General features: G+C 69.6%; 47 protein-coding genes and 1 pseudogene (1 of these 48 running past the window's edge). 12 read left to right on the plus strand and 36 right to left on the minus strand.

Translation table 11 applies throughout. From position 1 onward, the window contains the following. The 4 genes and pseudogenes from ACWEJX_RS10555 to ACWEJX_RS10570 form a co-directional block, all read right to left on the minus strand. Positions 1 to 639 (minus strand): annotated as a pseudogene (locus tag ACWEJX_RS10555) (hypothetical protein); the annotation flags it as partial. Beyond that, positions 636 to 1,277, minus strand: coding sequence for a WhiB family transcriptional regulator (locus ACWEJX_RS10560; RefSeq protein WP_331452087.1), 642 nt, complete (start codon positions 1,275 to 1,277; stop codon positions 636 to 638). The pseudogene ACWEJX_RS10555 and the gene ACWEJX_RS10560, both read right to left, overlap by 4 nt. Before the next feature lie 159 nt (positions 1,278 to 1,436). After that, the gene (locus tag ACWEJX_RS10565) at positions 1,437 to 2,135 is read right to left on the minus strand and encodes a zinc finger domain-containing protein (RefSeq protein WP_331452086.1); all 699 of its coding nucleotides are present in this window, start codon (positions 2,133 to 2,135) and stop codon (positions 1,437 to 1,439) included. Between the two features lie 2 nt (positions 2,136 to 2,137). Further along, positions 2,138 to 3,022, minus strand: a complete 885-nt coding sequence (locus ACWEJX_RS10570; protein WP_331452085.1) for a helix-turn-helix domain-containing protein — start codon at positions 3,020 to 3,022, stop codon at positions 2,138 to 2,140. Positions 3,023 to 3,859: 837 nt separating this feature from the next. Here ACWEJX_RS10570 and ACWEJX_RS10575 point away from each other — a divergent pair. Continuing rightward, on the plus strand, positions 3,860 to 4,801 hold the full coding sequence (locus ACWEJX_RS10575) for a quinone oxidoreductase family protein (protein ID WP_331452084.1): 942 nt from the start codon (positions 3,860 to 3,862) through the stop codon (positions 4,799 to 4,801). An 86-nt stretch (positions 4,802 to 4,887) separates the two neighbouring features. Here the strand turns inward: ACWEJX_RS10575 and ACWEJX_RS10580 are convergent, their stop codons facing one another. Beyond that, a complete protein-coding gene (locus ACWEJX_RS10580; protein ID WP_331452083.1) occupies positions 4,888 to 6,165 on the minus strand; it encodes a helix-turn-helix transcriptional regulator in 1,278 nt (425 codons plus the stop codon). A gap of 269 nt (positions 6,166 to 6,434) precedes the next feature. Here ACWEJX_RS10580 and ACWEJX_RS10585 point away from each other — a divergent pair, with 269 nt between their 5' ends. Continuing rightward, entirely contained in the window at positions 6,435 to 7,241 is an 807-nt protein-coding gene (locus tag ACWEJX_RS10585) for a helix-turn-helix domain-containing protein (protein WP_190044134.1), read from the plus strand. A 23-nt stretch (positions 7,242 to 7,264) separates the two neighbouring features. Beyond that, positions 7,265 to 7,618, plus strand: a complete 354-nt coding sequence (locus ACWEJX_RS10590; RefSeq protein WP_451607128.1) for a hypothetical protein — start codon at positions 7,265 to 7,267, stop codon at positions 7,616 to 7,618. 282 nt (positions 7,619 to 7,900) lie between these two features. On the opposite strand, the gene ACWEJX_RS10595 is transcribed toward ACWEJX_RS10590, so the two are convergent. The 25 genes from ACWEJX_RS10595 to ACWEJX_RS10715 form a co-directional block, all read right to left on the minus strand. Further along, positions 7,901 to 8,404 (minus strand): ATP-binding protein, encoded by a 504-nt coding sequence (locus ACWEJX_RS10595; protein WP_331452082.1) that lies wholly within the window; start codon positions 8,402 to 8,404, stop codon positions 7,901 to 7,903. 251 nt (positions 8,405 to 8,655) lie between these two features. Beyond that, positions 8,656 to 9,150, minus strand: a complete 495-nt coding sequence (locus tag ACWEJX_RS10600; protein ID WP_451607129.1) for a GFA family protein — start codon at positions 9,148 to 9,150, stop codon at positions 8,656 to 8,658. 31 nt (positions 9,151 to 9,181) lie between these two features. Then, positions 9,182 to 10,234 carry an NUDIX domain-containing protein gene (locus ACWEJX_RS10605; RefSeq protein WP_331452080.1) on the minus strand — a complete coding sequence of 351 codons (1,053 nt, stop codon included), beginning with the start codon at positions 10,232 to 10,234 and terminating at the stop codon, positions 9,182 to 9,184. 104 nt (positions 10,235 to 10,338) lie between these two features. Continuing rightward, positions 10,339 to 11,091, minus strand: coding sequence for a PIG-L deacetylase family protein (locus ACWEJX_RS10610; RefSeq protein WP_451607130.1), 753 nt, complete (start codon positions 11,089 to 11,091; stop codon positions 10,339 to 10,341). Between the two features lie 17 nt (positions 11,092 to 11,108). Next, on the minus strand, positions 11,109 to 11,978 hold the full coding sequence (locus ACWEJX_RS10615; RefSeq protein WP_451607131.1) for a hypothetical protein: 870 nt from the start codon (positions 11,976 to 11,978) through the stop codon (positions 11,109 to 11,111). Beyond that, positions 11,975 to 12,934, minus strand: a complete 960-nt coding sequence (gene hemC, locus ACWEJX_RS10620) for a hydroxymethylbilane synthase (protein ID WP_451607132.1) — start codon at positions 12,932 to 12,934, stop codon at positions 11,975 to 11,977. Before hemC ends, ACWEJX_RS10615 begins: the two co-directional genes overlap by 4 nt. A 101-nt stretch (positions 12,935 to 13,035) precedes the next feature. Next, positions 13,036 to 15,411, minus strand: coding sequence for a methyltransferase, FxLD system (gene fxlM, locus ACWEJX_RS10625; protein ID WP_451607133.1), 2,376 nt, complete (start codon positions 15,409 to 15,411; stop codon positions 13,036 to 13,038). A gap of 35 nt (positions 15,412 to 15,446) precedes the next feature. Next, positions 15,447 to 16,829: a phosphotransferase gene (locus ACWEJX_RS10630; RefSeq protein WP_451607134.1), complete on the minus strand. Its 1,383-nt coding sequence runs from the start codon at positions 16,827 to 16,829 to the stop codon at positions 15,447 to 15,449. Continuing rightward, complete coding sequence (locus tag ACWEJX_RS10635; protein WP_331452074.1) at positions 16,826 to 17,674, minus strand: class I SAM-dependent methyltransferase; 849 nt, start codon at positions 17,672 to 17,674, stop codon at positions 16,826 to 16,828. Before ACWEJX_RS10635 ends, ACWEJX_RS10630 begins: the two co-directional genes overlap by 4 nt. Beyond that, positions 17,671 to 19,011 carry a protein-L-isoaspartate O-methyltransferase gene (locus tag ACWEJX_RS10640; RefSeq protein ID WP_451607135.1) on the minus strand — a complete coding sequence of 447 codons (1,341 nt, stop codon included), beginning with the start codon at positions 19,009 to 19,011 and terminating at the stop codon, positions 17,671 to 17,673. Before ACWEJX_RS10640 ends, ACWEJX_RS10635 begins: the two co-directional genes overlap by 4 nt. After that, positions 19,008 to 20,402, minus strand: coding sequence for an MFS transporter (locus ACWEJX_RS10645; protein WP_451607136.1), 1,395 nt, complete (start codon positions 20,400 to 20,402; stop codon positions 19,008 to 19,010). Before ACWEJX_RS10645 ends, ACWEJX_RS10640 begins: the two co-directional genes overlap by 4 nt. Further along, positions 20,386 to 21,426, minus strand: coding sequence for a phosphotransferase enzyme family protein (locus ACWEJX_RS10650; protein WP_451607137.1), 1,041 nt, complete (start codon positions 21,424 to 21,426; stop codon positions 20,386 to 20,388). Before ACWEJX_RS10650 ends, ACWEJX_RS10645 begins: the two co-directional genes overlap by 17 nt. 74 nt (positions 21,427 to 21,500) lie before the next feature. After that, the gene (locus tag ACWEJX_RS10655; protein WP_331452070.1) at positions 21,501 to 22,967 is read right to left on the minus strand and encodes an NUDIX domain-containing protein; all 1,467 of its coding nucleotides are present in this window, start codon (positions 22,965 to 22,967) and stop codon (positions 21,501 to 21,503) included. A gap of 70 nt (positions 22,968 to 23,037) precedes the next feature. Further along, on the minus strand, positions 23,038 to 24,969 hold the full coding sequence (locus ACWEJX_RS10660) for an ATP-binding cassette domain-containing protein (protein ID WP_443078662.1): 1,932 nt from the start codon (positions 24,967 to 24,969) through the stop codon (positions 23,038 to 23,040). Positions 24,970 to 25,720: 751 nt separating this feature from the next. Next, entirely contained in the window at positions 25,721 to 27,250 is a 1,530-nt protein-coding gene (locus ACWEJX_RS10665; protein WP_451607138.1) for an amino acid permease, read from the minus strand. Between the two features lie 55 nt (positions 27,251 to 27,305). Next, complete coding sequence (locus ACWEJX_RS10670; protein WP_451607139.1) at positions 27,306 to 28,262, minus strand: hypothetical protein; 957 nt, start codon at positions 28,260 to 28,262, stop codon at positions 27,306 to 27,308. 576 nt (positions 28,263 to 28,838) lie between these two features. Further along, positions 28,839 to 29,573, minus strand: coding sequence for a class I SAM-dependent methyltransferase (locus ACWEJX_RS10675; RefSeq protein ID WP_331452066.1), 735 nt, complete (start codon positions 29,571 to 29,573; stop codon positions 28,839 to 28,841). A 35-nt stretch (positions 29,574 to 29,608) separates the two neighbouring features. Beyond that, on the minus strand, positions 29,609 to 30,292 hold the full coding sequence (locus ACWEJX_RS10680; RefSeq protein ID WP_451607140.1) for a class I SAM-dependent methyltransferase: 684 nt from the start codon (positions 30,290 to 30,292) through the stop codon (positions 29,609 to 29,611). Between the two features lie 66 nt (positions 30,293 to 30,358). Further along, positions 30,359 to 31,726 (minus strand): hypothetical protein, encoded by a 1,368-nt coding sequence (locus tag ACWEJX_RS10685; protein ID WP_451607141.1) that lies wholly within the window; start codon positions 31,724 to 31,726, stop codon positions 30,359 to 30,361. Further along, positions 31,726 to 32,496 (minus strand): hypothetical protein, encoded by a 771-nt coding sequence (locus ACWEJX_RS10690; RefSeq protein WP_331452063.1) that lies wholly within the window; start codon positions 32,494 to 32,496, stop codon positions 31,726 to 31,728. Before ACWEJX_RS10690 ends, ACWEJX_RS10685 begins: the two co-directional genes overlap by 1 nt. 39 nt (positions 32,497 to 32,535) lie before the next feature. Then, positions 32,536 to 33,123, minus strand: coding sequence for a CYTH domain-containing protein (locus ACWEJX_RS10695; protein WP_331452062.1), 588 nt, complete (start codon positions 33,121 to 33,123; stop codon positions 32,536 to 32,538). A 147-nt stretch (positions 33,124 to 33,270) separates the two neighbouring features. Further along, positions 33,271 to 33,570: a hypothetical protein gene (locus tag ACWEJX_RS10700; RefSeq protein WP_190043137.1), complete on the minus strand. Its 300-nt coding sequence runs from the start codon at positions 33,568 to 33,570 to the stop codon at positions 33,271 to 33,273. 77 nt (positions 33,571 to 33,647) lie between these two features. Next, on the minus strand, positions 33,648 to 34,157 hold the full coding sequence (locus ACWEJX_RS10705) for a nucleoside-diphosphate kinase (RefSeq protein WP_331452061.1): 510 nt from the start codon (positions 34,155 to 34,157) through the stop codon (positions 33,648 to 33,650). A gap of 196 nt (positions 34,158 to 34,353) precedes the next feature. Then, positions 34,354 to 34,920: an adenylyl cyclase gene (locus tag ACWEJX_RS10710; RefSeq protein ID WP_331452060.1), complete on the minus strand. Its 567-nt coding sequence runs from the start codon at positions 34,918 to 34,920 to the stop codon at positions 34,354 to 34,356. Between the two features lie 144 nt (positions 34,921 to 35,064). Further along, positions 35,065 to 35,757 (minus strand): HAD family hydrolase, encoded by a 693-nt coding sequence (locus ACWEJX_RS10715; protein ID WP_190043134.1) that lies wholly within the window; start codon positions 35,755 to 35,757, stop codon positions 35,065 to 35,067. Positions 35,758 to 35,851: 94 nt separating this feature from the next. Here ACWEJX_RS10715 and ACWEJX_RS10720 point away from each other — a divergent pair, with 94 nt between their 5' ends. Beyond that, the gene (locus tag ACWEJX_RS10720) at positions 35,852 to 36,625 is read left to right on the plus strand and encodes a helix-turn-helix domain-containing protein (protein ID WP_190043133.1); all 774 of its coding nucleotides are present in this window, start codon (positions 35,852 to 35,854) and stop codon (positions 36,623 to 36,625) included. After that, positions 36,612 to 37,079 carry an NUDIX hydrolase gene (locus tag ACWEJX_RS10725; RefSeq protein WP_331452058.1) on the plus strand — a complete coding sequence of 156 codons (468 nt, stop codon included), beginning with the start codon at positions 36,612 to 36,614 and terminating at the stop codon, positions 37,077 to 37,079. The genes ACWEJX_RS10720 and ACWEJX_RS10725 overlap by 14 nt, the downstream gene beginning before the upstream one ends. Here the strand turns inward: ACWEJX_RS10725 and ACWEJX_RS10730 are convergent. Further along, complete coding sequence (locus tag ACWEJX_RS10730; RefSeq protein ID WP_331452057.1) at positions 37,067 to 37,630, minus strand: HD domain-containing protein; 564 nt, start codon at positions 37,628 to 37,630, stop codon at positions 37,067 to 37,069. The genes ACWEJX_RS10725 and ACWEJX_RS10730 overlap by 13 nt on opposite strands. Before the next feature lie 364 nt (positions 37,631 to 37,994). On the opposite strand from ACWEJX_RS10730, the gene drmD reads away from it, so the two are divergent. The 7 genes from drmD to ACWEJX_RS10765 all read left to right on the plus strand — a co-directional run bounded on the left by drmD (position 37,995) and on the right by ACWEJX_RS10765 (position 53,603). Next, positions 37,995 to 41,219 carry a DISARM system SNF2-like helicase DrmD gene (gene drmD / locus ACWEJX_RS10735; RefSeq protein ID WP_451607142.1) on the plus strand — a complete coding sequence of 1,075 codons (3,225 nt, stop codon included), beginning with the start codon at positions 37,995 to 37,997 and terminating at the stop codon, positions 41,217 to 41,219. Next, positions 41,216 to 45,238 carry an Eco57I restriction-modification methylase domain-containing protein gene (locus tag ACWEJX_RS10740; RefSeq protein ID WP_331452055.1) on the plus strand — a complete coding sequence of 1,341 codons (4,023 nt, stop codon included), beginning with the start codon at positions 41,216 to 41,218 and terminating at the stop codon, positions 45,236 to 45,238. Before drmD ends, ACWEJX_RS10740 begins: the two co-directional genes overlap by 4 nt. Next, entirely contained in the window at positions 45,235 to 48,990 is a 3,756-nt protein-coding gene (drmA, locus tag ACWEJX_RS10745) for a DISARM system helicase DrmA (protein ID WP_451607143.1), read from the plus strand. The genes ACWEJX_RS10740 and drmA overlap by 4 nt, the downstream gene beginning before the upstream one ends. Beyond that, the gene (locus ACWEJX_RS10750; RefSeq protein ID WP_331452053.1) at positions 48,987 to 51,014 is read left to right on the plus strand and encodes a DUF1998 domain-containing protein; all 2,028 of its coding nucleotides are present in this window, start codon (positions 48,987 to 48,989) and stop codon (positions 51,012 to 51,014) included. The genes drmA and ACWEJX_RS10750 overlap by 4 nt, the downstream gene beginning before the upstream one ends. Next, positions 51,007 to 51,744 carry a DISARM system phospholipase D-like protein DrmC gene (drmC, locus tag ACWEJX_RS10755; RefSeq protein WP_331452052.1) on the plus strand — a complete coding sequence of 246 codons (738 nt, stop codon included), beginning with the start codon at positions 51,007 to 51,009 and terminating at the stop codon, positions 51,742 to 51,744. Before ACWEJX_RS10750 ends, drmC begins: the two co-directional genes overlap by 8 nt. Before the next feature lie 225 nt (positions 51,745 to 51,969). Next, positions 51,970 to 53,073, plus strand: a complete 1,104-nt coding sequence (locus ACWEJX_RS10760) for a helix-turn-helix domain-containing protein (protein ID WP_451607144.1) — start codon at positions 51,970 to 51,972, stop codon at positions 53,071 to 53,073. Next, positions 53,070 to 53,603, plus strand: coding sequence for a hypothetical protein (locus ACWEJX_RS10765; RefSeq protein WP_331452050.1), 534 nt, complete (start codon positions 53,070 to 53,072; stop codon positions 53,601 to 53,603). Before ACWEJX_RS10760 ends, ACWEJX_RS10765 begins: the two co-directional genes overlap by 4 nt. 2 nt (positions 53,604 to 53,605) lie before the next feature. On the opposite strand, the gene ACWEJX_RS10770 is transcribed toward ACWEJX_RS10765, so the two are convergent. The 5 genes in view from ACWEJX_RS10770 to ACWEJX_RS10790 are tightly spaced (each overlapping or abutting the next) and all read right to left on the minus strand, a layout consistent with a single transcriptional unit that may run on beyond the window. Beyond that, entirely contained in the window at positions 53,606 to 54,295 is a 690-nt protein-coding gene (locus tag ACWEJX_RS10770; RefSeq protein WP_331452049.1) for an HAD family hydrolase, read from the minus strand. Continuing rightward, a complete protein-coding gene (locus ACWEJX_RS10775; protein ID WP_451607145.1) occupies positions 54,289 to 56,217 on the minus strand; it encodes a hypothetical protein in 1,929 nt (642 codons plus the stop codon). The genes ACWEJX_RS10770 and ACWEJX_RS10775 overlap by 7 nt, the downstream gene beginning before the upstream one ends. Continuing rightward, positions 56,214 to 56,996, minus strand: a complete 783-nt coding sequence (locus ACWEJX_RS10780) for a methyltransferase domain-containing protein (RefSeq protein ID WP_331452047.1) — start codon at positions 56,994 to 56,996, stop codon at positions 56,214 to 56,216. The genes ACWEJX_RS10775 and ACWEJX_RS10780 overlap by 4 nt, the downstream gene beginning before the upstream one ends. Beyond that, the gene (locus ACWEJX_RS10785) at positions 56,993 to 57,457 is read right to left on the minus strand and encodes a hypothetical protein (protein ID WP_331452046.1); all 465 of its coding nucleotides are present in this window, start codon (positions 57,455 to 57,457) and stop codon (positions 56,993 to 56,995) included. The genes ACWEJX_RS10780 and ACWEJX_RS10785 overlap by 4 nt, the downstream gene beginning before the upstream one ends. Further along, on the minus strand, positions 57,450 to 57,671 hold the 3' end of the coding sequence (locus ACWEJX_RS10790; protein WP_331452045.1) for a Rossmann-fold NAD(P)-binding domain-containing protein. Its footprint extends 1,296 nt past the window's final position; only the last 222 of its 1,518 coding nucleotides appear in the window; its start codon lies off the right edge, out of view — the gene reads right to left on this strand; the stop codon is at positions 57,450 to 57,452. The genes ACWEJX_RS10785 and ACWEJX_RS10790 overlap by 8 nt, the downstream gene beginning before the upstream one ends.

Consider the following 57,671-nt stretch of genomic DNA (forward strand, 5'->3'; position numbering starts at 1 on the left):
GACCGCGCGGGCGGTGGCCCGGTCGCGGGTGATCTGCGCGGCGTCGCGGTCGCGGGCGGCGATGCCGAGGCGGGACAGCAGCCGTTCGCGCACCTCCCGGCCCAGGACGGCGAGCAGCCCGTGGGAGGCAGCGCCAGGGGTGTGAAGACGCAGCTCGATTCCCATGGCGAGGTGCCACAGCATGGCCGCCATGACCGGGCCGACGAAGGCCCGGACGGTGCCGCCGACGGGACCGCTCTCGGCGTAGGCGGGGATCACCTGCACTCCGGTGATCACCCAGACCAGGGTGCCGGGCAGGCCCGGGGCGCCCTGCGTGGCCAGGTTCTGCCGCGCCATCAGCGCGGTCGCGAAGAGCGCCAGTTCGGCGGCGGCGAACATCCCGGCACGCTCGGCGGTGCCGGCCATGTCGAGGTAGTCGGCCGCGAAGCGCCACGAGGTGTCGGCGCTGTAGGCGGTGCAGCCGAGGGCGGCGAGGGCGGCGACCTTGACCGCCGGACCGCCGACGCGCTTCTGCGGGCGGCCTCCCCGGCGCCGGATCGTCCAGGCGACCAGCACCAGGGCGAAGACAGCAGGGACGCCGACGACGAGGAGGAGAGGGAGGTCCAGAGCGTCACCCAGGGACAGGACGGGGTGGGTCATGCGGCCTTTCCGAAAGAGGCGGGCGTCACGGTCGACGCTGCCTGGCGGGACACCGGCTGTCGGGTGCCGGGCTTGGTGGTCACGGGGCGGCCCGATGCTGGAGCGGTCTTCTGCCGCTTCTTCTTGGGCCGGGGCACACCCTGGCGGCGGTCCCGGTCGAGCACCTTGTTGGCCGCCTGCCGCAGCAGGTCACGGGCGTGCTTGTGGCTGATCTGCAGACCGGCGGCGAGCCGGTCGGGCCGCCAGTCCCGGACATAGGCGTGGTCGACGACGACCTGGCGCTCGGCCTCGGTCAGGTGGACGTCGCGGCCCTGGAAGAACGCGATCACGCGCCGGTAGTCGAGCCGCTGAGGCAGTCCGTCGTGCCACGGGCGGCGCTCGGCTTCGGTGAGCCCGCCCCAGATGCCCTCCTTGAGGACGTTCTCGAGCGCGTAGTTGAGGCACTCGCTGCGCACCGGGCACCAGCCGCACAGCTCCTTCGCCTCGGCGATGGCTTCGTGGTCCCGGGGAAGGGGGAAGAAGACGGCGTCGGCGTCCTCGACGTCCATGCCGTGGCAGGCTCCGCGGGTGTGCCAGCTGGTGTCTGCGATGCCGCGCAGGCCGGTGGCCGGCGCGTCGTGGGTGGTGATGTGGCGCAAGGGGGTTCTCCGATGTGCTGTCGCGCCGTCGGGCCAGGGCGGTGCTCGGCGGGCACGGCGTCGGGTGCCGGCTGCGGCGCGGGAGCGTGCGCCGCAGCCGAGGAGGGACGGTGGTGGTGGGCGGTGCACCGAGCGGGGTGCACCAGCCGTGGACGCCGGTCAGACCATGGCCGGCTGCTGGGCCTGCTGGGCGGCGGCGAGGTCGAGGCGGCCGGGGTGCGGGGTGGCACGCGGGGCGGTTCCGCGTACCCCGTCGTCGGGACCGATCCGGCGTCGGCGGCAGGGCTCACCGGGCTGCGCCAGGCACCAGCCGCAGCGCACGCCGAGAGGGTCGGGCCGGCCCTGTGCGACGGCCGCCTCGCGTGCGGCTCGGGCGGGCCGGTAGGGCGCGAGGGCTGCTCGGGCGGCGGGCGGTATGCAGGAGCCGATCTCCCGCAGCCGGGCCTCCAGCTGCGGGTCGATCCCGCTACGCCCGCTGGTGATCGCCCTGGCCTGCGCGGGCTGCGCGAGGCCGGCGGCGACGGCGCGGCGGGCGCCGGCCAGCGCGGCGGTCCAGGCGGCCTGGTCGTCTGGGTCGACGGACGGCGTGGGGTCGGAGTGCCTCGCTAGGCGGTCGCGCCGGTAGCTCTCCCAGGGACGGGCCACGTCCGCGGGCAGGATCTGGTACGGCGAGGTGCGGATGTGCTGGCGGGCGGCGACGCGGGCGTCCCAGCCGTGCGGGGTGGCCATCGGCACGTCGCCGAGCAGTTCGTGCCACTGGGCGAGCTGGTCGCGGGCCTCGCCCTGGTCGGTGCGGATGGTGCGGGGGTCGAGTCGGCCGATGTAGGCCAGCAGGGCGGCGATTTCGCGGCGGTCCACGGTCAGCCCTCCGTTCCGGTCGGCTCGTCGAGGGCGGCGAGAAGGGCGGCGGTGTGGGCTTCGGCCCGCGTCATACCGCCGGTGGCGGCGGAGGCTCCGCCGGGCACGGCGTAGAGGTTCGGGCGGCTGGGGGCGTGCTCTCGGGCGATCCAGGAGCGCCAGTCGGTGGCCCAGGCGTCCGCCGGCCTCGGCTTGAAGGCCGCTCGGTGGGTACGCCACTTCGCGTCGGCCGCACGCAGGCCCTCCTGGCCGAGGCGGTCGAGGTGTCCCTGCTCGCGGGCCCAGGTGTGGGTGGCGGGGTCGACCTGCCACTCGGCAGCCGAGAGGACGGCGGCGCCACTGCTGTACCTACGGTTCAAATCCGGTTCACTACGGTTCTGTGTGCCGGTTTCCGGTACACCGTTGTGCCGGTTTCCGGTACGTCGGGGTGCCGGTTTCCGCCGGGGCCTGCCGGTTTCCGGTACTGCCGGATTCCGGTCCCTCGCGGGGGATTCCGGTACCTCACGCGGCCGGATTCCGTACCGCCGCAGAACCGAGACCCGCAGGGTGGGGGCGGCCTCGTACTCGCCCGCCGGCACCTGGCCGGCGTCCTCGGCCTGCGCGGTCTCTGCGACGGCCTGGGCGGCGAGGGGCAGGCGGTAGACCGTGCTGCGCTGCGGGCCGGTGAGGTCGTCGAGCTGCTCCAGCTCACCGGCATGGACCAGGCGGTCGATGGCCTCGCGCACCGTGGAGACGGAAGCGCGCGTGCGCTTGGCCAGGCTGGACAACGAGGCCCAGGAGACGCACTGTTCGTCGACCACCCGGTCGGCGATCGACAGCAAGACCAGGCGTGCGGTCCCCCGGCTGGAGCTGTGCTCCCAGACCCACTCGCGGGCTTCGCTGCTCATCGACCGCTCCCGGCGACGGGGCGGAGCCGGCGGTTCGCCGGGGCAGGGGAGGCGGGCTCCGTCGCGGTGCGTGAACGCGCCGGGGCGGAGATGGCTGCCGCGCAGGCCACGCGGAAGGGCCTTTTACGCAGGGCAGGAGGCATGCGATACTCCTCGTTGCAGTGTTGCCACGCTGACGCGCCCCTCGGAAGGACTCAGCGTGGTGATGGTGGGCAAACCCCGCCCTTGCCGGGGCGGACATGCCACTTAGCGTTCGGCGTCTGGGAGTTCCCGCTCCCGGGCGCCGTCGCTGCTATGTGGACCTAACGGTCTGGTCGGTGCGTATCTCGCTCCTCACGATCGCGGTGCCGGGCGGGCTGCCCGGAGGACGACGAACATACGCAGGGACCCGCGTCAAGATCCAGACTTGGTTCTTAAACTCTGTAGAACTTGTTGCCCCATCAGGTGCAGGCGCCGAAGGCGAAGCCTGCACTGCAGAGAGATCGTTTCCTGGCGGGGCAGCGACGACGCCCGTCATTCGACCTGGGGAGTGGCCTCTCCCGGACTCCGCCACCTTTTGCCTGGGATTAGCGCCCTGACGGGCCGCGCGGTGGGCGCTGTCCGGTGTGCGGGCCGCCACAAATTGCGCCACGTGCAATTTAGTGGAAGTGATGCGGCTCACTGTGGGAGTTGTTTCCTGTCCGTAGGGCTCTAAGAATTGAGGTGGAATTTATGCCTGCCAGGCCCTGCACGTCAAGGGTGGTTTAATGTCTCCGGAATTTGCGCGTGGCGCAATTCATTCAAATTGCGCGTGGCGCAATTTCTTCGAATGATCTTGAAGTGCTGAGAGGCGAGAAAGTGCGAGCTGTCACTATGTCCAGCCACGGCGGCCCGGAGGTCCTCCGGCTCACGGCGGTCCCTGAACCGGAGCCGAAGGCCGGACACCACAGGGTCGAGGTCCTCCAGGCGGGGGTGAACTACGCGGACCTGCATGTGCGGGAAGGGGACTACCTGGCCGGTGTCACGCTCCCGTACGTCCCTGGCAACGAAGTGATGGGCTACAGCGACGGGCGGCGGGTGGTGGCCCTGACGCGCGGCGGCGGATATGCGCAGGTGGCCTTGGCTCACCGTCGCTCCACGATCCCGGTCCCGGACGACATCGACGACGCCACGGCGATCTCGTTGACCCTCCAGGGCAACTCGGCCTGGCACCTGCTGCACACCGTGCTGCGCATCAGCCCGGGGGAGACTGTGATCGTGCCCGCAGCCGCCGGCGGCGTCGGGTCCCTAGCAGTGCAGCTCGCCAAGCGGGCCGGAGCCCGCGTGGTGGCCCTGGCCGGCACGGACTCCAAGCGAGCTCTGGCCCTCGGCCTCGGGGCAGATGCCGTCGTCGACAGCACCTCGACAAGCCTGGCCGTAGCCCTGAAGGAGGCGACCCATGGCGCAGCCGCCGCCGCGCTGGAGATGACAGGCGGCGACACCCTCCATTCGACCTTGGAAGCCCTGGCACCCATGGGCCGGATGGCGGTCTACGGAAGCGTCAGCGGCATCGAGACCACCATCACCACCCGCGACCTCATGGCCACCGGCAAGACGGTCAGCGGATTCTGGCTCCCCCTGCTGTTCGGGCATCGGACCGCGCTGCGCGACTCTATGGCCGACCTCTTCCAGGCCGTACGGGACGGGGAACTCGCCGTCCCGGCGCCCACCGTGTACCCGCTGAGCGAAGCGGCTCGCGCGCACGAGGACATGGCGGCCCGCCGAACCACCGGCAAGGTCGTCCTCGACCCCGCTGCCTGACTCGACTCGGTATCCGGCGCGGCTCGGACCCCAGTGCTCCGCCCCCACGAGGGGAGGGGCGAGGCTTGAGGTCGAGCTCGCTGCCGTCAACCGACCGACTCGTCCAGCTGCTCGCGCAGGTCACGCAGAACCACCAGGCGCTCCGACAGCTCGGCGATCATCGTGTCCAGCTCACTGCCGGCCTCTCCCGCGGAGGCCGGCAGTGTCGTGCGCAGAAGCTGCTGGTACTCGCGCACCACGCCCCGGCGGGACGACTGCGGCACGAGACGGCTGAGCGTCGCCTCCACGGAGAGCGAATTCACGCGCCACCCGCCACCGTCCTGCCGATACGCCCACACCACGGTCCGGTCCTGCGGGTTGAGCGTGAGACGGCACCCAGGGCCGGCCAGAGCGCTCAGCTCCGGCAGGTCGATCGCCCCGTTGCCCGCGAGCGCTGCCGCGTCCTCCGCTGAATCAGCCCACCCGGCCTGCGCCCAGGAGGCGTCCCCGATCGCCTCGGAGCCTCCGGCCCCGCCCGCTGACAGCGCATTCGGCTGCTGTACGGATCCGGGCTGGAGCTCGTGCTCGCTGCCGAGCCAGGTGATCACCACCGCCCGCAAGTCCGGGTGTCCAGCCGGGAAGAGGAGGTGCGAGACGACCTCGACCTCCTGGAAGTCGAACCGTGGCAGGCGCATGCGGAATCGGTTGCCGTCGCGATGGGCGACCACATGGGGGCTTTCGTCCCACAGCCGACGGCAGTCCGGGTCCTCGTAGATCTCGCGCAGCAGGGAGGTCATGAAACGGTCGGCCTTATGGCGCGCCAGGAACATGCGGATCATGGCCAGGTACACACGGGCATGATCTTCCCAGCCCACGTACTGCTTGCGGGCGTCCGGGTGCAGCAGGGCCCAGCGCATCAGGTTGGCGTCCGGCTCGACGACCCAGGGGTACCAGTCCGCCATCGCCCGGTTATAAGCGATCATGGACCAGCGGGCGTCGGTTACATAGGCGGGGTGGGGCATCTGCTGGTCCAGCAAGAACTGCAGGGTGCGTAGCTCCGGAGGCTCGTCCCTCGGCCTGGTGCGGCCGATCAGGGCACCGCCAGGGGTGTAGTACAGAAGCGTCTGACGCTCGTCCGGCCCCAGGTGCAGCCGCCCGACCAGCTTCTCGACCGCGTCATGCGGGAGGCGAGGAACCGCGCCCCGTTCCAGCTGCCCATACCACTTCTCGGACATGCCGATGGCGTGCGCCACCTCTGCCTGAGGGATCGCGCGACCACGCCCCTCCCTCAGCCCCGCAGCGAGGCGCCACGCCCTGAGCAGACCGGCCAGCCCCATCAGCTCTTCCGGGCCGAGTTCTCCCTCGTCGCTTTCTCCGAGACTCATGCGGCACCAGCTCCCATCACGTGCCGCCAGCTTGAGGCAGCCCGAAGGAGGCGACAACTCGAGTCACGCAGGAGAGGCGCGAGGCCCCTCTCCTGCAGAGTCCTCAGAAGCCCAGCCCGGATCGGTAGTCGTGTTCCGGTAGCCGTGTTCCGGTACTCCAGTTCCGATTCCGCCCTGAGAACGTGTGCGAGCCGGGGACGGAGACGGCTTTCCGTCCCTGAACTTGCACGTCGGGCACCAATCATCCCGCTATTAGTTCTGGATTCAATATGGCATCCGAGCGCCCCAAGGGGAGCAGCCACGCAGAGCGAGTGATCCGGGTCATGCAGGCATTTGCCGAGCTCCCCGGAGACACGCATTCTCTGAAAGCCATTTCCGATCACACGGAATTGGATCCTGCGGTGGTTCACCGCATTCTCGCGTCCCAGGTCGCCGCAAAATGGGTCGAGCGCGTAGGTCGAGGCAAGTACCGGCTCGGCAGCCACGCGGCCCGCGCCGGGATGCAGGCCATGGCCGGCATATACGACGGCCTGGACCAGCACGAGATCCTCGTCGACCTGCAAGCGGACTGCGGCGGCCTCGTCCTCTTCTACAGCCTCGCCTCCGTCGGCGCACGCCGCGTCTGCACCGACTACGCGATCGGCAACTACTGCCCGGACGACTTCGGCATGACCGCGTACGACATCTTCACTGCCGGATGCTCCCTCCGCACCGGCGCCTCCGGGCGCACCCTGCTCGCCTACGTTCCCGAGAGCCTCCGCGAGATCGCGCTCGCCGAGCCCATCCCCGAGACCGCCGGCCCGGGCGCACTCAACAATGACGACCTCCTCGCGACCCTCGACGGAATCCGTGTGCGGGGCTACGCCGTCGGACGCCAGGAATGCCTGCCCGGCTGGGACTCCGTAGCGGCCCCGGCCCTCTGGGGCGACACGGCACTCGGCGTCGTCCTGCTCCTCAAACCCCTGAGTGATATCCCGAACGACATCACCGATTACATCGACCAGGTCCTCGGGGCCGCCCAGCTCATCAGCCTGGCGGCCACCCAGGGTGGCCGGAACCCCCAGCTAGTCGCCTGACCACGAGAAAGCGCAGCCGCACCGTGCCCTTCTTCACCCACGTCCAGACCGCAGACGAAGCCCAGGCCCTGATCGCAGATCTCGCAGGCACGGGCCTGCGCCGTCTCGACGCGCTTGGCCGTCACCTCGGCCCCGTCCGACTCGGCCTCGATCCAGAGCACAATGAGATCTGGTGGGCCGCGCCCGACCGTGAGGCATGGGCTGTGGAGTCGACGACACCAGGCCAGTTTCTCGATCTCATCAGCGAGCGTGCTGATCCAGCCTGGGTTGATGAACCCCTGGCGCGTGCCGATTACCAGCGCATCCTCGACACGCTCATCCCCTCTGCAGGATCCACACGGCATGCGGGGCGGCTCGGCGCCAGGCGGGACGGCTGAGGACGCCGCCGCCCTGGCCAGCCATAACGTCGTACCCCTCCCGGTACTGAGCTGGCGTCCTGGACGACTTGCGGCGGCGGGGCGAGCGGTGCTCCTCCAGACGAGTGGAGCGAGCACACGCCCGCCGCCCGCAGCGAGGCGTCCGGCTGCTGGAGCACACCGGCTGGCACTCTGGCCGGATCGTCTCCGACCCCCGCCTGGCCTTCCGTCGCGTCACCCTCGACTACCCCGCTGGGCGGCCGAAGCGGCCACGATCATCACCGCCTGGCACGCACCGACGTCTCAGGGCCAGTCCGGCTCCACGATCTCCTCGCCCTCGCCCTGAGGCTCCTCGAAGCGGGCGAAGAAGTCGTCCAGGGCCTCCGGAGTGACCATCAAGGAGTTCGCGTCCCCGCGTTCGTTGCGCTCCGTCAGTCGGCGCAGCAGCTCGTCACGGGCCACCGGGAAGTACAGCAGCCGCCACCGTCCGCCGGCCGACTCCACCAGCGTCTTCATCGCGTCGCGGTCCTTGCGGGGCCACAACCCGTGGTCCCACACCACGTGCCGGCCCTCGGCGACGAACTCGGCCAGCCGTTTGTGCAGCTCGGCGACGACCGGGGCCTCCTTCTCGAAGTAGGTGTTCCCCGGGTAGTCGACGCCGTACCGGCCGTGCCGCTCGAATACCACCTCGTCCACCGACAGTCGCACCGCACCCTGGGGCTCCAGCACCTGCTGGGCGTAGGTCGTCTTCCCCGAGCCTGTGAGCCCCACCAGCAGGAAGACCGTCGGAGCGTCGCGCTCGGCCACCGCCAACTTCCCTCACCACTTTCAGCGTTCCTGCCCGGCAGTCTGCCACCGTCGGCCGGACCGGAACGCCCGGTCCCGGCCACCGCCGCCTGAAGGAGGCGCCTGTGCCCGCCTCCACCCCTGCCCGCGCGCTGCGCGCCTACGTCCGCCACGCACACGGCACCCTCGGCAAGGCCAGACCGTCGACCGTTTCCTCGACGAGCGCCTTCGGGTCCAGTGGCTGTGGCGCGCTCAGCAGCGACGCGAGGACGTCACTGCGATGGGCGATGCAGGAGCGGATCGGGGGCGAGGGAGATGGTCATCCACGGAGCGGCCTCGTGGCGATAGGAATGCCCTACGGGGTCGGTGCCGCTGCGGTCGTCGAGGCTGAAGCCGTTCACTGCGATCAGGTGCGGTGCGGTGTCGTCGACGGAGGCGATGGTGCTTGAGCACTCGGCGCAGAAGCCACGGTGAAGTGTGGGGTAGGTCGAGTACCACTTCGGCTCTCGGCCAGGGCCGGTCCAGGTCAGGGAATCCCTGCGGAAGCCGACCCAGAGGACGGCCGGTGCGCCGCTGATCCTCGTCTCGTGCTCGCACGAGCACAGGTGCGGGTCGATCGGGTCACCGACAACCCGGTAGGCGATGCGAAGGCATAGACAATGTCCGGTCCGGACGGTCTCGGATCGGGTGGAGTCCGAGACGAGACCCGGGACTCGTGCGTTATCGGCCGGCCAGGAGGGCTGGCCGGTCGAGGAGGCGGCGGTCATCAGATTCTCGATTCGTGGCAGGGGCGCGTTGTTACCAGGAGGTGCTGTCAGCGAGTTCGGTGACGGGTTGGTGAGCGGCCTTGGGGATGCCGAGGAGGACGCGGGCCTGGTGGACTGCCTGGAGCTGCTCGGCCGCGGATGGGCCCCAGTCGAAGAAGAGCAGGGTCTGCTCCGGGGTGGCCAGGATCCGGACGTAGGTACGTCCGGTGGATGGATCGACAGGGACCGGGCCGAGGTTCGTGAGGGCGGCGGCGTAGCGGACGCGCGCGCAGGGTTCGTCGGGGTCGGACAGGTACCCGAGGTGCCGGGTGCCGGCGAGCTCGGCGGCGGCCTCTTCGCGGGCTTCACGGATCAACGTGGTCTCGGGGTCTGAATGGTCCTCGGGTTCCGGTGTGCCGCCGGGCAGGCAGGCCGCGCCGCTGTCGGAATCGAGGAGGACGAGGACACGCCCGTCCGGGGCGAAGGCCCACGCGCAGGACTGGCGAACCGTGAGGTCCTCGGGGACGGGGACGGGGTGGAAAGGGAAGTGGTGACGGGCTCGGGCGGTGCGCAGGATGCCGACCCGGTCAAGAACGGTGGGAGCGATCGGGAGCCCGTCCTCAAGGAACGCCAGACCGGCGCCGCTGATGCGGGCGCGGAGCGCGGACAGGGCGCGGCGGGCATCGCCCGGAGACATCAGAGCGGGCAGGTCGGCGGGTTCGACGAACTCGACGGCCTCGATCTCGCCCGGTGCGGGCCGGATCGCCGCGATCTGCTCCTCGTCCCAGACGCCGCCGTCGAAGACGTGCAGGAGCTCGCCGGGGAACTTCATGGCGGGGGGCGTTGTGCGGCCGGCGGGGGAGACCCAGTCGAGAGCCAGCCCGCGGGTGACGGTCGCCGTGACGCCGAGTTCCTCCTCCAGCTCTCGGGCGGCGCCCTGGGCGGGGGATTCGCCCTTGTCGACGGCGCCGCCGGGCAGCAGGCGGGTGGGGCGGTAGGTCACGCGCTGGAGCAGGACCTGCCCTCGCTGGTTGGTGATCAGGACGGAGGTTCCGGCCCACAGTGCGGCCGAGGCGCGCAACGCCCCGTACGCAGCCTCGTTCATCGCCACACTGGGACGTTCGTCGGGTGCAGAAGTCGTCGTCATCTCTCTCCGATCGGTGAGTGCGTGCTTGTGGGCGGCTGACACGCGGGTGGGGTGTCAGACACTCAACTGGGCTGGGTTGCCCTTCGTGGGGCCGGGGCGAGGCGGGTGAAGTGCTCGGTCTGGATGATCTGGTTGCGGTCGGCTTCGGGAAGGCGGGCGAGGATGCCGGGCAGGGGCCGCTTGCGTGCGACCTCGCCGCGGTGCGCGAGGATCGCTCGCCACTTCACGTCGGCCCAGGAGGTGACGTCGACGCTGGTGGTCACGTATGAGTCCGGTACCGCGAGGACGGCCTTGCCCACCCCTTCAAGCAGCGGGCCGAGCAGGCCGACGCCGGACTCGGGGTGCGTGGCGGCGTACAGAGCGGTCGGCTGCCAGGGCGGGCCCGCTTCGGGATGCAGGTGGGCGAGGCCGGCCGCTTCGACGGCGAGCAGGGTGATCTGGTGCGTGCGTACGTGGTCGGGGTGGCCGGTCAGCTGGCCGAGGGCGTCGTGGCCGATGACCACATCGGGCTTGAAGTCGCGGATGTGTGCGACGAGGTGGCCGACTGCTTGGTCGAGGGGAGCGTCGACGAGCCGGGGCCGGCCGGGGGCCGCCTCGGGGTTGCGGGCGTCGTTGTAGCCGAGCAGGCGTGGGGTGCCGGCGCCCAGGACGGCTAGGGCGTCGGCGAGTTCGTGAGCTCGTCGGCTGTCGGGCGCCCAGGTGGCGGTGACGACCGCCGTGCGGGCCCCGGCCGCGGCATGCTGGGCGAGGACGCCCCCGGCGAGGAGGGATTCATCGTCCGGGTGTGCGAAGACGGCGAGCAAGCTGGGCAGCATGGGGACCTCCGGGGCGGTCACAGTACGGGGACGGGGGTGCCGGTGAGGTGCTCGGCGTGGCGGGCGAGGTGGGGAGCGAGCTCCGGGTGGCCGCCGCGACCGGCGACCTGGAGGAGCTGGGCGAGCGCGACGAGTTCGCCGGTCCGCCCGGCGGGAGTGTCCAGGACGTGGGCGAACTCGGCGCGGATCCGGGCGGCCGTGGCCGGCCGGGCGAGGCTGTACGCGTGGAGGAGTCCGACGTCGAACCCGACGGGCACGTGGCCCCATCCCTCCCAGTCGAGGATGACCAGCGGTGGGCCGGTGAGATTGGCCCAGTGGAGGTCGCCGTGGCCGGTGGTCCAGGAGATGGCTGCGGGTGTGGGGATGCCGAGGAAGCGGGTGAAGTTGCGGTCGATCCACTGCCGGCGTACGGATTGGCGGTCGGTTGGAACCGTCGCGGTGGTGGCGAGGGCGGTGCGTAGATCACCCCACCATGAGTTCGGCAGGTTGGCCTCGGACGTGAGGACGGGGCCGCCGGTCTGGAGGGCCGGTTGAGCGATGTACTCGGACAGTTCGGCGCGGTAGGCGTGGCCGCCACGGGTCCACTCGCTGACCTGATGGAGGCGGGGCCGTGGCACCGTGCGGGGAAGGGACGCGTCGGCAGAGGCGTTTCCCTCCCATAGTCGGCTCACCCGTTTGTCCTCGGGAGCGCAGACCAGGCGCAGCCACCAGCGGCCAGCACGGCGGCTGAGAGTGCGGCCCTGCCAGCCCCATGCCTCCGGCCCGCCCGCCCTCACCGCGAACGCCCGGGCCGCGGCTCGGTGTGCCGTACGCATCCGTACCCGGTCGGCCTTCTCGCTGGGCGGCGTGAACACCGCCCGGTCGGTGGGTGGTGCGCTGCGGTTCATGGCCGAGCTCCCAGGAGGTGGGCGGCTCCCGCGTCGAGCAGCTGCTGAGCGGCCCGTTGGCCGACGGCGGCGGGGTGGTCGGCGGGGCCGGTGGTGGTCGTGCGGATCGGGGTGCCGCCTTCCGGGGCGAGGACGACCGCGTGCACGGTGACGATGTCGGCTGTCGGGTTGAGGGTGGCGTGGGCGGAGGCGGCGGTCAGGCAGTTGCCGTGGAGGGCGGCGAGGGTGGCGCGTTCGGCGTCGAGGAGGATCCGGGTGGGGGAGTGGGTGAGCGGGGCGAGGACGTTGCCGGTGGCGTGGTCGTCGGTTCGGTGCTCGATGACGACGATCCCGGCGCCGGAGGCGGGTAGCCACACGGTGGGGTCAAGGATCTCGGCGGCGCGGTCGGCGAGGTTGAGGCGGCGCAGACCGGCGAGAGCGGCGATCATCACGTCGGCGCCCAGTACGCCGGAATCCAGGTCGCGGAGGCGGCTGTCGGCGTTCCCCCGGATCGGCACCGCAACCAGCTTGGGGTAGAGGGCTCTGAGGAGGGCGGCGCGGCGGGGAGCGCTGGTGCCGACCCGGGTGCCGGGCGGCAGTGTGGCGAGCGTGGCCGGTGGGTGTCCGGCGGGCAGCACCAGGGCGTCGCGGACGTCTTCCCGGGGCAGGACCGCGCCGGTCGAGATTCCCGGCTTGCGGTCGTGGGGGCCTGGCAGGTCCTTCGCGCAGGCGATGGTGGCCTCGACGGTGCCGTCGAGGAGGTGTTCGTCGGCGCGCCGGGTGAAGGCGCCCTTGCCGCCGATCTGGGCGAGGGGGCCGCGGTGCTGGTCCCCTTCGGAGGTGATGGTGACGATGTCGAGGGGGATGTGCGGGTACCGGGTGCGGAAGGCGTGGGCGAACCGGTCGGTCTGCTCCATGGCCATCGGGCTCGGGCGGGTGCCGAGCCGGAGGGAGCGGGTGGAGGGGTTGGCGGTCATGACGGGTGCTGGTCTCCGTGTGGTGAGGCGTGGGCGTTGCGGTGTGGCGGTGAGCTGCGGTCGGGAAGCGCTGTCGATCAGGTGGTGTCGCGCGGGCTTGGTCACCTGTCTTCCAGCACCGGTGCAGGTGCGGGGGACCGGTGGTGCCGCGCCGGAGCCGGCAGATGCCCGTCTCGGCACGGCCACTGGAACACCAGCCGGCAGTGCGCCTTGTCCAAGACGTGCCCGGCGGGCAGCAGAGCGTCGGGGGTGCCAGCCGGGTGGACGGTCAGGACGGGATCGGCGTGCTTGTCGTTGTCGTCGGCGCGTACGTGGCGGTCCCACGCCCGCACCGTGGCCGCCAACTGCTCAGCGAGCTGCGGGCCCTGCTCACCGAAGGCGTGGACGAACCACTCCCACTCCTTGTCCTCGGGGAGCTCGCCGTGCCGGGTCTGGACGTGGATCAGGTAGGCGAGTGAGGCGTCGCCGACGACGGCCGGTGCGTCCTGGTCCTTCGCGATATCGGTGACGCCCGTGTCCTGGTGGGCGGCCAGCCGGCAGAAGCCAGGCAGGGTGGTGGCCGCGTACAGCTGCAGGGAGCCGAAGTAGGCGCCCGCCCCCATGGTCACGCCGGTGGCGATCTCGTGCCGCGGTCCGCGTAGCGCCTCCCCCAGGCTCGCCGTCTCGGCGGCGTCGCCGTGCTCGAAGCGGAGCGTCAGCTCACCGTCGAGGAGGCCGGTGACGGGAATGGTGCGGGCTTGCTGTCCTTGATCCCGCACGAAGCCGCAGTACGTGAAGTGCCGGGCCTCCAGCACCTGCCCGCGCCGCTCGAAGGCGATCGCCCGGGTGTAGCCGCCGATCTCCAGCGGCAGGACCAGGCGTCCGCCCTCGGCCAGCTGCTCCCGCCAGGCCGGGGAGATGTCCCAGCAGTTATAGGTGATCACGCTCGCGTCGAAGCCGCCGCGCGGCACGAGGTGTGCGGGGGCGCCGAGGGCCGCGTCGGCCTCGACGGCGGTGACGCGTCCGCTGCCGGCCTCCGTGGTGAACCGGCGGGTGCGGCGTACGACCCACGGGTCGATGTCGACGGTCACCACGCGGCCCTCGGGGCCGGCGATGTGGGCGATGAGTTCGGCGTTGTAGCCGCCGGATCCCGCCTCGAACACGATCGCGCCCGGCGTCAGGCACAGATTTTCGATCATGTCGGCCTGGAGCCAGGCCGCGGACACCGAGCTGATCGCTGCCCCGGTCTCGTCGCGCCGGGTGATGACGGCCCGGTCGCCACCGTCGTACGCGGCCGCCAGGTTCGCTTCCGGGGCGAAGCGGTGGCGGGGCACGGTCCGCAGCGCGCTGCGGACCGGCTCGGAGGGGGCCCAGCCGCCGTCGATGACCGTCTTGGCCATCGCGTGGCGCAGCCGGCCGGCTTCGGCCGGCTCACCTGGTACGGCCGGCTGGTCGACGGCGATGGGATAGGAGGCTGCCGGCGGTAGGTCGGGAATGACCGCGGGCCAGACGGCGTCCAGCGCCTGCGCGGCAGGGGTGAAGATGTCGCCGACGCAGGCGAGGGCGTGCAGATCATGCCACTCCCACCGGTCGAACAGCCTCGGCTCACCGTTGGCCAGGACTCCCGTCCAGGCGGCGATGCGGACGACCGCCGTGAGTCGGGGGGTTCCGTGGCTGTCGTCGACGAGCATCGTCACCACGTACGCGTCACCCGGCTCGGCGACCAGACCTGTCTCCTCGGCGAGTTCGCGCACCGCCGCGGCGGCGAAGTCCTCCGGGCCGCTGGTCTTGCCGCCGGGCAGCTCGAGCATTCCGCGCCGGGACTGGCCGAGCAGCACCCGGCCGGCATCGTCGGTGACGACGGCGAGAGCGCCGGTCAGGGCATGGCCCGTGGTCGGCCCCTTCTCGACGGCCCGGGCGGCGGCGTGGCAGGGACCGCGCAGGACCAGGAAGGCCAGGCCGTCCGCGTCCAGCCGCTCAACCGTCTTCCAGCCAGCGGAGAGCAGGTCGATCTCGTCATCGTCCAGGGCGATTCCGCGCCGCTCCTCAGGCGTGTTCTCCACCACCGGTGTGATGACGACGAGAGCGCCGCCGTCCCGCAGCCGCTTGCCCAGCCCATGCAGGACGCGACCGCGGTCCTTCAGGAACGGATACATCAGCCGCATGACGACCAGGTCGTACCCCTCCGCGTCCAGCGGGGCCGGGTCGTCGCGCTCGATGTCCAGATGCAGCCAGCGCACGCCCTCGACGTCGGCATGCTCCTCGCGGGCCCGGGCGATCGCGCTGTCGGCGAAGTCGACGGCGTCCACGGTGTAGCCGAGGGAGGCGAGGAAGACGCTCATTTCCCCAGTCCCGCACCCCACGTCGAGCGCCCGGCCATCGCCGCCGGGGGCGGGGGCGTGCTCGGCGAGCAGTTCCCGCTCGCGCTCACCGACCTGCCGGAAGTTCTTGCCGTCGCTGTAGTGCTTGTCCCACTGATCGCGGGCGGTGTACGTCAACGTGCTGCTCCTCAAATGCGTAGGTGCGGTGGTGGTCAAGGGCGTTGCGCGGCACGGAGCCGGGCCAATGCGCGGCGGCCGCGCTCCACCAGCTCGGGATCGCCGTGAGCGGCGCCGTAGGAGATGCCGGAGACGGCGTCCAGCACGGACAGGATCGTGAACTGGGCTTCTTCCGCCGGAGTGAAGGAACGGCCGTAGCCGTCCATCACGGCCTGAAGGAGGTCGGGACGGCCGTGCCAGGCATCGGACAGCCGGACGAAGTCGCGTACCGCCGGGCCTTCCTCCGAACGCTCGAAATCGATCACATACAAGGCGCCGGCGTCCTCGTCCCAGCGCAGATTGCGTAGCTGGAAGTCGCCGTGCGTGGGCACCACATCCGAATCGGGCAGGTCGGCGGCCTTCTCGGCCATGGCACGGACGAACACCTCATCCCTGGGAGCGAGATGGAGCCGAGCTCCGTCCAGGTGCCGCTCCAGCTTTCCCAGGGGCAGCGTGCCGGAGGCCGGCCGGGACGGGGCGCTTGTGTGGATGGCCGCCGCGAGCTGCCCAATGCGGTGGAAGATCCGACGCTGCTGCTCAGGCGGGAACGTGGCGCCGTGCAGGGAACGGCCTCCCACGGCAGTGAGGACCACCACCCGAAGGCCCGCGTCAGCGGCCACCAGGCGGGGTGCGGCCGCGCCGAGAGCGGGGACCCAGCTACGGAGGGCCGTCACTTCGCGCTGGTGGAAGCGCGGGCTTTGGTGGATCTTGACGTACCACTCGCCACCCTCGGCAGCGCGCGCCCTCCAGACGCGGCTTTCCTCACGCGCCCAGGAGACGTCTGTCCAGCCAGCGATGCGGCCCACCGCCCGCTCGGCGAAGTCGCGCACGGCCTCCTCCGGGACGGCGCCGTGGCTGCCGTGGCCGGGGACCAAGACGAGCCGGTCGACTGCCGGGTCGTAGGCGATCGGGTCGCCGGGCTCCTGGAAGTGCACGCCCATGTGTGCGTCGGCCCGGTAGGCGTCTAGTCCCGCCCGGCAGTAAGCGACCATTGGCTCCGGCAGCTCGTCGAACGAGAACCAGCCCATGGCATCGCACACCTTGCGTTCCGTGACCTGCGGGGTGCCGTGCCAGCGCCGCACCTCGAAGAACACTCCGACGCGTGCTCCGCCGCCGGGTGAGCGGTGGTGAACGGTGACGGCCGCGCGGACATCGGTCGGGTCGACCACGACGCCGGTCTCCTCGCGGGTCTCGCGCACCAGTGCCGTGACCATGTCCTCCCACGGGCCGTCCAGATGCCCGGACGGAAGGTGCCAGCAACCGGCGGCGTAGACGTCGCCGGCCCGTCGAGAGAGCAGCACCTCGGGCCCCGCTGTGCCGTCGCGCACCGCAATCAGGTGGACGTCGAGCGGCTCGGTGTGCCGCTGGCCGCCGGTCATGCGTCACCGCCAGGCCGGCGGGCGAGCAGCACGGTGAAGACCGCGTACTCCTTCAGGACACCGCCGTGGGCATGCGCCTGGAGCAGCTGGAGTGCCTCGGCCTCGAAGTCCTGGTGGCGGTCGGCGAACAGGGCGGCGCGGGCGAAGCTCGTGGTGCGCAGGTAGCCGAGGACGTCCTCGGGCGCCCAGAAGCGGGCGATGGGGAAGCTGTGTTCGGCCACGTCACTGAACGCGGAGTCGGCGAGGTCGTCCTCGTAGGAGCGGGATGGCCCGGTGTACGTACTGTGGGTGCCGGCGCGTCGGTCCGGGCCCAGGAAGGTCTGGATCAGCTCCCGCAGGGCGGCCGTCCAGTCCGCTTGGTGGGTCCAGAGGCTGCCGTCTCCCATGATCGCCAAAACGGCGTGCGGCGCGGCCACCCGGTCCGCCATTTGCAATACGGATAGGCGGTCCATCCAATGGAAGGACCGGCAGCAGGTGATCAGACTGGGTGCCTGGTTGGGCTGGGCGGGGACGAAGGTGTGGGCTTCGCCGGTGAAGGCGGCCACTGTGCACGCGCCGCGGACCGGCTCGAGCGCGGTGAGGGCCTGGTGGAGCATCTGCTGGTTCACGTCGACCAGGTCGATGTGCACCAGCCGGTGCAGAACGGGTCGCAGCGCGAGGGGCACCTGGCCGGTGCCGGTCCCCAGGTCGAGTAGGACAGGGTCGGGCACACCATGCTGGGTGGCGGCCAGGAGGCGGACCGCCGCGTCCGGCAGACCGGGACGGTAGCGGGCGTAGCCAGCGGCCGCCGTGCCGAACAAGGTGTTCTCCGAGGAGGGAGTGCCGGGGACTTGAGGGTGGGTCATCGTGTCTCTCCGTTGTCACAGCATGGGGTGGGCAGGAGCCAGGACAGGGCCCCGCTGTCGGTGGTCACCCGCTGCGTGTCGTCGGCGCCGATCTGAAGTCGGTACGTCTTGGGTGATCCGGCAGCTCGCCAACGGCTGGCAATGTCCTGGATCTCCGCCCAGATGTCGCGAGGCCCGGCCACGGTGACGTCCCACCGGCGGTAGCCGACCGGGCGCACCCGCATCCACGAGCCGCACTCAGGCGCCCCGATCGTCAGGTCCTCGGCGCCGAAGTGCCGGACCAGCCCGGGGAAGTGGTGATCCAGGGCCAGCCACAGGCCCCGCGCGGTGTCCGGCGGGGGCTCCAGTCGGGTTCGTTGGGTCCAGTCGCCGCGCGAGGTGGCGATGCGGTCGCGGAACTTGCGTGAGAGGAACAGCCGGTCGAAGCCCCACCCTCCGCGGTGCCCGAACTCCTCCGCGACCAGCGTGCCCTCCACCGCCCCGGTTAACGTCCTGGTGACCACGGCCAGGCCCGGCCAGGACGGCGAAGAGGTTCCCAGCGTCATCAGCGCCCGCCCGCCCGGCGCGAGCTGGCTCACCAGGGCCGGTGGGACCCGGGGCACGGCGAAGGACACGAAGATCCGGTCGTATGGCGCGGCCTCGGACCATCCTGCGGTGCCATCCCCGGTCACTACGGCGGGCCGGTAGCCGAGCTCCAGCAGCCGGGCCCTGGCGGCCTCGCTGACGTGGAGGTCGACGTCGACGGTGACGATCCTGTCGTGGCCGCACACGAAGCACGCCACCGCGGCAGTGACCGCCGCTCCTGTGCCGACGTCCAGTACCCGTTGCCCCGGCCGCAGGTCCAGCCTTTGGAGCAGGTCGGCGGTCATGCCCATGGTGCTGGACATCGCGGTCATGGCGCCCCCGGAGCGCGGCCCGGGGATCCGGCCGAGGACCGGCTCGCCGTCGTGCTGGATTGCCACGCTTTCCCCGCTGTAGAGCAGACGCAGCAGCTCGTCCCTGTCGTCCGGCCGCGCCCAGTCCAGCGCATCCCAGCGCGGCGGCGTCTCGTCGGGCGCCGAGCGCCGCACGTACGCCTGCGGCATCAACACCTCGCGAGGCAGCGCCAGCAGCGCCTCACGTACGGGGCTGGGCCCCACGTCATCGCATTCCTCCAGCCGGGAGACCATCGCTGCCCGGGCGGTCGTTGCCGGGGAGTCGTCGACGGAGGACTCCGGATCCGTGCGGGGTGCTACGGGCGCGGTGTGGTGGGACGGCACGGTGACCTCCAGGGGATCTGGCGGTTCGGGAGAAGCGGAGGACACGACCGCTGCCGCCACGTTCGATTCCTCGCTCACGCCACATCGCCTCCCCGTGCGCTGTCTTGCCGGGCGTTGTCAGTACGTGCGGGCTCCGGCACGGCTGGGCTGGGTGGCGGGGGCGCGAGCGGGGACTGCGCACGGGCGTCGACTGGGCCGGCCGGTGGGTCCGGCATCTGTCGCAGCGCGCGTAGCGGGGACCAGGCGAGGACGATGAGGGGGACGAGCAGCAGGGACGTCCCGACGGTGAGTGCGGGCCGCACACCGATCCACGTTCCGAGTCCTCCGGCCAGCAGCGCGGCTGCGGGGCGGGCGCCGGACGTCAGCCAGGTGCTCACGGCCTGCATCCGTGCCTGCATCTCGGCCATGGTGATGATCTGACGAATCGATCGCTGAGTGGTGCCCGCGGCACCGGCGCAGGCCAGCTGCAGGAACAGCGCGGCACCGATTGCGATCTGCCAGCCGAGGCCGGGGGAGGCGAGCAGCAACGGCAGCTGGGTCAGAGGGGTGATGGCGAGCGCGGCCAGCATCATCGGTCCCGGGCCGTGCCGCCGGGCGAGCGCGGGGGCGGCGAGCGCCCCGGCTGCCGCGCCCAGCGCACCGAGCCCCAGGACTAGGCCGAAGGCGGTCGCGCTCATCGCGAGGGACCTCAACAGGTGCAGCGCCCACAGGGTGTTCAGGACCCCGAGGGCGAAGGAGGTTGTGGCGTTGGCCAAAGTCAGGGTCCGCAGCCGTTCGTCGCCGTGCACGTACCGCAAACCTTCGCCGATCTCGTCGCGCAGTCGGCCGCTCTGCGGGCGGTCGCGTTCGGGTTCGCCGGCCTGGATGCGGGCGGTGCATCCGGCGCTGACCAGGTAGGAGGCGACGTCGCCGAGCAAAGCCCGGGCGGGGCCGAGCACTGCGGTCAGCACGGCGCCGAGGTGGCTTCCGCCGGTCGCGGCGACCGCGAACAGCGCGCCCACCCGGCTGTTGCTCCGCTGGATCAGGGACCGATCGACGAGGCTGGGCAGGAGGCTGATGGCCGCAGCGTCGTGCAGCACTCCTGCCGCTCCCTGGACCACGGCGACGATCATGAGCTGTGACAGCGTCAGCATGCCGAGCGCGGCCGACACCGGGATGGTGGCGAGCACCGCGGCGCTGACCAGGTCATTGGTGATCATCTGTCGGCGCTTGGAGTATCGGTCGGCGAGCGCGCCGGCGTGCAGGGCGAGCAGAGCGGGCGGGAGCTGCCCGAGGAACGCCAGCCACGCGACCTGAGCAGTCGTGGCGTTCAGGTGGAGCACGGCCAGCACCGGCAGCGCCATCTGGGTGATCGAGCTGCCGGCCACGCTCGCGGTCTGGCCGGTCAGGTACCGGCGGAAGTCGCGGTGCCGCCACAGCGAAGCTCCGGAGGGAGCGGGTGGGGCTGGGGGCTCAGCGCAGGACGTCACGAAGCACCTCCTCGGCTTCTTCCAGGCGCTCCCACAGCACGCCCGCGGCCTCGTGCCGGGCGCGCCCGTACGCCTCAAGCGCCGGCGTGACCGCGTCCGGGTCGTTCAGCGGCTCGGACAGGGGATAGACCGAGCAGGCCAGGTACCCGGCGGCGACGCGAGGCACGGCGAGGAGGTCCAGGGCCAGAAGCTGCCGGTTCGCCGCCCGGTAGGCGCCAACCGCACGGGCCAGGCCCGGGATCCATCCGTCCGGGTGGGCCAGCACGGTGCGCGGGTCAAGCACAATCCGGCCGAGCTCCCAGGCGGCACTGCGATGCCCTGGGGGCCGGAAGTCGATCACCGCCGCGACCCTCTCACCGCGCAGCAGCAGGTTCGGTGAGGCCAGGTCCCCGTGCACGACCTGCGCCGTCAGTGTGACCGGCAGCTTCTCCAGTCGGGCCGCCACATCGGGAAGAGCGGCAAGCCGTTGTTTCGCGGTCTGAGCGCACCAGGCGTCGAACCCTCCCGGAGCCGGCGGTGCGGCGGACCAGCGGGCGAGCAGCTCCTCCAGCCGCCGTCCGGCCCGCGCGACGTCGCAGACCTCGCGGGCCGCAACAGGGCGCGGTGGCCCGGCAGGGTGGCGGGCCAGGGCCCGGTGCAGACGGCCCACGGTCTCGCCCACCGCATCCCACCGGCCACCGGACAACCCGCCCTCGGCCGTCTCCGCGTCCGCGACGTACTCCGCCACGGACACCGACAGCCCGCCGGCCGACGCGATCACCTCGCCGGACACCGACCGCCGCACGGCCGGCACCGGAACCCCGGCCGCCCTGGCCGCCTCACCCAGGGCCAGCGCCTGCCGCTCCTCGGCCAAGTCGGTCCCACGGGGGTACGCCTTCACGAACCACCGCCCGCCTTCGCGGTCCTCGGCCAGGTAGTTACGGGTCGCCGTTCCCGCCGGGCCCTCCACAACCGCGGCCGGCGTGATCCGATACAGCAACGCCAGGGCCCCGGCCACGGCCGTGACATCGGACTCGGCACTCATCCCGGCACCCCCAGCGGCCCCGGCCCCCGGACAGACAGGGCGCGCCCCGCTCCCGCTAGGCGTGCTCACGCCGTTCACCAGCCCAACTGGGAGTAGACGCGGCCTTCGGCGATGCCGGCCAGGGCCGTCCGGGTGTAGGAGACGAGCCGGTCCGGGAGCTCGTGGGGCGACCACCACTTCCAGGCCAGGCACTTGTCGGTCTCCAGGACCTTCGGCTCTCCCTTCCAGCGGCGGGCGCGGAACACGAGCTGCATCAACGGCGGTCCGCCCGGGGCATCGACGACGTGCACGACGTGCGCGAGATCCACGTCCGCGGGGTCGATGATCAACCCGGCTTCCTCCCACGCCTCCCGCACCAGGCACGCGACCGCGGACTCCTGTTCGCACTTTCCGGCCAGGTAGTGCCAGGTGTTCCCCGCGAAAGCCGAGTCCGGGTGGCGCAGGCCCAGGAGCACCCGTCCGTCGTCGTCCTCCAGGTGGAGGTGGACGCCGATGCCGTTGAGCACGGGCCGGCTGCCCCCCTCCTGCAACGGAGTGGCGGCGCCGGGCGCGCCGCCCGGAGGGTTCTCGGCCGCGTGCCGGCGGATGAGGTCCCGCGTCGCGGGGCTCAGACGGAGCCGGTCCAGTACGTCGGGGGTGACCCAGCGCAGCAGCACGCCCTCGTGCAGCCGGAGCTGGTCGGGGTCGCCGCGCCAGATGCCGGTGAACACCTGGATCGGGACGCTGAGGCCGTCGACGCTGGTGGCCGTCTCCACGGCGTACGGCTTTACGTCCTCCAGGAGGAGGTCGGGGACCTCCTCGGACAGCTCCCGCAGCAGCGTGCCCTCAAGGTCTTGGTCGTCGTGCGTGCGGCCGCCGCCAAGCAGGGCGAACGCCCCCGGCTGCCAGATGACGCCGGGCTTGTGGTCGCGCAGATGGAGCAGGTACCGGCCCTGCCCGTCATGGATCAGGGCGGACGCGTTCACCGGCTCCGGCAGCCCGTCCAACTGGGCGTGGAGGAGCTTCGCGCGCAGTGTCGGCGAGGTGACCTCCGGCATGGCGAGCCACCGAGCGCCGGACACCTCCTCGTCCTGCAGGGTGATCGCCGGCGGCTCGTCGCAGACGAGGTAGAACACGTAGCGGAAGTCGTAGTGCTGGTGGGCCGGTTCGCCCTTGGAGGAGTTGGCGTCGATGTCGTGGACGTCGATGTCGATCGGGGAGCCGAGCGTCTGCTGGGTCAGGCACAGGGCCTCGGGCGCGATCCCGGCCTCCTCCGCCACCTCACGCAGCGCCGCGGCGAGCAGCGTGCGGTCCTCGGGCTCGATGTGGCCGCCGGGGGCGAGCATCATGCCGGTGACCCGGTGCCGGATGTGCAGTACCCGGCAGCGGCGGTTGATGAGGACGGCGCTGCACGTGATGTGGCCGGGCAGCGCCGTGCGGGCGATCACGTCGGCGGGCCGGTCCAGGGCGGCGAGCAGCCCGGCCAAGGCATCACGCTCGTCAGGGTGGCGGCCGAGGTACGCCTCGACGGTCTTACGGATCGAGGAGGAGCTGGGGGGCATGAACGTCGTCTCACCTTCGACGTAGGGGCGGGGTGCTGCGGGGCCGGGCTGGTGGAGGTCGCGTAGGTGGTCAGCTCGCCGTCTCGTGGTCGGGCGGCTGGGCGCTGCGGGGGCCTGGAAGCGTGTCGGCCGCGGCCGAGAGTCCGTACTGAGCGGCCTGGGCGGAGAACATCCCCTGGTATAGGCCGCCCTCGCGGGCCATCAGGTCCTCGTGCGTGCCGTCCTCGACGACGCGCCCCTGATCGAGGACGTAGATGTGGTCGGCGTTCATGGTCGCGGCGAGCCGGTGGGTGACGAGGACGACCGCGTGTCCTTCCGCGGCCAGGGACCACAGCCCTTGGAACGCGGCGATTTCCGAATGGGGATCGAGCGCCGACGTCGGTTCGTCGACCAGCAGGAACGGCGCCTGCCGGTACCTTGTTCGAGCGGTCCCCAGTTTCTGCCACTGTCCGCCCGAGAGCTGGACACCTCGCTCGTAGCCCTTGAAGACGATCGAGTCCCAGCCATGCGGCAGGCCCTCGATCAGGTCGAGCACGCCCGCCTCCTTGGCGGCCTGGCGAACGCGGTCCATGTCCCGCGGACGGTCGCCGATCCCGATGGCCACGTTCGCGGCGGCCGTCATCTCCCAGCGCGGGAAGTCCTGCGCCAGCAGACCCACGGCGCCGAAGACCTGGGAGCGGTCCGCCTCACGAAGCTCGACCCGCTCGCCCGACTCACCCACCCACCACACGTCCCCTTCGGAGGGCAGCAGCACTCCGGCCAGCACCTTCGTGAGCGTGGTCTTCCCCGAGCCGTTCGCACCCACCAAGGCCGTCACCTTCCCCCGGGGAACCCGCACGCTCACACCCTTCAGCGAAGGACCGTCGGCCCCCGGGTAGGTGAACGACACCTCCTCCGCCAGCACCTCCCGAGTAGGTGTGGGCAGCGGCGTACCGGAGGACGGGATGGCGTTCTCGCCTGCCACCTCGATGGCGTCCTCGGTGTCGGTGAGGAACAGCAGCTCCTCGTACAAGCGGTTGACCTGTTGCACCAGTGACGTGAGCCGTGCCGTCGAGGTGCGGATGGCGATCACCGCCGTGCCGCCGACGGCGAGCGGCAGACCACCGGTCGCCAGGAGCCACCACAACACCCCGTAGCAGGCCAACGACGCGAGCCCCGCGAAGCCGCCGGCGATCAGGTCTGTGGAAGCCTGTGCCCGGGCCAGGCGCCGCTGCTCCGCCTCCGTCTGCCTCGACATCTCCTCGTAGCTGGACAGCAGCTTGGTGCCAGCGGCGTGTACACGGATCTCCCCGGCGGCGTGCGGGCGGGTCAGGTAGGCGAGCAGGGAGGCGATCGCCCTGCGGTGGTCGACCCAGTTCAGGCGGGAGAGGTACTCGCGGCGCGCGGAGCGGACCGCTCCCCATCCCTTGGGGAGGGCGATGGCCAGCAGCATTGGCAGCAGCGCCCAGTGCAGCGCCGCGAGTACGACCGCGGCCGCCGCCATGCCGATCACGACGCTGCCCACGCCGACCGACAGCCGCAGCATGCTGCGGGCCGAATCCGTGCCGAACTTCCCTGCCTCCAGGACCCGCTGGACCTCCGGTCGCTCGGTCGCCTCGACCTCGACGTGGGTGACGGCCGTGTAGTACCGGGCGGAGACCGCCCGCTCCACCTGCGGCTCCAGCCGGCCTGACATGGCTGTCGACCACGCCGACAGCACCGCGGTCGCCACCGCCGTGACTGCGAGCACGGCCAGCGACGGCAGGGCGTCGCGGAGCTTGTCCGCGGTCGGACCGTCGGCGAACAGCTGGGTGAGGACGCTGTTGACCGCCACCAGCCCCCAGCCCGTCGTCAAGCCCTGCCCGAGCTGGGCTGTCACGACCCCGGCGAGCGCCCGCCGGTCCGTCTGCCAGCCGGTGCGCAGCACCATGCCCACCATGCGGGGCAGCGCCGCTGCCATGTGCCCGAAGCCCAGTCGGGTCAGCGGCCCTTCGTGCCGGACGTAGGACTGGTCGTAGCGCAGTCGGCCGCCGTACAGTTCGCGCTCGGCGTCCGAAATGCTGGTCGCGGCCGTCGCGGCGGCCTTCGACGGGTCCTTGGTCTCGTCGCCGCCTGGTTCGACTTGCGTCAATGTGTTCCCTCTCGGAGGCGTGGTGGTGGTGTCGGCGTGTCCAACGACGCCGCCGCAATTTCGAACACGTGTCTTTCGGTCGGGTTGCGCACCCCGGTATTCAGCGGTTCTTCGAAGGTGCGCAGTGCACCGACCCTTGCCGCGCAAGAGCGCGTCGGCGGGGGTGTGTTGGCCGAAACGCCGATACTCAGTCGTTGCGGCTGTATGCGGTCAGCAGGAGCGCTGCGAACGCCTCGCTTTGGTTGCCCGAAGCGGCTGGCAGGCGACCCGGACGTCTCCTGTGGCCTGGTGTTCAGAGCGGAAGCCGCCGCCAGCACGTCGGCACCAGGAGTTGGTGATCTTGTCTGGTGCAGGCGACAGGTGCCAGCAGTGGGTAGGGTTCAAATGAGCGACGGCAGCTTCCCGCTCTGCCAGTGGTCGAGCCAGAAGGCGATGGCTGATGCCTCCTGGTCTTCGATGGAGCGGTCGTGCAGCAGGGCTCCGTGGGGGGGGGCGATGTGTCCCCGGCCGAGAGGGGAGGCTCCCGGCCGGGGCCTGGTCATGGGGCGGCAGCCGTCAGTCGCTTCGCGTCCCGCTTGGTGTCGCCGAGCAGTTCCCCTTCTTGACGTCGATCACGGGGACGAAGGCGGGCTGACCGTTGGCGTCAGGCAGAAGCCCGCTCCGACCTGCCGAGGGGCTGTGCCAGGTCGTTCTTCGGATGCCGCGGGTTGAGGAACCACTTGCGGGCGGAGACGAGCCACCAGGAGCCGGCGAAGGCGAGCACCACGCCGACCGCGACAGGGGAGTAGTTGAAGGTGTCGACGGTCACCGGGGCGGACTGCGGCAGCATGAACAACACGGTGATCACCGCGACCCAGGCGACCGCGAGCACGCCGACGGACTTGGACCAGCGGCCCAGGTGCCAGGGTCCGCGCTGGAAGCCCTCGCCCTGGCGGAGGCGGAGGAAGGTGGGGATGACGTAGGCGATGTACAGGCCGATCGTCGCGATCGACGTCACGGCCGCGTAGGCCGTGCTGTTGAAGAGGTAGGGCAGGCCGAGGACGAATGCGCCGCCTGCGGCCAGCCAGACCGCGTTGGTCGGCGTACGCGTCCCGGGGTTGAGCTTGTGCCACACCCTGGAGAAGGGCAGCGCCCCGTCGCGGGAGAAGGCGTAGATCATGCGGGAGTTGGCGGTGACGGAGGCCATGCCGCAGAACAGCTGCGCGCCGATGACGATAAGCAGCATCAGCTTGCCCGTGCTCGCGCCGAGCGCGTCCAGGAAGATCTGAGCGGGAGGCACCCCGGTCCCGGACCCGAGGGCGCCGGTGTACGACTGGATGGCGAACGTCAGGCCGAAGAGCAGGACGAAGCCGGCGGCCCATGAGACCAGGATGGACCGGACGATCCCCCTCGGCCCTTCGACGGAGGCGTTCTTCGTCTCCTCCGTCATGTGCGCGGACGCGTCGTACCCGGTGAACGTGTACTGCGCCATCAGCAGGCCGATGAGAGCGACGTACACGGCGGAACCCCAGCCCGTGTTGTTGACGAACTCGGCAAACACGAAACCGGGGGACTGGTGCCGGCCGGGGACGGCGAGCAGCGCGCCGACGATCACCACCACGCCGATCAGGTGCCACCAGACGGACACGGTGTTGAAGAAGCCCACGATCCGCACGCGGAAGGTGTTCACGACGGCGTGGAGCAGCAGGATGAGGCCGAAGAGGACGATCGTGTGGCCGGGCGTGGCGGCGTAGCCGAATTCGAGGTTCAGGTACGCGTTGAGGAACGAGGCGGCGCCGAAGTCGATGCCCGCGGTGACGGCGACCTGCCCGAGGGTGTTGAACCAGCCGGTGAACCAGGCCCACGCGGGAGCGGACCTGCGCGGGGCGAGCTTGTGGGCCCAGAAGTAGAGGCCGGCGGACGTCGGGTAGGAGGAGCAGACCTCCGCCATGGACAGCCCGACGAAGAGGGTCATCAGGCCGACGAACGCCCATCCCCACATGATCAGGGCCGGCCCGCCGGCGTTCATGCCGAACCCGTACATGGTCAGGCAACCGGACAGGATGCTGATGATCGTGAACGAGACGGCGAAGTTCTGCTTCCCGGACATGGAGCGGTCCAGGGTCTGGGTGATGCCGAGCTCGGCGAGGCGCTCCTCCTCGGAAGGAGTCACGCTGGGTATGTCCAAAGGCATAGGGGTGCCCTCTCAGGGTCAGGATTTAGGGGATTCGGCGCGAGCGGCGCGCTGATCAACGCCGATGCGGGTACTGTGCGGACGCTTTCACTGCCCAGCCGCGATGCCGCGAGAACAACTGCCGGGCGTCGCCGCAGTAGCTCCACGGCGCATCAGTGGCGAACGGGCCGATGGCGTCGAAGACCTCGGCGGCTTCCCGATGCCGGTTCGCGAACGACAGAGCGTGGGCGAGGTAGTTGGCGTCCTCGTGGAAGCCGGCGTGCAGGCGGGTCGGGGCCCGGTAGGCCCACCAGTTCTCCCACGCCTGCCAGGTGGAAGGGTTGTCCGTCCACGGATGCACGGTTAGCCCGTATCGATGCCCGTCCTTCTCCATCCGTTGCCGGTGGGACTCGGCTAGGGCGACCAACGGGAGGACGTGCAGCGGCAGGCCCCGGGGCGCTTGCGCGCACCGCTCCTGGGCCCAGTGGAACATCTCACCGCCCGTGCCGTGCCAGGCCGGGAACATGTAGGTAAGCAGCTCGTGGTGCGCCTCGCGGCTCCACCGGTCCCGTTGCTCCACCTGCTCCCACACCTGCCGCACGGTGGCCCGCCAGGCCGGATCACGGTCGGGAGAGTGGAAGCGGAGCAGCGCGAGCATGACGATGTACGGCGAAGGGTCCGGCGGCAGGGCGTCGGCCGCGGCGTCGCACGCCTCCCACGCCCGTTCCATCGCCTCGCTGCGGCCACGTGCCCGGCCGTCCGCCATCGATCGCAGGGCCTGAACATGGGCGAGCAGGGCAAGAGCGTGCGGCGAGCGAGGTTCGGCCTGCGCCCAGGTGTCCGCGAAGGTCAGTCGCACTCCGGCGCGGGCGAGGACCTGGAGCCGGAAGACCCGCCGGTCCCAGTCCGCGCCCGTCGCGGTCAGAAGCTCCCGGGCGCCTTCCCAGCGACCCATCGCCGCGTCCTCGACCACCTTGCGCAGCGGGCGGTCGTCGAACGCCGGATTCCGGTCAAAGGCGGGGCGGGGGCTCACCGCTGCCTCACTCGGCCAGCCTCGGACGCGTAGGACAGCGCAACCTCATACGAGACAGGGATGCCGACTGTCACCTTCGTACCTCCGGAAAGGGAGTCCACCCGCTGGGGCGGTAATGGGGTTGGGGACGAACGACTCGCGGGACGGCGTGAGCAGCCTTCTCGACATGAGCGGGGCTCTGGCCGGGGCGGGGGTCTAACGGCCGCACGAACCGGCCTTGGCCGAGATGCTTGCCTGCTCGTCGTGCGGTGGGTGGTTCGGCGGCTGAGGGCTCGTCCTGCCACAGGAGCCGGCCGCCGCGTTGCCGAGGAGGATGGACTGCCGGACCAGCTATTGGAGCGTGTTGATGCACGGCTTGCAGGCGCACATCGGTGCTTGGGGGGTGGCGATGGTTGCCGGGCGCCGCTCCAGAGAACGCGCGTCCACCTCCGCCCGCTGTAGAGCCAGCAGAAGCCGTCGCCCCACGTGTTGGCATCGTCCGTGGCTGCCGGGGCCGGACGACCGCCGCGGGCGAAGTCGGCGATGCCGGGGGATCACCGGTGTCGTAAGGCGAGTTCCGTCAGCACGTCAGGCTGCTTACTTGGTCGCGACGACGTAGACACTCGCCCACTGCCGCTTCGGGTTGGCCACGCTCGGGTCGAAGCTCCAGGGCTCGACAGCGGCGAAGCCGACCTCGGTGAAGAGTTGGCTGAGCTTTTCGAAGTCGTAGGCCCAGTAGTGCGGGTTGTACGTGGGGTCGTCGTCCTGGTCGCGGAAGACGTAGTTGATCAGGTCGAGGTAGGTGTTGATGTCCTTGCGGCAGTCCCGCTTGGCGTACCAGCGGGCGATCATCTCCTCGGCCTGCTCCGGGCCGGCCGGGTACCGGCTGAGCACGAAGGCCGCGTCCGGGACCCCGGTGATGAGACGGCCGCCGGGCGTGAGCACGCGGAACGCCTCGCGGGCGTAGGTCTTGGCGGAGCGGGGGTAGTCGATGTGCTCCAGGAAGTGCTCCGAGAAGATCTCCTGGGTGCTCTCGTCGGCGAGAGGCAGGCCCTCGCGGACGTCCCACAGAAGGTCGGCCGGCGGGACGATGTCGATGTTGAAGAAGCCGTCGATGCGGTGACCGCCGCCGCCGATCTGAACCTTGGCGGGGCTGGCCTGGAGGACGCCGTCGGGCAGGCCAGCGAGGCTGGCTCGGTGGTGGCGGTGCAGCTCGGCCTCCTTGGCGGCCGCCCTGAGCGTGCGCGCGAGGCCGTGCGTGGTCGCCGGGGAGGCGAGGGCGCGGTCGAGCTGGTCGAGGAGAGATGCTATCTGGGCGTCGTGCGTGGCCATCGTGTCTCACTTCCTGGTCGCCGGTGATGGGTGGTTCAGGTCGTGCGGGTGCCGAGCTGTTCGATCCTCCACAGCCCCAGACCGTTGCCCGGGTGGTGTCGCCCGTTGTCGGTGAAGTCGGTGTCGAAGTGCTCGATGGGCGACGGGAGGTGGAAAGGGGCCGCCTGGAGGTTGAGCGGGCGCCAGTGGCCGTCCGTGGTGTCGCGGTTCTCCGCCAGATCCATGTACGTGGTGGCAAGGAGGTAGGCGGAGTCGCTGGCGGCAATTCGGGCGAGGAATGCCAGGACCTCGTGGTGGGTGAGGTGGACCATGCAGTCGCGGGTGAGGACGAGATCCGCTGCCGGAATCTCGTCGCGGCTGAGGTCGGCCTGCTGGAAGGACATCCGCACGCTGCCGTACCGCTTCTGATTCAGCTCGACGAGGTCGGGAACGACATCCAGGCCGACGTACGCGTCCAGCCGGTCGAAGCCGTCGACGTGGCGGATCCAGTTGACGTCTCCGCAGCCGGCGTCCGTGATCGTACGGATCGGATACCGCGCCAGGACGGATGCGAGGGCGCCGCGGACCGCTTCGGTCTGTCGCAGCTCGGATCCGGGCCCGGAGATCGACTCCGGCGAGCCCCAGTGGTTGGTGCGGAAGACTTCGGTGAAGATCTCCTCGGCGGTCTGGGTGGGGGCAGGCCAGGCGCGGGTGGGGCTTTCGTGTTCGTGGGTCGACATGCCTCTCCACTTCGGCGGGTTGAGGGGGGCAGGGGGATGGTGCTCTGCGGTGCAGGTCGGCACGGATCAGCGGCTGTTGTTGCGCATGAGCGTGTACTTGATGTCCACCAGGCGCGGGGTGATGGTCAGAGTGAGTTCCTCGGCGGGGTGGAGTCGTCCGTGGTCGTCTTGCTCCGCCCGCCAGACGCGGTAGTCGAGATCCGGGTACGCGGGGTTGATGCCGATCTCGCCCTTGGGGATCGTGCCGTTGAAGGGCGCGATGATGTCCATGTGGTTCCAGTAGTTCCACGCCTGGAGCGCCTTGTGCTGGTCGTAGTAGAAGTAGAAGTCCGGGTACCGGCCGAAGGTCCGGAGCTCGCGGTGGATGAGGTGGCCGAGGAGCGGTCCGAGCTGGGTGGAGAGGCCGTCGAACTCCCAGCGGGTGCGGTGCCAGGCTTCGGGGATCTGGCCGGGGGTGAAGAGGCGGGCCGCGACGAGGTGGCTGATCCGCTCGGTCAGGTAGGCGCGGGCGTGGCGCGCGTCGAGGCTCGGGTCGATGCGGGCCAGGAGCGTGTCCAGGCCGGTGGGAGAGGGCCGGAACTTCGCGAGGTCGAACCTGCCGGCCATATCCGGGAAGGACGCGAACAACATGTCCTTGTAGAGCCAGTTGTTGAACTCGCCGTGCTCGGCCCGATCGCGCGTGTCGTCCGTGGTGGAGTGCAGCATCAGGTACTCAGCGAGTGCCTCGAAGTACACGTAGCCGAGTATCGGTAAGCGGGAGATCGTCTCGTCCAGGAGCCGGAGGAAGTTTTCCGGCAGGACCGTGGCGCCCTGGTGAGCGACGGCAGCCGCCAGGGCGAGGAAGGCCGCGGAGTTCTTGATCCGGCTGACGATCGTCTCGCGCAGTTGATGGCGCTCGGCCTTGGAGAGCAGGTACTCCAGGCGGCTGTAGATCTGCAGATGGATCGAGCCGAGACGGAGGTAGTCCACGCCGGCCAGACCCCTGTACACCTGCGGCGGGAGGGAGACCTCGAAGATCAGCGGGGTCGGCTCCCGCTTCGGAGCGCCGGCCTTCGCCACGAAGGCCGGGGCCTCCTTGGTCAGGATGTACTCGCCGAGGTTGTGCATGCGAAATCCGTGCTCGGAGGAGGTGAGGGGCGCGCAGTAGACGCTGCCGACCAGGCAGCCGCCGGAGGGGTACAGCGTGCCGTGCTCGCTGATCTGCTCCAGGGCGTGCGTCACGTGGAGCAGGTGAAGCTTGTTGCCCGTCGCCAGAGCCCGGAACATCGCGTTGTCCCGCAGGAGTCGGCCGTTGGGCGTGTCGGCCAAGCGCTGGTCCCAGGACGCGGTCTGCGAAGCGAGCGGGTCCTGACTGTCGGTGGGGCTGGGGATGAGGGTGGTATCGAAGAAGGAGTGGGCGTCGGCCCACTGCTCATAGGCGTCGAGAAAATCCATCAGCCGATCAGCTCCATGCTCGCCAAGCTGGTGAGAACGGCTTCCGCGCTGTCGGTCCCGGCCAGCCACGCGGACTCGGATCGGACGACGAGCTCGAAGGCGGTGGGCTGGAGGGTGGTGAACGCCCTGGAGCGGACGCGGGCGGGGTCGGGCCACCAGGTGAGCTTGGGCAGGCGGTATCGGTCCAGGGCGTCGGCGGCCTTGAGGAGGTCGGTGATCGTCCTAGTACGGGCGTGGTCGGCGTGGTCGTCCGGCGAGAAGTGCTCGTACGGCAGGTCGTGGAGCCGGACGGCCGTGCCGGCGGCGGTGACGCGGCTCGGCGTCGCGGTTTGGCCGAAGTGGTCCCAGACCGTGCCGGCGTTGTCCGTGAGCCAGATGGCGGCGCGGGCGCCGTGGCCGGTGTCGTCCTTGTCGTGGAGCCGGCGGCAGTCATGGACCGCGGCGGCCAGGACGAGGGTGGCGGTGTCGTCCTCGCCAAGGTCGGTGGCCTCGGCGAGGAGGGCGGCCATGGCGGCTGTGCGGACGGCGTGCCGGATGCCGTGGAGGGAGTCGTGGCACCTGGCCTCGGCCAGCCAGTCGGCGGGGAGGGCCGCGCAGGTCACGAGCTGTCGCGAGCTCGGTCGCAGGGTGGGAGGAGGCGGGCCGTCGGGGAGGTCCGGCCGGTTGGCGGCGATCCAGCGGACGGTGGCGGGATCGGTGTACTGGTGGTGCGGGAGCTGCTTGCGCGCGGCCAGCTCGACCAGACTGTCGGCCGGCAGGGTCGTGCTCATCGGGCCCACCTCCTCATGGTGGTCTGCGACAGCGGATGCCTAGCTGGCGGTGGCGGCGGTCGCCGCCTCCTTCTCCTTGCGCTCCTGCTCGGCGGCCTCGAAGGCGGCCGTGAAGTCGGCGAGCTCCTGCTCGGTCATCAGATGGATGCCGAGCTCGTCGGCGACACTGCGGATGCGGGCGGTGGCCTCCTCCTGGGCGGTGGCGCCGGCACCCTCGTCGAGGAGGACCTCGAACTCGGCGTGGTGCCCCCACGCCTCGCTCCACTTCACGGCGATCTCGACCCCGCGGAAGCGGAAGTTGTGCCGCTGGTTGAACGCCTGGTGCATGGTGTCCTCGAAGCCGAGGGCGTTGAAGATCCGCACGGCGGCGGGTACGTCGTCCCGGGCGATGGTGAACTCCGTCTCGGGGAAGGCGGCGCCCTGGCCGATCTTGCTGGCCTTGAGCGTGATCTTGGCGGAGCCGGCGGCCGTGTTGTCGGTGACCTTCAGCAGCTGGTCGGGCAGCACGTAGAAGTAGATGTTCTTGTCGTCGCAGCCGAGGTCCTCGGCCTCCGCCGTGAGGCGGGCGAGGAGCTTCTTGTACGTCTCCTTGTCGAACCGGGCGCGCATCTCGATCTCGATGGCCACAGGGGCTCCCTTCTGGAATCAGGCATGGGGGATCCGCCCGAGCCGCCCCGCGCATGGGGCTGGCTCGGTTGGATGTGCTGTGTGGTTGGTCAGCGGCCGGCGGGGTGCGGCCCGTCACCAGGTGCCGCACCGCCGCCGGGGCGTACGTCAGTCGAAGTCGCCGAAGCGGTCGCGCAGGACGCCCTCGTGCAGGTAGTTCGGCAGGAGGACGCCGCCGACGGCCACCCTCTTGGTGGCGACGTCGCCCTCGGTGTCGCTGGGGAAGCCGGCGAGCAGGGTCAGGCACTGCCTCGCCCACTCGCGGGACTTGTCCCAGTCGCCGGTGTCGCGGTTCCGGATGGCGAGAGCGAAGGCAGTCTCCGCCGCGGCCCAGCGGTCGGTGGCCAACTCCTGCTGGAAGATGCTCTCCAGCTCGGCTGCGGAGGCGACGCGGGTCGGGATGGTCATGGGTCTTCTCTCCTACGTTGGTGCTAGGTGGTGTTCAACGCGTCGACTGCCGAGAGGTGACCTCGGTTCGTCCGGGGTCAGTACGTGAAGATCTCCGCGAGGGTGCGGTAGTCGTGCAGCTCGTCCTTGTCGAACCAGAGCGCCACCTCCTGGTCGGCCTCCTCCTTGTTGCCCGAGGCGTGCACAAGGTTCGCCACAGCCTTCCCGGAGGCGGCGCTGGCGCCACGGCTGTAGTGCGAGAAGTCGCCCCGGATGGTGCCGGCGGGAGCCTCGTTCGGGTACGTGCTGCCGACGATCTTCCGTACGGTCGCGACCGCGTCGAAGCCCTCCAGGACGAGCGCGATGACGGGGCCCTGCTGCATGAAGGTCGCGGTGAGGTTGTAGACCTCCGGGCCGAGCCGCTCCTCCAGGTCGAAGTAGTGGCGCCGTGTGAACTCGGCGTCCATCTGCTTCATCTTGACGCCGACGATCTTCAACGCCGCGTCCTCGAACCGGGCGATGATCTTCCCGCCGAAGCCGCGGACCAGAGCGTCGGGCTTGAGAAGGACGAGCGTGCGCTCCACGGTGTTCTCCTGATCCTGGGCCATCGATTCCCTTTCAGCTTTCAGGCAGGCCGGATGGCGGGCGCTCCGCGCCTCGCCCGCCCGAGGTTACCGGTGCTGTAACCCCGTTCTGCGCAAGGCAGTTGAGCGATAGAAGGCTTATCGGCCAAGTGGCCGAGACCATCGCCCGATGGGGGGCGTCCCGCCAATGGCGGGCCCGGCTGCTGTCTCTCGTCCCAGGTCACGTCGCAGGGGCATGGGCGGTATCGGCGAAGAGGAGGGTGGGCTCGACCAGTACATTGCGCTTGGTCGCGCTCAGGTAGATCTGCTCGATGCTTTCGGGCTGGGCGTCGCCGAAGTCGAACCCGATCAAGGCTGAAGCCTGCCGGACGGACGCCTCGTCGGGGCCGGCGACCGCGACGAGCACGGGGAGGTCGGGCCATGCCTCGATCGAGAACGCGGCTTCGCCCAGCTGCCACTCCTCGCGGAAGTGCTCCTGATAGCGGGTCTCGCGCAGACCCAGCTTGCGAAGGATCTCCACCGCGGCCACGCGGTCGGACACCGAAGTCTCGAGGGCAGCGCTGCCCTGGAGCCCCGAGGAGGTACAGGACGGACCCAGCGCGAGGCTGACGTGAGTGCCCTGACCGCATAGACGCAGGCAGAGGCCGGGGTCCAGCACCTCCCCGGCGAAGATCCAGCACGTACGCAGCGCCCAGGGGAACCTCTGGACGGCCTCCACCCGGCTGAGCCTGGTGCGGATCTCGGCGGCGTCGATATCCAGAAACCGGACTTCGTACTCGCGCTTCATGGCCCCCTTCTCCCATCGTGAGGCGAGCGACCACCCGTTCGAGCGATCACAGGCTTGCGATCCGTGCTGAGACAGATGATGGGAGAGGAGAAGGGGACACCGTCACCGCGTCTGCGGACGCCAGGCAGGACGTCCTGGGACGTTTCACCGTCGCGTGGCGCGCTCCAGCAAATCCAGCACCCGAGAGGTCTCGGACAGGTCCCTCAGGACCACCGAGGCCCCCGCCGCTCGCAGCTCGGCTTCGCTGTGGATGCCGGACGCGACCGCGATGACCTGCGAGCCGGTCGTGAGCGCGGCTTCGACGTCCCGAGGCGTGTCACCTACGAGCACCACCGGAACGTCCTCGCTAACCCCTCGGAGCCGGCGCGCCCGCTCGTGAGCTACTTCCACGAGGTCCGGTCGCAGGTCCGCGTCGGCGCCGTACGCGCCCACGGACAAGTCGAGGAGCGTGTCGAGCCCGAAGGCGGAAAGCTTCACGACGGCGTTGGCCGCGATGTTCCCCGTCAGAACGGACGAGATCCAGCCAGGTCGGTCAGCCGCTGCAGCGAGTGCCTCCTGCACCCCAGGCAGGGCGCTCCCGCGACGGCGCAGATCCTCCTCGCGCCCTTCCCCGGCCTTGGTGAGAGCCGCTTCCACGACGGCCCAGTTCGGCACGGGGACGCCATGCCGAACAAGCAGCTCCCGCATGATCAGGCGATCTGTACGGCCCTCCGTCCTTGCTGGCCCGTCCGGATCCTTCCCCGCGAGGAGGGAGAACGCGGTCGCGTAGATCTCCTTGCTCACCCCGGCGTTCTCGATGAGTGTGTGGTCGATGTCCCACAGAACAATGAGCTGCATGGCGCCAGCGTAGGGAGACGGCGGAGAGCGGTCCGGTAAGGACGTCCCAATACGTCCTTGCCCTGCCTCCCCAGCTCAGGCTTGCATGACCAGCGTGAACGAGCGACTGCATTCCGTACTCGCCCAGCGGGGCGTCTCGATCGAGTCGCTCGCCGAGATCTGCGAAGTGGACCCCAAGACGGTAGGTCGCTGGCTCGGCGGGCGCGTCCCTCACCGGCGCCACCGATTCACCGCGGCCCAATACCTGCGCGTCGAGGAGTCCTTCCTCTGGCCCCCGCAGCAGTCCCGGGCGACGCGGGCCGCGCCGGCGTCCGACGGTGAACTCGTCGGCACCTACCTGAACCGGGCGAGCGTGCCCCGGGAGATGTGGATCTCGCTGCTTCGGGGAGCACAGAAGGAGATCAGCGTCCTCGTGTTCTCGGGCACCTTCTTCGCCCAGTCCAACCCCGACGTGGCCCGGATGCTCGCCGAGCGGGCGCAAGCCGGCGTCCGTGTACGACTGTGCTTCGGCGACCCCAACGGCGGGGCGGTCGCAGTACGGGGCCGGGAGGAAGGGATCGGCGACACGCTCGCGGCGAAGATCCGCGCCTCCCTGACCTACTACCGTCCCCTTCTAGGCAAGCCCGGGTGCGAGGTCCGACTGCACGACACCACCCTGTACACCTCGCTCTTCCTCTACGACGAGAACCTGCTGGTCAACCCACACGTATGGGGACGCCCGGCCAGCGCCAACCCGCTGCTCCACCTCAGACAGGGCACCGAAGGCGGCTGGTTCGACAACTACGCTCAGAGTTTCGATGCCGTCTGGGCCGGCGCACGGCCGTGGACACCCGACCAGGAGGGGACCGCCGCACATGGGCAGGACTGAGTACTACAACGACCCGAACGCTCCCAAGGCCAACACCCTCATCCCCGCCAGCAACCTGCTGGTCGTCGATGACAGCGGCGCCATCCTGCTCCAGCGCCGCCGTGACACCGGGCAGTGGGCACTGCCCGGCGGCGCCCAGGACATTGGCGAGACCGCCGCCGAGTGCGCGGTACGCGAGTGCCTGGAGGAGACGGGGATCGTCGCCGAGATCACCGGCTTCCTCGGCGTCTACACCAACCCGAACCACATCGTGGCGTACACCGACGGCGAGATTCGCCAGCAGTACGAGAACACCTACATCGGCCGCCCCGTCGGCGGCGAGCCCACGATCAACGACGAGGCCGACGGCGTCCGCTTTGTCCAGCCGGCCGACCTCGACGAGTACGACATCCACGCCAGCATGCGCCAGCAGATCGGCGACTACCTCGCCGGTACCTACCCCTACCTCGGCTGAGCCGCCAGCGCGGCCTCCACTCGCCCCACGGCGCCAAAGATCTCCGGCGCCGCGCGGCGGATGAACCGCCCGACCACGCTGTCGTCCCCGTAGCGGCCAAGGATCTCCGCGACCCGCTCCTCGGCGGTGGTCCGTCCGCCGTTGGGCGTGGTCGTCATGTCGCAGTACACGAGCGCGTCCACCAGCAGCGGCTCCTCCAGCAAGGGGAACTCGGTCGCGAGCACCTGCCGGAGCCCTCGCTCCTCGGCCTCCAGGAGTGCGAAAGAGTGGTTGGCCACCAGCCGCACGAGGCGCTCATCGGCCCTGTGCTCATCGCGAAGGAACCGGGCCCCGTCCAGCGGATGGAAGCCGGTCACGGCCAGCCGCGGCGCGTACCCGACATCGTGCAGCGTGGCGGCAGCGATAAGGAGGTCAGCGTCATGGCCGAGAACCTGACTTACCTCGACAGCGCGTTCGGACACTCCCTGCGTATGCGCCCACCTCCGTGGAAGCGTGCTGCTGAGCTCGGCCTCCGCGACCCGCGTCGCCCATTCGTCGGTCGGATCACCCACGTGGCTCTCTCCTTCTGGGTGCGCACTGCGCAGCTATGCGGACTGGGTTCACGTCACGTTCTGGGGTGCTTTTGGAGCTTTGGTCCCTCTTCGCCGGGGCGTGTTACCTAGTCGGGAAGTCGCCCCACGACGTCTCTGTCACCGGGGATTTCGACGTGGTCAATGTGAACCGGGCAGCCCCGCTGGGGCATGGGACCTAGACCGCCGCGGCACGGATGTCCGCCGCCGGGCGGGTGATCTGGGCAAGGCCCAAGCGGCCATGCCTCTGTGTCGAGGATACTGGTGCGTCGGTGATCTCCCTGAATGATCTCGCTGTCGAGCGACGCGCCAGGAGTGATCGCGATGTTTGGTTGTGATTGCGTCGATGAAGGAGTCTCGTCAGGTGGCGACCGCTACGGAGTATCCGCAGGGGGCAGAGGGCGGCACCGAGCGGACTGCGGCGCTGCCACCGGTTCCAGAACCGGGGCAGGTGGTGAAGGTCCGCGGCTCAACGTGGGCGGTATCGGCTGTTCGTCGGCAGGGTCTGCCGAGGAGCCCTGCCGACGAGGGGGCTCCTGGACTCGCTCACGTTGTGGGCCTGCAGTCATTGGATGAGGACCGGCTCGGCCAGGAGCTGACCGTGGTCTGGGAGCTGGAGGTCGGGCACACGCTGCAGCCGGACCAGGGCCTTCCGGAGGCGGTGCGGACGGACGCGTTCGATGACCCGAACACGCTGGCGGCGTTTGTGGACGCGGTGCGATGGGGTGCGGTGACGTCGGCGGATGCCAACTCCTATCAGGCTCCCTTCCGCAGTGGTGCGAACGTTGAGGCGTACCAGCTCGAGCCGCTGCGACGTGCTCTGCAGTCCTCCCGCACGAACCTGCTGCTTGCCGACGACGTGGGTCTGGGCAAGACCATCGAGGCCGGCCTGGTCGTCCAGGAGCTGCTTCTGCGTCACCGGGCGCGGACTGTGGTCATCGTGTGCCCGCCGAGCCTGTCGCTGAAGTGGCAGGACGAGATGCGGGAGAAGTTCGGCCTGGACTTCGTGATCGTCAACAGCGAGCTGATGGCGAAGGTGCGACGGAGCCACGGGTTGAACGCCAACCCGTTCCGACTGTTCCCGCGCGTGATCGTTAGCATGTCGTGGCTGCCGTCGCTGCGGGCCCAGCGTCTGCTGCGTGATGTCCTGGCCGATGTGCGCAAGACCTCCAGTGCCCGGCGTTTCGCCTTCGACGTGCTGGTGGTCGACGAGGCACACCACGTGGCGCCGGCCAGCCCGACGACGGCCCCCGGCCAGCGTGGGTACGCGGTGGACAGCCACCGTACGACTGCGACGAAGGCGCTGGCGGACGTCTGCGAGCACCGGCTGTTCCTCAGCGCGACTCCGCACAACGGCTACTCGGAGTCGTTCACCGCGCTCCTGGAGATGATCGACAGTCGTCGGTTCACCCGAGGCGCGACTATCGACCAGCGTGCCCTGCGCGAGGTTCGGGTCCGTCGGCTGAAGAGCGACCTCCCGGACAAGGGGTTCAAGTCCCGCAAGCTGTTGACGATCCCGTTCACGCCCTCCGAGGACGAGCAGGAGCAGTTCGACCGACTCTCGCGGATGCTGGTTGAGGCGGCCCGAGCGAAGGGTAAGGGCAAGGGCGGCGACATCGTCGCGATGCTGCTCAAGAAGCGCTTCCTGTCCAGCCCGTGGTCGTTCGCCCGCACCATGGAGCTCTACGAGGCGGCTGCGGCCGACAACCGGCAGCTGGAACTGGACGAGGACGAGTATTACGCCGAGGTCATCGGAAGCGGACAGTCCGATGAGGAAGAGGGCGACGCCGAGCATCCCGAGTTCACCGCGCTGCGGCACAGCAAGGGCACGGACCCGCTGACCGATGCCATCAGCAGCGAGGCCGCCTCCCTGGTCGCGTGGGGCTCAGGCTACGAGCACAAGCCAGACTCGCGGCTGGAGGCTCTGGTGTCCTTCCTCGACGCGCATTGCCGGACCTCGGATGGCCAGCACTGGACGAACGAACGCGTCGTGGTGTTCACCGAGTACGCCGCGACACTCGACTGGATCGCCGGCGTTCTCCGGCAGCGCGGCTACAAGGACGTGCTGGAGACGATCCAGGGGTCAACCCCGATCGAGCAGCGTGAGCTGATCCGCGCCCGCTTCACTGAGAGCCCGGACAAGCATCCGGTGCGGGTACTGCTCGCCACGGACTCTGCGGGGGAGGGTATCGACCTCCAGGCGCACTGCCACCGGCTGGTGAACTTCGACATCCCGTTCAATCCGTCCCGCCTGGAGCAGCGTATCGGCCGGATTGACCGCTACGGGCAGACGGAGAACCCGGAGATCTTCCACTTCAAGCCCGTGGCCTCCTCTTCCACGTATGCGGCGGACATGGAGTTCATGGGGATCATCGCCAGGAAGGTCGGCACGGCGACCCAGGACCTGGGGAAGGTCAACCAGGTCATCGACGCTGAGGTCCAGGAGCACTTCAGCCCGACGGGGAGTCTGCGCAAGCCGCGTCCGGCGGCGCCGGACGACGGCGATGAGGCTATGAATGAGGCGCTGGCTGGTGGAATTGAGCTGAATCGGCAGCTCACCGAGCTGACCGCGACCTATGAACAGCGCAAGGAGGTCATGCACCTCACGCCGAGTAACGCACGCCGCGTCGTGGACACCGCGCTGACCCTCGACTCACAGCCGCCTTTGGTGGAGATTGGCGACGCGGACACCGACGCCCAGGTGTTCGAGGTTCCGAACCTCGGCCGCACCTGGCAGCCGGCGCTGCGCGGCCTCGACACCCGTCTCCAGCCAGGGGTCCTGCGCTCCATCACCTTCGATGACAAGGCTGCGGCGAATCGCACGGACCTCGTGCACATCCACCTGGGCCACGCCCTCATGCAGCGAGCCACGCGTACCCTCAGAGGCGCGCTGTTCAGCGTGGACGCGCCCGCCAACCGGGTGACTGCTGTTGTCACACCGGGCCTGCCCGAGTCCTGCGTCGCCGCTGTTTCCCGGCTCGTGCTTGTCGGCCGCGGTGGCCTGCGCCTGCACGAAGAGGTCTTCCTCACCGGTATCCGCCTGCGGGGCCAGGCCCTCGCCGAGTCCAAGGTCGAGCAGGTCCTGGACGAGACCCTCGACTCGCATGACCTCGTCCTCGCCGACGAGCAGGTCCGCGCCCACCTCGCGGCCCTGTGGAACGCGGACGACGCCCGGCTGCGTACTCGGCTGCTCAACGCGATGAAGCGCAAGAGCGAGAGCCGGCAGGACAAGGTCACCGAAGCACTCAAGAAGCGTCAGGAGACCGACATCGCCCGCGCCCACGAGATTTTCGGGGCGTTCCGGATCAACCTGAGCGAGTCCCGCGACCGGCTCGACCAGGAGATCCGGGATCAGAAGGAGCAGTTTCTGTTCACCGACGACCAGCAGAAACAGCGCCGCCGCGACCTGCAGAACATGATCGACCGCCTGGAGAGCCTGGGCGATGAGGAAGCGCGCGAGATCGCCGCGATCCGGGATCGCTACAGCGACATCCGGCCCTACGTATCGGCCGCCGCCGTTGTGTTCGCCCTCACCCCCGAAGACGCGAAGAACGGAGCGGTTCAGGCATGAGCAGGAAGCACGCCCCGACCAACGCCGATCTCCACCGCGCCTGGCTCGCCCTGGTCGACACCGACGGCCCCTTCCTTGCCGTCCCCGCCCTTGAGCGAGCCTGGCCTCAGGGCATCCCCCAGCCAGACGCCCGCGCGCTCGCCTCCATCAGGGACGCCAAGCCCGCCTTCGAGAAGGCATGGGAGCACTGGGACACCCACCCGGACGACGACACCGCCCTCGACCTGTACCGAGAGGCCCGCGACACCTGGGTGGACCTCGTACTGCGCCAGGGCCTGCGCTGGGGCGCCGCCTACACCGTACCGGCCCCGACTACCGCGGAGGTCCGCTCACCCGACCACGCCGTCACCGTCCGCGCCAACGGGGCCCTCCTCCACGGCGAGAACATCGGCGCGCTCGTCCTGCTCACCGACCCCGTCGACTCCCTGCGCGACCCGCTCACCGACGGCTGGGCCGCCAGCCCTATCGACCGCATGGAGGAACTCCTACGGACCTCCGGTGCCACCATCGGCGTGGTCACCGACGGCCGCTGGTGGGCGATCGTGAGCGCCCGGACGCAGACCATGGTCGCCTCGGGCATCGTGGACTCCCAGACCTGGATCGAGGAACCCCAGGCCCGCAACGCCTTCATCGAACTCCTCCAGCGCAAGCGCCTCGTCGGAGGCAAAGCCCAGGACCGGCTCACCGAGCTGTTCGCCGAGTCGGTCACCGCGGCCGAGAAGATCACCGAAGCGCTCGGCACCCAGGTCCGGCGCGCCGTCGAACTCATCGTCCAGGCCCTGTCCGAAGGCGGCCTCAAAGCGGTGCAACGCGGAGAGCCCGACCCGCTGCCGGCGCAGCGCGGCCAGGTCTATGAAGCCGCCGTCACGGTCATGATGCGCGTCGTCTTCCTTCTCTTCGCCGAGGAACGCGGCTTGCTCCCTGAGAACCAGCTGTTCGCCATGGGCTACGGCGTCAGCGACGAACTCGACCAGCTCGACGCCCGGCAGAAGGAGGAAGGCGACCAAGCCATTGACGCCACCTCACTCACTTGGCACCGTCTCCTGGCCACCTCCCAGGCCCTTTATCGAGGCGCCACCTTCGAAGACCTCCGTTTGCCCGAGTATGGCGGCTCACTCTTCGACCCAGTCCGCTTCGCCTTCCTCACGGCCCGCAACTCCCAGGGCTCCCTCGCCATTACGGTCAGCGACCGCGTCATGCTCGAAGTCCTGCGCGCCGTCCAGATCGCCCAGCTGCCCGGCGGGGCTCGCCAGATCTCCTTCCGCGACATCGACGTCGAACAGATCGGCTACATCTACGAGGGCCTCCTCGGCTATTCCTGCGAAAGCACGGACGAGACCGTCGTAAGTCTCATCGGTAGCGCCGGCTCCGAACCGGAGATCCCCCTCGCCACCCTCGAAAACCTCGCCGAAACCAAGCGCACCGACGCTGCCCTGGTCGACGCGATCCTCGCTTGGATCAAGCAGAACCAGCCGGCCGCCAAGCCCCCCACCAAGGCCGCACTCACCAAGGCCCTCCAGACCAGAGACACGCTCGACGACGCCGACAACGCCCTACGCGACCTCACCGACGACGCTGACCTCCGCGACCGACTGCGCCCGTTCATCGGCATCATCCGCCGTGACCTGCGCAACCGGCCGCTCGTGGTCGAACCCGGCGGAGTTCTCCTCGTGGAGACTCCCTCGCGGGCCTCGGCCGGCGCCCACTACACGCCCCGCTCGCTCGCCGAGGAAGTCGTACGCCACGCCCTCGAACCCCTCGTCTACTTCCCCGGCCCCCACCAGACCGCGGACCGGGACGCCTGGCAGCCCCTCTCCTCCGACGACATCCTCGACCTTAAGATTGCTGACATCGCCTGCGGCTCCGGCGCGTTCCTGGTCGCCGCGGCACGCTTCCTCGCCGAACGGCTCGTGGAGGCATGGCAACGCGAAGGCGTCGCCTACGGGCGTACTCCGCACGAGCTCACAATCCACGCGATAAGGACCGTGGTAGCCACCTGCCTGTATGGCGCGGACATCAACGGCATGGCCGTGGAGATGTGCAAGCTGTCCCTGTGGCTGGTCTCCCTCGACCCCAAGCTGCCGTTCTCCTTCGTCGACGACAAGGTCCTCCACGGCAACGCACTCCTCGGCCTGACCAGTGCCCGCCAGCTGCGCGAGCTCCACATCGACCCCGATACTGCTGCTGGCCAGATCAGTGTCTTCGACATCGACGTCGATGGCACCCTCGAACGCGCCGCCCGCTTGCGCCGCCAGCTCGCCACGGAGGTCAACGACAGCGACCCCCAGCGCTCCGCCGCTACCAAGCGACGCCAGTGGCGGGAATACCAGAAGATCACTAAGCGGCTTTCCGACGTCGCCGACGCCGTGACCGCCGCCGGACTGAAGTGGGGCGGCAAGCCGGGCAAGCAGCTGCGGGAGGCGTACGGGAACCTGCGCATCGCGATCGAACTCGCTTACCCGGTTGGCGGCGATGATCCGAACCGAACGATGCTCGACGGCATCCTGGAAGCGGGGCTCACACCGACCGTCACGACGGACTATGCGCGATGGAAGCCCCTGCACTGGATCCTGGCTGTACCGGACGTGATGGAGCGCGGCGGCTTCGACGCGATCATCGGCAACCCGCCCTTCCTAGGCGGGCAGAAGCTCACCGGATCCATGGGCACCAATGTCCGCGACTGGTTCGTCCACACGCTTGCCAACGGCCGGAAGGGCAGCGCAGACCTTGTGGCGTACTTCTTTCTGCGCGCCTATGAACTGCTCTCGCGGCGTGGCGGGCTTGGCCTGATCGCGACGAACACGGTCGCTCAGGGAGACACCCGGCAGGTTGGCCTCGACCAGCTCGCTGCGCGGGGATTCACGATCACTCAATCGATCCAGAGCCGTTCCTGGCCGGCGGCCAGCGCCAACCTGGAGTACGCGGCGGTGTGGGGTACGCGCGGCGATGTGACTCCTGGCGTTCCACGGCTGGCAGACGACGTCGAGACGGAACGGATCTCGACATTGTTGGAACCGGGCGGCCGTGTGCACGGCGCCCCGGTACGGCTTGCGACGAACACCAGGATCGCGTTCCAGGGTTGCATTGTTCTCGGCATGGGTTTCGTGCTCGAGCCCGAAACGGCCGCCGAGTGGATTGCTGCCGATCCACGGAACAAGGATGTGCTGTTCCCATATCTGAACGGCGAGGATCTTAACTCGCGTCCCGACACGTCGGCTTCGCGCTGGGTGATTGACTTCAACGCCAGGTCGGAAGTAGAAGCCGAAGAATATGACCTGCCGTTCCGGCGAGTCTCGGAGAGAGTGAAGCCTGAGAGGGCGAAGAACAAGCGGAAACCTCGGCGGGAGCGATGGTGGCAATTTGCCGAGTTGGCCCCCGCAATGCGGGACGCGATCGCAGGATTGGAAGAGGTTCTGGTCATTGCCCGAGTTAGTAAGACAGTAATGCCAGTTCGTGTGCCGACCAAGAGGGTCTTTCACGAGAAGCTGGTTGTCTTCGCAACGGACTCGTTCGCGAACCAGGCGGTATTGTCGAGTAGCTTGCATCAAATGTGGACAATCAAGTACGGCACCACGATGCGGGTTGATCCGACCTATACGCCTTCCACCGTCTTCGAAACCTTCCCACTTCCTGAGCCGGACGCACGACTGACGGAAATGGGTAAGGTGCTTGATGATGAGCGCCGGAACATGATGCTCCGCCGCGGTCTCGGCCTGACCAAGCTCTACAACCTGGTCAACGATCCCGATGTCGCCGACTCCGCCGATTCAGATGTCGCCCGTCTTCGCCAGATCCACGTTGAGCTGGACCACGCTGTCATGGCTGCATACGGTTGGGGTGACATCGACCTGGACCATGGCTTCCACACGTACCGGCAGATGGAGCGCTGGACGGTGAGTCCCACGGCCCGAGTGGAGGTTCTGGACCGGCTGTTGGAGGAGAATCATCGCCGCGCCGCTGCTCAGGGTGATGTGACCCTGCCGGATGTTGGTGAAGACGAGGAAGAGGGCGACGAGTGACCACCGGATCCGGGCAGCGTCCGCAGCTGCCGACGACCTCGCCCGATCAGGCGTACCGGCTTGCCCTGGACCCGGACGGCCGTTCCTGGACCGTCCGCCAGAATCTGGCTGATGTCCTGGAACGCGAGCTTCTGGGTCCGGCCGATGGGCCTGAAGAGGTAATCGACGGCGTACCTGACTCCGCGTACCTCGTCGGCCGAATTGCTCCGGTCAGGCTCGTCATTAGTCAGGACGACCCCACTCAGGCCGGCTCCGACGATGCCGCGACCGATGTCGGTGACGCCGTCGACGCCGCAGAGAGCCGCGGCATCCCGGTGACTGCGGTGGACGAGAGTAGCGCCGGCGCGGATGAGGACGAGGTCGAAGACCAGCCTCAGAAGCGCGGGCTGATGATTCCTGCGTCCATGGGGCTGCGGTGCCAGATCCCGGACGACCTGGATTCCTTCACGGTGACGGCGTCGTGGGGCACGTACGAGCCCGTGAAGGAGAAGAAGGGCGAAGGCGGGGAAGTTCCCCCAGCCCTTCGCCGGTACCAGCGCAAGCCGCACGAGGTCATCACGACGATCATGGTCGCGGACCTCACGCCTCTGAGCACGAGCACGTTTGTGCTTGAGGACAAGGTCGTCCTGCGCGTGGACCGGTACGACGACGCTGAGCGCGGATGCCGTCTGATAGAGATCGCGCTGTGCAACGACCGGGAGACGCCCCGCAAGATCCCGGTCGAGGCGTGGCTGTACCAGACCAAGCTCTCCGTGTCTGCGGCCAGCGGCGATGCGGTGTTCCTGCCGGTGAACGATGCCCTGGACGACTCCCGCCCGGAGCAGGACGACGAGTTGCGGCGCCTGCGGCTGCAGTACAGGGACCGGCTGGAGTTCGCGGTCGGTCGGACCTGCTCGGTGGACTGGGAGGTGGCCAAGGACGCACGTAGGGCCAGCAGCGTCTGGACGACGTGGCTGCCGATCTGCGAGACGCCCCAGACGGCGGCCGAGGAGATCGCCGAGGCCCTTCTCGACATGCGCAAGCTGGAACACGCCAGTTCCGAAGAGCTGCGTGCCGGCCTCACGCCGATCGTCGAGGGCTACGCGTCGTGGCTGGAGCGTGAGCAGAGGCGCGCCGAGGAGCTGCCCGAGCACCTTCGGCAGGAGGGCCTCGACGCGGTCGCCGACGCGCGCAAGGTGCAGCGGCAGCTCGAGGACGGCTTGGAGCACCTCCTTGCGGACGAGGAAGCGCTGCGCTGCTTCCGGTTCATGAACCGGGTGATGGCCGATCAGCGCGTCCAGTCCCAGGTAGCCCAGCGGCGTGCGAACCAGCCCGAACAGAGCCGTGAGAGCCTCGATGAGGCCCGTGCCGCGGTCCTGGAGGCGGGGGAGCAGGAAGAGCAGGGAGCGGGGAACCTCGCGCATTCCTGGCGCACGTTCCAGCTCGCCTTCGTTCTGATGCAGCTGCCACTGTTGTCGGACCCGGCGGCCGAGAAGCGGTCGGGTGATCTGGCCAAGGCGCAGCTGCTGTTCTTCCCAACCGGTGGTGGCAAGACGGAGGCGTACCTGGGCCTCGCTGCCTACACCTTCGCCATCCGGCGCCGGCAGGGCGTTGTGGATGCCTTCGACGGGCCGCTGGACGGCCGGTCGGGCGTGGCGGTGCTGATGCGGTACACGCTGCGGCTGCTGACCGCCCAGCAGTTCCAGCGGGCCACCACGCTGGTGTGCGCGGCCGAGCGGGCGCGCATGGAGGACCCTGCGACGTGGGGGGATGAACCGTTCCGGATCGGGCTGTGGGTCGGTACGGACGTGAGCCCGAAGCGTTACGACGAGGCGGCGGAGCAGCTGCAGAAGGCCAACCAGGGGCGTGGCTACCGGCTGACGGTGCTGCAGATCCAGCGCTGTCCGTGGTGCGGTACGAAGATCGAGGCCCGGGACGTGCGGGCGGACAACGCTTTGCGCAGGGTGTACGTGTACTGCGGCGACGAGCTGGCGGACTGCCCGTTCGCCGACGGCGGTGAGGTCGAAGAAGGATTGCCCGTCCTGACCGTCGATGAAGAGATCTACCGTCTCGCTCCCTCCTTCGTGATCGCCACGGTCGACAAGTTCGCCCGGCTGGCACGCGAGGGCGAAGCGGCATCGCTGTTCGGTTACGTCTCCCGCCGCTGCGAGCGGCACGGCCTGGTGCACCCCGACTACGCGTACTGCGGCATCAAGCACGGCAGCAAGCACCCGCGCAAGGACGGCCTGCCGGCCGCCGCGGTGCATTCGGCCATGCGGCTGCGCCCGCCGGACCTGATCATCCAGGATGAGCTGCACCTGATCAGCGGGGCACTCGGCACGACGGTGGGCCTGTTCGAGGTGGCCATCGAGGTGATGACCGGCTGGCGGACCAAGGACGGCCCCCGTGCACGGCCACTGCTGGTCGCCTCCACCGCGACCGCCCGCAACGCGCCCGAGCAGGTCCGGGCCCTGTACGGGCGGGATGTGACGATCTTCCCTCCGCAGGTGCTCGATGCCGGCAACACCTTCTTCTCCAAGGAGATCGAGGTGTCCGAGGAGACCCCCGGCCGGCGCTATATCGGGATCAGCACGACCGGGGTCCGTCTGACCACGGCCGAGATCCGCGTGGCCGAGGTCCTCATGGCGGGTGCCCAGCTGCTGCTCGACCGCTCGGGCAAAGCGGCCGACCCCTATATGACCCTGGTCGGCTACTTCAGCGCGACCCGGGAGCTGGCCGGTATGGCCCGTTACATGGGCGACGACATCCAGACGGCGCTGGCCAAGGGCCGGCCATGGTCCAAGCTGCCCCGCCGGACCGGTGCCGAGTTCGGGACGCTGAACGTGGCCGAGCTGACCTCCCGCGTGTCCAGCGCCGAGATCACCTCGACGCTGGACAAGATGACGGTGCCGTTCGACCCCGGCTTCGACTCCACTGCCGGCAAGCGCAACCAGCGCACGCTCCGGGAGGCCAAAGCCCGTACTGCCACTCGGGAGGTGAACCCGTACGACGTCGTGCTGGCGACCTCCATGCTCCAGGTCGGTGTCGATGTCACCCGCCTCGGCATGATGCTGGTGGTCGGCCAGCCGAAGAACACCGCCGAGTACATCCAGGCGTCCTCCCGCGTCGGCCGTGACGCAGACCGGCCCGGCCTTGTCATCTCGCTCGGTAACTGGGCACGGCCCCGGGACCTCGCCCACTTCGAGGCGTTCCGGCACTACCACGAGACGTTCTATGCCCAGGTCGAGGCACTGTCCGTCACCCCCTTCTCCGTGACTTCCCTGGAGCGCGGCCTTGACGGCGTCCTTGTCAGCGCTGCCCGCGTCCTGCAGGCGGTACGCCCCCAGGGGCTGTCACCGGAGGACGGCGCAGCCCGTATCGAGGCAGAGCGCCACTTTGCCGTGGAGCTCATCGAGGCCCTGGTGCGCCGAGTGGAATCGGCCGGGGACGAGGACGCGGCCGAGCGGGCCCGCCATCGTCTGGAGAACCGCCTCGACCAGTGGGGCAAGCGGCGCAAGCACCTCGAGGAGCATCGCAAGGCCCTGGTCTACGAGAGGGTCGTGGACGACACTCGGCACGACGCGCTGATCATGAGCGCCGAGAACGCCAAATCCCGTATCGACACCCGGGACGCTCCGCCGTTCATTGTGGCCAACTCGATGCGTGAAGTGCAGCCGGAGATCAATCTCCTGGTGAGCCCGATCAAGGAACGACTGGTGTACGTCGCACCCGCCCACGCACCGCAGTGGGCGATGCCGGAGGAGAAGTCATGACCGAGGAGACGCGCTTCGTCTACGACGCGACGAAGGCCGTCGACCCGCTCGGCGACCTGGAGGAGGAAGCCGAGAAGCAGACCAAGCACAACCGTGCCAAGGTCGGCTCGGCTCGCCCCTCCTCCCTGCTCTACACCTACGGCCCTGGTTCGATCATGGACCTGCCCCAGTTCACGGTCATGCCCACCGGCCTGGACGACTGGGACCGGATCTGGCAGCGACGTGACTCCCTGCCGCCGACGATCCATGCGCCGCGGCTGCGGGACGTCGTGCGGGACATGCTGCGCTCGCCCGATGTGCAGCTGCGCCCGCACCCCTGGCAGCCGAAGAAGAACAGCCGCTCCGCCGAGGGCAACGACCTCGGTGTGCCGGCACGCGTGTTCCCGCAGTGGCTGCGGTGCACCGGCTGCGACATGCTGGGGATGCTCTCCCAGTTCGACTACAAGAACACCCACCCCTTCCGGACCGACCTGGCGACCTTCGAACACGCCAAGTGCACAGGTCGGTCGGGCAACCGCACCCGCAAGCCCATGCGCCGCCCCGCCGTCCCGGCCCGCTATCTCCTCGCGTGCGTCGACGGCCACCTGGACGAGTTCCCGTACGAGCTGTGGGTGCATCATGGGCAGCCGTGCAGCAAGGCCGAGGTACCGCCGCTGAAGATGGTCGACCGGACGGCAGGAAAGGGTGCATCGGCTGTCATCGAATGCGCGGCCTGCGACATGCAGCGACCGATGAACGAGGCCCAGAGCGAAGGCGGTAAGGACAAACTGCCGCTGTGTCGCGGCCGGCACCCGCACTTGGACGCGTTCGAACCCAGGGGCTGCCGTAATCAGACCAAGCTGATGCTCGTCGGCGCCTCCAACCTATGGTTCCCCGCAACCCACTCCATCATCGTCATGCCCGAGTCCCAGCAGGAGAAAGCGAGCGACCTCGCCGACCGCATCCGCACTACGCTCGGCGACAAACTGCACAAGTACCGGCAGCACCTCGGCATGCTCCGGGACCTGCTCGACGGCCGCGTGGACGTCACCGGCCTGCCCGACCACGAACTGGAAGCGGCAGTCGAAGCCGCCTGCGCCCCGCCGGCCACGCCGGAGGAACAGGAAGAACGGATGCGGGACTGGGACCCGGTCGACCTCCTGGTCCCCGAATGGCGCTACCTGCTACTGGATATCCTCGGCAAACGAGTCGAAGACCCCAAGAGCGGACTGACTCTGGCCACCCGCCAGCGAGGTGAGCACCTCCAGCCCGAGATCACCCGTGTCCTGGCCGTCGAGAAGCTCCGCAAGGTCAACGCGCTTGTCGGCTTCACACGCATCGACGACATGGACCGCGTCGGCGACCTCCCGCGCCGCCTTGCCCCTCTGACCCGCACACCCCGCCCGACCTGGACCGTGGCGACAGAGGACCGCGGAGAGGGCATCTTCCTCCAGCTCGATGAGGACTCCGTCGCGGCCTGGGAGAAGCACATCCTCGACACCGACCTGTGGGAGGCCCACCGGCAGGCCCACCACCGGAACTTCGATCGACGCTTCTCTGAGACGGCAGGCAAAGTCGACCCCGACAGCCGGCTTAAGCCGCCCCGCTACTGGCTCGTGCACACCCTTGCCCACGTCCTCATCCGCGAATTTGCCCTGACCTGTGGCTACTCCGCCGCAAGCCTCAGCGAACGCCTGTACGCCTGGCCCGCCGCCGAAGGACGCGAACCCGCGGCCGGACTTCTCATCTGCACTACGGCCTCCGACAGCGACGGCACCCTCGGCGGCCTGGTGCAGCTCAGTGAGCCCACCCGACTCGAGCGAGTCGTCGCCAGCGCCCTTCGCAAGGCCCGACGCTGCTCCTCCGACCCCATCTGCGCCATGCGTACGCCGCAGACTCCTGAGGACTTCCTCCACGGCGCTGCCTGCCACTGCTGCGTCATGGCCTCGGAAACCTCCTGTGAGCGGGCCAACCGCTTCCTCGACCGTCGGTTCCTCATCGACCTCCCAGGCAGCAACCTCGGCTACTTCTCCACCCATGAGTGAAGCCGACGCCGCCCGCCGCCTAGGCCGACTCCTCACCAGGACCGAGGCCAAAGGGGTAGCCGACCGGCTCGCCGACGGCGACACCCTCACCGCCGCACTCAAGGTGATCGCCGTCGGCCATCGCGCGGAGATTCGCTCCCTGCTCGAGGAAGTCGCCACCGGACCAGGAGCAGCCCTCCAGCTCATCCCCCTCCTACGTGCCGTAGAAGGGGCACGCACACTGCCCACGACCTTCACCCCGCTGTGGACCATGCCCGGGCACCTCGTCCAGAGTGGGCCGCTCACTGCCTCCGTTCCCTATCTAGTGGACAACGCACGCCACTCGGTGACCTGTTCCACCTTCAACTTCCAACGTAGCTCCGGGCTGTGGACCGCCCTGCAGAGGGCAGCACAGCGCACCGAAGTCGCCGTATCCATCTACATGGACACCCGAGCCGCTGACAGCGGGGGACAGCACGGTTCGCCCACGACGGCCGAAGTGGCCGCCCACCTGAAACCCGCGGAGGTATGGCGAACCCGGAGGTTCGACGGGGCCATCGTCCGCAACCACGCCAAATTCCTGGCCATTGACCACCACCTCCTGCTGGTGACCAGCGCCAACTTTTCTTGGAGCGCGGAGAACAACAACGTCGAGTTCGGCGTCCTCATCGACAACCCGAACCTGACCGAGACCGTCGAGCGTGAAATGCGCGAAGCAGAAGGCACCCTGTACGAGCGGGTCGCAGACTGACAGGGCACCCTTGATCGCGACCGCTTCCCTCCGGCGCTGCGGCTCTCCGGCTGGTCGCTTCGCCCCGTGATGCCGTGAGTGGGTGGATGATTTGACCGACCGTCGCTCACGGCGCTGGTCGCCCGACGCCATTCGGGGCCGGGTGGCGGGATCTTGCCCGTCGATCTGCGTCCGAGCTGCAGGCCCGCCTTGTGAACCGTGCAGGCAGCGGGCTACTGTCCACCGGTGTCCAGCATTTCCGATCGCGTCCGGCGCCTGATGGAGCAATCAGGCTTGAGCCTCAACGACTTCGCCGAGCAAGTCGACCTCGACCCGGCGGAGCTCTCCGAATCGCTCAGCGGTACAAGCCCCTTCTCCGTGGTCGATCTCGCCTGTATCGCCGATGCCTGTGACGTCTCTGTGGACTGGTTGCTCACCGGAGCCGAACCCGCGCTTGCTGTCGCGGCGAGGACGACCACCGGTGAAGCCTCCCAGGCCCTGGACTTGGCTCGGGAATACACCGCCCGGCGCTCGGACCTGGAGAAGCTCGGATATCCCCAGCCGTGGCGGCCCGTCTCCGCAGCACCTCGCGCAGGCAGCACCTACGCCGCGCAGGGAGAAGCCCTGGCGCGAGCCGCCCTGGAGGAAGTAGCGCGCCGAGGCCACTCGATCACCAAAGGCAGCCTGGCGGAGCTGATCGAGGAGATCTTCGGCGCCGACGTTGCCGTCGCTCAGCTCGGCGATGGTTTCGACGGCCTCGCAGCCACAACACAAGGAACCAAGCTCATCCTCCTGGCCGCCACATCCAACCCTGCACGCCAGCGCTTCACTCTCGCCCACGAGCTCGGACACCTCCTCGCCGGCGACAACCAGGACGTCCACCTCGACCGAGACATCTTCGACACCGCGCAGAGAAAGGATCCAAGCGAGCAGCGCGCCAACGCCTTCGCGTCCGCGTTCCTCATGCCCGAGGACGCCCTGCGAGGGGCCGTAATCGCCCGCTTGACTCGCGAAGATTACGCTGCCCTGGCCTGCAACCTGATGGTCAGCCCTCAGACCCTGGCGTATCGGATGCAGCATCTGCGCTTGATCGATGCCGGCATGGGCGACCGCTACAAGAGGATGACCGCAAGCGAGGCCGCACGCCTCGCGGGTTGCAACGAGGAATTCGCCCGGCGGACCGCCCTCGCTCAAGAATCCCGACTGCCCGGACTGCTCGTACGAGACACACGTGCCGCCTACGACGCCGGCAAGTCGACCCTGCGTCCCTACGCCACGCTGCTCGGCGTTGACGTGGACGAGCTCAGGAGCACTATCGAGCCGGAACAGGACAACGGCGGTGTCGCATGAGCGAGTTCCTGTTCCCCGACAACACCGTGCTGTGCAACTTCGCTGCCGTCGAACGTCTCGACCTTCTCCGTGAGGTCCTCGACGGACGGGGCCGGTGGACCCAGGCCGTGGCACGAGAGGCCCGCAAGTCGGAGCAATGGCACCCCGCGCTTCAAGATCTGCGGCAGGGCTGGCTCGGTGACGCGATCCGCGTCACGGATCAGGTCGACCGTGACGGCATCCTCCACATCCGAACCGCTGTGTTCGGCGGCTCCACCACCCGTGTCCTTCAGCACCTCGGCGAAGCCGAGACCTGTTACGTGATCAAGAACTGGGCCAAGTTCTCCGGGTCCTGGTGGATATCGGACGACCGCGAATCCCTGCACTACGCACGCAGCGAGGGCATCGCCACTGCGGAGACACGCGATGTGGTGCGGCTCGCCGTCCAAGCAGGCTTGACCACGGCGCAGGGCGGCTTCGACCTAATCCAGCAGATGCGGGACAAGGGCCGCCACCCTCGGATGCCCCGGTCAGTCGCCGAACTCGCATAGGCTCAGAGGCCAGTGTGGCTTCCCTGCACCCCAGCGACACTCCGTCGAGAGCGTACGCCCGGTGGGACGGGGCTGCGGCACCAGGCGGCGAGCTCGGCAGGGGCGTGGAGTACAAGGTCGGGGCCGGCGGTGGTCAGGTCATCGATGTCGGCGTATCCATAGCTGACGGCGATGGCCCGAAGGTCGGCGGCATGGGCGTGGCGCACGTCGCTGCCGGTGTCTCCGACGTATGCGGTTGCGCCGTGCTGCCGCTGCAAGAGCTGGAGTTTGAGCGTCTTGCTGCCGTCTTCGTCCCGCGTGAGCAGTACCCGCGGCATTGCTTTCGTGTCGAGATCCCGTCGCAGCAGGCGATCGACCGTGGTGCGGTGACTGCCGGTGACGATGCCGTACCCGGGACCGTTCGCGAGTTCGCCGAGGATGCCGACGAGATCGGGGATGACGCCGCGCTCTTCCTTTCCGGCCGTGAGGTCGGTCAGCCGTGCGTGCCGCTGCCAGAACCGCTCGGCCGTCTCGTACGGGATCCAGCGGGTCAGTGACTGGCTGAGCACGCCCTGGTAGATCAGCGGCAGCTTCTCCGAGCCCGCCAGGTCTGGCAGCTCCCACAACTCCATCTCCTCTCGGACGGTCTGGTAGGCGCGCCAGGCACGTTCGCGGGAGTCGTGCAGGACGCCGTCGAAGTCGAAGATCAGCACGTTTCCTCCAGCTGAACGAGGGGCACGCCGCACCAGGCGAGCAGGTGGGGGTGGGGGAGCCGGGCAGCGAGGTCACCGAGCTCGGCGGTCGCGTGCTGCCAGGTCGAGGCGGGGCCGAGCGGCGCCAGCAGCAGGGCGCCGTCGGCCTGTACCGGCTCGAACCGGCCCTCGGCCCACTGGGTGACCGCTTCCTCGACGTTCCGGGTATCGATCCGCGGAGCCTTGGGTGCCGGACGGCCTCGGAAGGGCAGCATGGGCTGGAGTAGAGCCGCGGGCTGGCGACGCCACCGGCGAAGCACCGGCGTCCGTGAGCTCACCGGAATGTGCAGTGCCTCCTGCAGGACGAGCGCGGCGTCGATCATGGCCCGCTGGAGACGGTGCGCCTCTCGCGCCGTGGCTGCAGCTCGCTCCGGGTTGTAGGTGCGGGGCAGTTGTTCGCCCCGGGCGACGCCGTAGCAGAGCGTGGCCGTCGCGAGCGCTGGCAGGCAGGATTCATTGTCGGAAATGCGCTGGTCGACGGCGGCGGCCACCGTCTTCAGATCGGTGCCGAACGCAACGATGATGGCGGCCAGGTCGACGAGTGGGGTGAGCAGTTCGTTGTCGCGGCGGTAGGCGTGGGTGAGGTGGCCGGTCTTGCGCAGGCCGCCTTCGGCGTCGATGAGCCACTTCTCTGCCTCGCACCGGCCGTCCGGCACTGAGGACCCCATCGACATCACCCAGCGGTGCAGCCGGGGCAGGACCATCCCTGGGTTGCCGCTGGTGAGCGCGGTGGCGACCGTCTTCAAGGCCGACGGGATGGGAGCGGGAGCGCGCAGGCTCATCGCAACGGGGAGCTGGACGGAGCGGTCCAGGGCATAGCCGACTGCGTCGTCGAGCCAGAAGTCCCCGCGCGGGGGCAGCTGTACGGACGTGCTCAGGTCTTCGCTGATCACCATGGCCGGTGCGACGCCCACGGTGGCCGGCGTCAGAGCGCTCGACAACGCGGTGGCCGTCGCGCGGGCGGCGTCACCGAAGATGCCGGGCGGAACCCAGGACGCCACCACCGGTTGCCGGCCGTGCCGGGTCGACAGGGTGAAGGCGGCCCGGGCGGGGGAGCGGCGCCGCAAGCCCGGCCATGCGGCCAGCGCTGAGTTCTCCCTCCCCGGCCGGAAGCCCACCACGCTCACCGGCGCTTCCGCACGGCCGATCCACGTGACCTCCTTGACCAGGTAAGTATCGAGGGCGCCCGAGGCGAGACGGCGGGTGGAGGCCCAGCGGGATCGCGGCAGGACGGTGACCGAGATGCCGGCGTCCCGCAGCGGTTGGACGTCGTCGTCACGGAAGGCCGGCACCAGGACGTCGGTGTTGCCGGGTTCGGCCAGGCGCTGGGCGAGGGACACCAGGGTCCGGCCGGTCAGCGGCGGGTCGTCCACCAGCAGGATCCTGCGCCGGCCCGGCGTGATTCGCTCGCCCGGTCGTACGGAGGCGAGGTGGACGTCGAGCCCTTCGCGGGCGAGGCGGGCGGCGACGAGAGGAGCGAGATAGGCTCCGCCCGTCCGCACGCCCACTACCGCGACCGGCCATCCGTCCGACCGGGCTGACAGCCATCGCTCGGAGAGCTGGACGATGTCGGGCCACTCCACGCCCTGGACGGCCAGGGACGCCGGGAGGCGCACGATCGACTCGTCGCTGGTCAGCTCACGTGGCACGAGATCTGCGTCTGGGGCCGCCACCTGTATCTCGCCGCGGATGAGCCGCCCGGCGGCGCGCAGGCTGGAGGCCCGCAGTCGCTCGGCCGTCGGCAGGCGACGGTCTTCGGCCCGGACCCAGAGTGCGGCGAGCGTCTCGTAGCAGCGCAGCGCGCTGACCGCCTGGCCCGCGCTCGCGACGAGGTCGCGAGCGAGAGCGCCGACGGTCAGCGGCCTGACAGGGACCGTGGTCATGCGGTGGCCTCGCGGCGGGCGACGGCGTGCACGAGACGGCCGAGCTCCCGGTAGGGGCTGCGGATGGAGGCGGCCCACTCCGTGGCCAGCGCCTTCTGGAAGACGTCCTCCTCCGGTCGCCAGTCATTGCCGAGGTGGTCGTGGAAGATCCGCACGCCCTGCCAAGGCAGCGGGACCAGGCCGTTGTCGCTGGCGAGCTGATTCAGGCGGTAGGGGGCGTCGCCACGCGTGATGATGCCAAGGTTGCCCATGCTCGCTGCCTGGGTGGTCTCGATCTGGGCCAGGGCCATGTCGTACTGGCCGCGCAGGGCTTCGCGCACTCCGACAGCGAGGGTGTTCTTGGTGAGAACGCTGAGGATGCCGCCGGGGGCGACGAGCCGGGCGAGATTGGCGATGGGCTCGGCGGAGTCGGGCAGGTACATCACGACGCCGTGGCAGCACACCGCGTCGAAGACCTCGCCGTCGAAGGGCAGGGCGTAGATGTCGGCCTCGACGAGCCTCACGCGCTCGGCCAGGCCGGCCGCGGCCAGCTTCTCCTCGGCGCGCTTGAGCATGTCGGAGGAAACCTCGGCCCCGGTGACGTGATGCCCTGCCGCGGCCAGGCGCAGCACCATCTCGCCGTCGCCGCAGCCGACGTCCAGGACGCGGGCGGGCTTGTCGCCGAGCTCCTCAAGGACGCGGCGCGCCACGATTTCGTGCCGCAGCCGGCCGCGCCCGCCCTTGGAGTAGGCGGCGTAGTCGGTGCCGACGGTGCCGAAGTCGCTGGATTCGGTGTTCATGCGGAGAACTCCTTCTTGATCTGGGGCCAGTGCTCGACGAAAAAACGGAATGAGGGGTAACGGTCGCCCGCCAGCGCGGCGCCCGCATCACCCGAGGGGGCGAACGCGCCGGCGCGTAGGGCCTGCCGGATGCGGACGAGGCTCGGTATCCGCTGGGCAAGCTGCGGCACGCGCGCGCGGGTCTCGGCGTACGGCAGCCACGCGGCGAGCTGGGCGGGGCTCATCTCCTCCCACACCACGACGTCCAGCAGCCCCTCGCCCAGGCGCAGGGCGACCAGATGCGGCACCGCAGTCTTTCCCGGCCCGGCCCCCCGGTGTCCCAGCGGCGTGACCCGCCCGGGATAGCCGGTGCGCAGGTCGGTCAAGTGCTGGGCGAACACGGTGCCCAGGTGACACGAAAGGCAGGGGCAGACCGAGTCGGTGCCGGTCAGATCGTTGAGGGTAAAGATCCGCTCACCCATGCCCGCTCCCCGTCGCCGTGGTGATGGCGGGGCCGTAGAGCTGGTAATAGGCGTCGACGATCCCGGACTCGGCCAGGATCTCGTTGGTGGCGGCGAGGTTGTGTCCGGGCTGCAGCCGCTCGCCTCCCTGGGCCACCGCGACCGCGCCGACGGCGAGCCCGGCCATCACCAGGTCCACGTACCTGTTGGACAGGCTCTCGGCGAAGTGGAAGTT

Source organism: Streptomyces sp. NPDC004788 (assembly GCF_053601115.1).

Bases quoted from the DNA above. Each gene is read 5' to 3' on its own strand.
- drmD (WP_451607142.1), top strand. From the start codon at position 37,995: ATGAAGGAGTCTCGTCAGGTGGCGACCGCTACGGAGTATCCGCAGGGG.
- ACWEJX_RS10785 (WP_331452046.1), bottom strand. From the start codon at position 57,457: ATGGGTGAGCGGATCTTTACCCTCAACGATCTGACCGGCACCGACTCG.
- ACWEJX_RS10675 (WP_331452066.1), bottom strand. From the start codon at position 29,573: ATGGCCACGCACGACGCCCAGATAGCATCTCTCCTCGACCAGCTCGAC.
- ACWEJX_RS10650 (WP_451607137.1), bottom strand. From the start codon at position 21,426: ATGAGTGCCGAGTCCGATGTCACGGCCGTGGCCGGGGCCCTGGCGTTG.
- hemC (WP_451607132.1), bottom strand. From the start codon at position 12,934: ATGACCGCCAACCCCTCCACCCGCTCCCTCCGGCTCGGCACCCGCCCG.
- ACWEJX_RS10725 (WP_331452058.1), top strand. From the start codon at position 36,612: ATGGGCAGGACTGAGTACTACAACGACCCGAACGCTCCCAAGGCCAAC.
- ACWEJX_RS10580 (WP_331452083.1), bottom strand. From the start codon at position 6,165: ATGAGTCTCGGAGAAAGCGACGAGGGAGAACTCGGCCCGGAAGAGCTG.
- ACWEJX_RS10780 (WP_331452047.1), bottom strand. From the start codon at position 56,996: ATGAACACCGAATCCAGCGACTTCGGCACCGTCGGCACCGACTACGCC.
- ACWEJX_RS10680 (WP_451607140.1), bottom strand. From the start codon at position 30,292: ATGTCGACCCACGAACACGAAAGCCCCACCCGCGCCTGGCCTGCCCCC.
- ACWEJX_RS10740 (WP_331452055.1), top strand. From the start codon at position 41,216: ATGAGCAGGAAGCACGCCCCGACCAACGCCGATCTCCACCGCGCCTGG.
- ACWEJX_RS10570 (WP_331452085.1), bottom strand. From the start codon at position 3,022: ATGAGCAGCGAAGCCCGCGAGTGGGTCTGGGAGCACAGCTCCAGCCGG.
- ACWEJX_RS10710 (WP_331452060.1), bottom strand. From the start codon at position 34,920: ATGAAGCGCGAGTACGAAGTCCGGTTTCTGGATATCGACGCCGCCGAG.
- drmC (WP_331452052.1), top strand. From the start codon at position 51,007: ATGAGTGAAGCCGACGCCGCCCGCCGCCTAGGCCGACTCCTCACCAGG.
- ACWEJX_RS10630 (WP_451607134.1), bottom strand. From the start codon at position 16,829: ATGACCGGCGGCCAGCGGCACACCGAGCCGCTCGACGTCCACCTGATT.
- ACWEJX_RS10750 (WP_331452053.1), top strand. From the start codon at position 48,987: ATGACCGAGGAGACGCGCTTCGTCTACGACGCGACGAAGGCCGTCGAC.
- ACWEJX_RS10605 (WP_331452080.1), bottom strand. From the start codon at position 10,234: ATGAACGAGGCTGCGTACGGGGCGTTGCGCGCCTCGGCCGCACTGTGG.
- ACWEJX_RS10685 (WP_451607141.1), bottom strand. From the start codon at position 31,726: ATGGATTTTCTCGACGCCTATGAGCAGTGGGCCGACGCCCACTCCTTC.
- ACWEJX_RS10600 (WP_451607129.1), bottom strand. From the start codon at position 9,150: ATGACCGCCGCCTCCTCGACCGGCCAGCCCTCCTGGCCGGCCGATAAC.
- ACWEJX_RS10690 (WP_331452063.1), bottom strand. From the start codon at position 32,496: ATGAGCACGACCCTGCCGGCCGACAGTCTGGTCGAGCTGGCCGCGCGC.
- ACWEJX_RS10705 (WP_331452061.1), bottom strand. From the start codon at position 34,157: ATGGCCCAGGATCAGGAGAACACCGTGGAGCGCACGCTCGTCCTTCTC.
- ACWEJX_RS10585 (WP_190044134.1), top strand. From the start codon at position 6,435: ATGGCATCCGAGCGCCCCAAGGGGAGCAGCCACGCAGAGCGAGTGATC.
- ACWEJX_RS10655 (WP_331452070.1), bottom strand. From the start codon at position 22,967: ATGCCCCCCAGCTCCTCCTCGATCCGTAAGACCGTCGAGGCGTACCTC.
- ACWEJX_RS10775 (WP_451607145.1), bottom strand. From the start codon at position 56,217: ATGACCACGGTCCCTGTCAGGCCGCTGACCGTCGGCGCTCTCGCTCGC.
- ACWEJX_RS10715 (WP_190043134.1), bottom strand. From the start codon at position 35,757: ATGCAGCTCATTGTTCTGTGGGACATCGACCACACACTCATCGAGAAC.
- ACWEJX_RS10765 (WP_331452050.1), top strand. From the start codon at position 53,070: ATGAGCGAGTTCCTGTTCCCCGACAACACCGTGCTGTGCAACTTCGCT.
- ACWEJX_RS10615 (WP_451607131.1), bottom strand. From the start codon at position 11,978: ATGAACCGCAGCGCACCACCCACCGACCGGGCGGTGTTCACGCCGCCC.
- ACWEJX_RS10700 (WP_190043137.1), bottom strand. From the start codon at position 33,570: ATGACCATCCCGACCCGCGTCGCCTCCGCAGCCGAGCTGGAGAGCATC.
- ACWEJX_RS10610 (WP_451607130.1), bottom strand. From the start codon at position 11,091: ATGCTGCCCAGCTTGCTCGCCGTCTTCGCACACCCGGACGATGAATCC.
- ACWEJX_RS10665 (WP_451607138.1), bottom strand. From the start codon at position 27,250: ATGCCTTTGGACATACCCAGCGTGACTCCTTCCGAGGAGGAGCGCCTC.
- ACWEJX_RS10635 (WP_331452074.1), bottom strand. From the start codon at position 17,674: ATGACCCACCCTCAAGTCCCCGGCACTCCCTCCTCGGAGAACACCTTG.